Source organism: Clostridium moutaii (genome assembly GCF_041205085.1).
Classification (GTDB): Bacteria; Bacillota; Clostridia; order Clostridiales; family Clostridiaceae; genus Clostridium_B; species Clostridium_B moutaii.
The window spans coordinates 1-45,130 of the sequence record NZ_JBGEWD010000022.1 but is presented as its reverse complement, the minus strand read 5'-3'; the positions used below and the strand labels follow the sequence as shown (position 1 = coordinate 45,130).

Annotated in this window: 62 protein-coding genes and 1 riboswitch; of the genes, 61 read left to right on the top strand and 1 reads right to left on the bottom strand. The window is 33.3% G+C overall.

Features of this window, described 5'->3' with window-relative positions:
* Window positions 1-368 precede the first annotated feature (368 nt).
* The 46 genes from rpsJ to AB8U03_RS15935 all read left to right on the top strand — a co-directional run bounded on the left by rpsJ (window position 369) and on the right by AB8U03_RS15935 (window position 29,014).
* Window positions 369-680 (top strand): 30S ribosomal protein S10, encoded by a 312-nt coding sequence (gene rpsJ, locus AB8U03_RS16160; RefSeq protein ID WP_455423799.1) that lies wholly within the window; start codon window positions 369-371, stop codon window positions 678-680.
* A gap of 68 nt (window positions 681-748) precedes the next feature.
* A complete protein-coding gene (rplC, locus tag AB8U03_RS16155) occupies window positions 749-1,378 on the top strand; it encodes a 50S ribosomal protein L3 (protein WP_369705588.1) in 630 nt (209 codons plus the stop codon).
* Between the two features lie 24 nt (window positions 1,379-1,402).
* Window positions 1,403-2,023: a 50S ribosomal protein L4 gene (gene rplD, locus AB8U03_RS16150; protein WP_369705587.1), complete on the top strand. Its 621-nt coding sequence runs from the start codon at window positions 1,403-1,405 to the stop codon at window positions 2,021-2,023.
* The gene (gene rplW, locus AB8U03_RS16145; RefSeq protein WP_369705586.1) at window positions 2,023-2,322 is read left to right on the top strand and encodes a 50S ribosomal protein L23; all 300 of its coding nucleotides are present in this window, start codon (window positions 2,023-2,025) and stop codon (window positions 2,320-2,322) included. Before rplD ends, rplW begins: the two co-directional genes overlap by 1 nt.
* A 54-nt stretch (window positions 2,323-2,376) precedes the next feature.
* On the top strand, window positions 2,377-3,210 hold the full coding sequence (gene rplB / locus AB8U03_RS16140) for a 50S ribosomal protein L2 (protein ID WP_369705585.1): 834 nt from the start codon (window positions 2,377-2,379) through the stop codon (window positions 3,208-3,210).
* A gap of 113 nt (window positions 3,211-3,323) precedes the next feature.
* Entirely contained in the window at window positions 3,324-3,623 is a 300-nt protein-coding gene (gene rpsS, locus AB8U03_RS16135) for a 30S ribosomal protein S19 (RefSeq protein ID WP_369705584.1), read from the top strand.
* 24 nt (window positions 3,624-3,647) lie between these two features.
* On the top strand, window positions 3,648-3,983 hold the full coding sequence (gene rplV / locus AB8U03_RS16130) for a 50S ribosomal protein L22 (RefSeq protein ID WP_369705583.1): 336 nt from the start codon (window positions 3,648-3,650) through the stop codon (window positions 3,981-3,983).
* Window positions 3,984-3,998: 15 nt separating this feature from the next.
* Window positions 3,999-4,670, top strand: coding sequence for a 30S ribosomal protein S3 (gene rpsC / locus AB8U03_RS16125; protein ID WP_369705582.1), 672 nt, complete (start codon window positions 3,999-4,001; stop codon window positions 4,668-4,670).
* 17 nt (window positions 4,671-4,687) lie between these two features.
* Window positions 4,688-5,131, top strand: coding sequence for a 50S ribosomal protein L16 (rplP, locus tag AB8U03_RS16120; protein WP_369705581.1), 444 nt, complete (start codon window positions 4,688-4,690; stop codon window positions 5,129-5,131).
* Window positions 5,121-5,333 carry a 50S ribosomal protein L29 gene (gene rpmC, locus AB8U03_RS16115; protein ID WP_369705580.1) on the top strand — a complete coding sequence of 71 codons (213 nt, stop codon included), beginning with the start codon at window positions 5,121-5,123 and terminating at the stop codon, window positions 5,331-5,333. Before rplP ends, rpmC begins: the two co-directional genes overlap by 11 nt.
* 20 nt (window positions 5,334-5,353) lie before the next feature.
* Window positions 5,354-5,608: a 30S ribosomal protein S17 gene (gene rpsQ, locus AB8U03_RS16110; RefSeq protein ID WP_369705579.1), complete on the top strand. Its 255-nt coding sequence runs from the start codon at window positions 5,354-5,356 to the stop codon at window positions 5,606-5,608.
* A 28-nt stretch (window positions 5,609-5,636) separates the two neighbouring features.
* Complete coding sequence (rplN, locus tag AB8U03_RS16105) at window positions 5,637-6,005, top strand: 50S ribosomal protein L14 (protein ID WP_369705578.1); 369 nt, start codon at window positions 5,637-5,639, stop codon at window positions 6,003-6,005.
* Window positions 6,006-6,022: 17 nt separating this feature from the next.
* Entirely contained in the window at window positions 6,023-6,340 is a 318-nt protein-coding gene (gene rplX / locus AB8U03_RS16100) for a 50S ribosomal protein L24 (protein ID WP_369705577.1), read from the top strand.
* A gap of 22 nt (window positions 6,341-6,362) precedes the next feature.
* Window positions 6,363-6,908 (top strand): 50S ribosomal protein L5, encoded by a 546-nt coding sequence (gene rplE / locus AB8U03_RS16095; RefSeq protein WP_369705576.1) that lies wholly within the window; start codon window positions 6,363-6,365, stop codon window positions 6,906-6,908.
* A gap of 12 nt (window positions 6,909-6,920) precedes the next feature.
* A complete protein-coding gene (locus AB8U03_RS16090; RefSeq protein ID WP_369705575.1) occupies window positions 6,921-7,106 on the top strand; it encodes a type Z 30S ribosomal protein S14 in 186 nt (61 codons plus the stop codon).
* A 35-nt stretch (window positions 7,107-7,141) separates the two neighbouring features.
* Window positions 7,142-7,540 (top strand): 30S ribosomal protein S8, encoded by a 399-nt coding sequence (gene rpsH / locus AB8U03_RS16085; RefSeq protein ID WP_369705574.1) that lies wholly within the window; start codon window positions 7,142-7,144, stop codon window positions 7,538-7,540.
* A gap of 92 nt (window positions 7,541-7,632) precedes the next feature.
* On the top strand, window positions 7,633-8,175 hold the full coding sequence (gene rplF / locus AB8U03_RS16080) for a 50S ribosomal protein L6 (RefSeq protein ID WP_369705591.1): 543 nt from the start codon (window positions 7,633-7,635) through the stop codon (window positions 8,173-8,175).
* A gap of 18 nt (window positions 8,176-8,193) precedes the next feature.
* Window positions 8,194-8,553: a 50S ribosomal protein L18 gene (gene rplR / locus AB8U03_RS16075; RefSeq protein WP_369705573.1), complete on the top strand. Its 360-nt coding sequence runs from the start codon at window positions 8,194-8,196 to the stop codon at window positions 8,551-8,553.
* 16 nt (window positions 8,554-8,569) lie between these two features.
* Window positions 8,570-9,067, top strand: a complete 498-nt coding sequence (gene rpsE / locus AB8U03_RS16070) for a 30S ribosomal protein S5 (RefSeq protein WP_369705572.1) — start codon at window positions 8,570-8,572, stop codon at window positions 9,065-9,067.
* 12 nt (window positions 9,068-9,079) lie between these two features.
* Window positions 9,080-9,259 (top strand): 50S ribosomal protein L30, encoded by a 180-nt coding sequence (gene rpmD / locus AB8U03_RS16065; RefSeq protein WP_369705571.1) that lies wholly within the window; start codon window positions 9,080-9,082, stop codon window positions 9,257-9,259.
* Between the two features lie 22 nt (window positions 9,260-9,281).
* The gene (rplO, locus tag AB8U03_RS16060) at window positions 9,282-9,722 is read left to right on the top strand and encodes a 50S ribosomal protein L15 (protein WP_369705570.1); all 441 of its coding nucleotides are present in this window, start codon (window positions 9,282-9,284) and stop codon (window positions 9,720-9,722) included.
* A gap of 1 nt (window position 9,723) precedes the next feature.
* On the top strand, window positions 9,724-11,004 hold the full coding sequence (secY, locus tag AB8U03_RS16055; RefSeq protein WP_369705569.1) for a preprotein translocase subunit SecY: 1,281 nt from the start codon (window positions 9,724-9,726) through the stop codon (window positions 11,002-11,004).
* A 25-nt stretch (window positions 11,005-11,029) separates the two neighbouring features.
* Window positions 11,030-11,683, top strand: a complete 654-nt coding sequence (locus AB8U03_RS16050) for an adenylate kinase (protein WP_369705568.1) — start codon at window positions 11,030-11,032, stop codon at window positions 11,681-11,683.
* Between the two features lie 403 nt (window positions 11,684-12,086).
* The gene (gene infA / locus AB8U03_RS16045) at window positions 12,087-12,305 is read left to right on the top strand and encodes a translation initiation factor IF-1 (protein ID WP_011988826.1); all 219 of its coding nucleotides are present in this window, start codon (window positions 12,087-12,089) and stop codon (window positions 12,303-12,305) included.
* 18 nt (window positions 12,306-12,323) lie between these two features.
* Window positions 12,324-12,437, top strand: coding sequence for a 50S ribosomal protein L36 (gene rpmJ, locus AB8U03_RS16040; RefSeq protein ID WP_007062395.1), 114 nt, complete (start codon window positions 12,324-12,326; stop codon window positions 12,435-12,437).
* Between the two features lie 213 nt (window positions 12,438-12,650).
* On the top strand, window positions 12,651-13,025 hold the full coding sequence (gene rpsM, locus AB8U03_RS16035; RefSeq protein WP_369705567.1) for a 30S ribosomal protein S13: 375 nt from the start codon (window positions 12,651-12,653) through the stop codon (window positions 13,023-13,025).
* Window positions 13,026-13,040: 15 nt separating this feature from the next.
* On the top strand, window positions 13,041-13,439 hold the full coding sequence (rpsK, locus tag AB8U03_RS16030; RefSeq protein ID WP_369705566.1) for a 30S ribosomal protein S11: 399 nt from the start codon (window positions 13,041-13,043) through the stop codon (window positions 13,437-13,439).
* A gap of 21 nt (window positions 13,440-13,460) precedes the next feature.
* Complete coding sequence (gene rpsD, locus AB8U03_RS16025; protein WP_369705565.1) at window positions 13,461-14,081, top strand: 30S ribosomal protein S4; 621 nt, start codon at window positions 13,461-13,463, stop codon at window positions 14,079-14,081.
* A 63-nt stretch (window positions 14,082-14,144) separates the two neighbouring features.
* On the top strand, window positions 14,145-15,092 hold the full coding sequence (locus AB8U03_RS16020; RefSeq protein ID WP_369705564.1) for a DNA-directed RNA polymerase subunit alpha: 948 nt from the start codon (window positions 14,145-14,147) through the stop codon (window positions 15,090-15,092).
* Between the two features lie 60 nt (window positions 15,093-15,152).
* The gene (gene rplQ / locus AB8U03_RS16015; RefSeq protein WP_369705563.1) at window positions 15,153-15,494 is read left to right on the top strand and encodes a 50S ribosomal protein L17; all 342 of its coding nucleotides are present in this window, start codon (window positions 15,153-15,155) and stop codon (window positions 15,492-15,494) included.
* Window positions 15,495-15,599: 105 nt separating this feature from the next.
* Window positions 15,600-16,445, top strand: a complete 846-nt coding sequence (locus AB8U03_RS16010) for an energy-coupling factor transporter ATPase (protein WP_369705562.1) — start codon at window positions 15,600-15,602, stop codon at window positions 16,443-16,445.
* A complete protein-coding gene (locus AB8U03_RS16005) occupies window positions 16,430-17,284 on the top strand; it encodes an energy-coupling factor transporter ATPase (protein WP_369705561.1) in 855 nt (284 codons plus the stop codon). Before AB8U03_RS16010 ends, AB8U03_RS16005 begins: the two co-directional genes overlap by 16 nt.
* Before the next feature lie 12 nt (window positions 17,285-17,296).
* Complete coding sequence (locus tag AB8U03_RS16000) at window positions 17,297-18,106, top strand: energy-coupling factor transporter transmembrane component T family protein (RefSeq protein WP_369705560.1); 810 nt, start codon at window positions 17,297-17,299, stop codon at window positions 18,104-18,106.
* Window positions 18,106-18,840, top strand: coding sequence for a tRNA pseudouridine(38-40) synthase TruA (gene truA, locus AB8U03_RS15995; RefSeq protein WP_369705559.1), 735 nt, complete (start codon window positions 18,106-18,108; stop codon window positions 18,838-18,840). Before AB8U03_RS16000 ends, truA begins: the two co-directional genes overlap by 1 nt.
* 182 nt (window positions 18,841-19,022) lie before the next feature.
* On the top strand, window positions 19,023-19,457 hold the full coding sequence (gene rplM, locus AB8U03_RS15990; RefSeq protein WP_369705558.1) for a 50S ribosomal protein L13: 435 nt from the start codon (window positions 19,023-19,025) through the stop codon (window positions 19,455-19,457).
* Window positions 19,458-19,482: 25 nt separating this feature from the next.
* Window positions 19,483-19,875, top strand: a complete 393-nt coding sequence (gene rpsI, locus AB8U03_RS15985; protein ID WP_369705557.1) for a 30S ribosomal protein S9 — start codon at window positions 19,483-19,485, stop codon at window positions 19,873-19,875.
* A 154-nt stretch (window positions 19,876-20,029) separates the two neighbouring features.
* The gene (gene cwlD, locus AB8U03_RS15980) at window positions 20,030-20,734 is read left to right on the top strand and encodes an N-acetylmuramoyl-L-alanine amidase CwlD (RefSeq protein WP_369705556.1); all 705 of its coding nucleotides are present in this window, start codon (window positions 20,030-20,032) and stop codon (window positions 20,732-20,734) included.
* 216 nt (window positions 20,735-20,950) lie between these two features.
* Window positions 20,951-21,928 (top strand): GntR family transcriptional regulator, encoded by a 978-nt coding sequence (locus AB8U03_RS15975; RefSeq protein WP_369705555.1) that lies wholly within the window; start codon window positions 20,951-20,953, stop codon window positions 21,926-21,928.
* Window positions 21,929-21,999: 71 nt separating this feature from the next.
* Window positions 22,000-22,095, top strand: a complete 96-nt coding sequence (locus tag AB8U03_RS15970; RefSeq protein WP_369705590.1) for a fumarate hydratase C-terminal domain-containing protein — start codon at window positions 22,000-22,002, stop codon at window positions 22,093-22,095.
* A 177-nt stretch (window positions 22,096-22,272) separates the two neighbouring features.
* Window positions 22,273-22,962 (top strand): citrate lyase holo-[acyl-carrier protein] synthase, encoded by a 690-nt coding sequence (gene citX, locus AB8U03_RS15965; protein ID WP_369705554.1) that lies wholly within the window; start codon window positions 22,273-22,275, stop codon window positions 22,960-22,962.
* Between the two features lie 76 nt (window positions 22,963-23,038).
* Complete coding sequence (locus AB8U03_RS15960; RefSeq protein WP_369705553.1) at window positions 23,039-23,758, top strand: tetratricopeptide repeat protein; 720 nt, start codon at window positions 23,039-23,041, stop codon at window positions 23,756-23,758.
* A gap of 40 nt (window positions 23,759-23,798) precedes the next feature.
* Window positions 23,799-25,415, top strand: coding sequence for a phosphoenolpyruvate--protein phosphotransferase (ptsP, locus tag AB8U03_RS15955; protein ID WP_369705552.1), 1,617 nt, complete (start codon window positions 23,799-23,801; stop codon window positions 25,413-25,415).
* Between the two features lie 165 nt (window positions 25,416-25,580).
* Window positions 25,581-26,354 (top strand): DUF4652 domain-containing protein, encoded by a 774-nt coding sequence (locus tag AB8U03_RS15950; RefSeq protein ID WP_369705551.1) that lies wholly within the window; start codon window positions 25,581-25,583, stop codon window positions 26,352-26,354.
* Window positions 26,347-27,555, top strand: coding sequence for a tetratricopeptide repeat protein (locus AB8U03_RS15945; RefSeq protein WP_369705550.1), 1,209 nt, complete (start codon window positions 26,347-26,349; stop codon window positions 27,553-27,555). The genes AB8U03_RS15950 and AB8U03_RS15945 overlap by 8 nt, the downstream gene beginning before the upstream one ends.
* Window positions 27,556-27,718: 163 nt before the next feature.
* Complete coding sequence (gene trxA, locus AB8U03_RS15940) at window positions 27,719-28,036, top strand: thioredoxin (protein WP_369705549.1); 318 nt, start codon at window positions 27,719-27,721, stop codon at window positions 28,034-28,036.
* A gap of 111 nt (window positions 28,037-28,147) precedes the next feature.
* Window positions 28,148-29,014 (top strand): NAD(P)/FAD-dependent oxidoreductase, encoded by an 867-nt coding sequence (locus AB8U03_RS15935; protein ID WP_369705548.1) that lies wholly within the window; start codon window positions 28,148-28,150, stop codon window positions 29,012-29,014.
* A gap of 36 nt (window positions 29,015-29,050) precedes the next feature.
* Here AB8U03_RS15935 and AB8U03_RS15930 read toward each other — a convergent pair whose 3' ends face one another.
* Window positions 29,051-29,575, bottom strand: a complete 525-nt coding sequence (locus AB8U03_RS15930; RefSeq protein ID WP_369705547.1) for a cell wall hydrolase — start codon at window positions 29,573-29,575, stop codon at window positions 29,051-29,053.
* Window positions 29,576-29,578: 3 nt separating this feature from the next.
* Window positions 29,579-29,708: riboswitch (cyclic di-AMP (ydaO/yuaA leader) on the bottom strand.
* Window positions 29,709-29,832: 124 nt separating this feature from the next.
* Between AB8U03_RS15930 and cdaA the strand changes: the two genes are divergently transcribed.
* The 15 genes from cdaA to AB8U03_RS15855 all read left to right on the top strand — a co-directional run bounded on the left by cdaA (window position 29,833) and on the right by AB8U03_RS15855 (window position 45,103).
* The gene (gene cdaA, locus AB8U03_RS15925) at window positions 29,833-30,684 is read left to right on the top strand and encodes a diadenylate cyclase CdaA (RefSeq protein WP_369705546.1); all 852 of its coding nucleotides are present in this window, start codon (window positions 29,833-29,835) and stop codon (window positions 30,682-30,684) included.
* Entirely contained in the window at window positions 30,651-31,898 is a 1,248-nt protein-coding gene (locus tag AB8U03_RS15920; protein ID WP_369705545.1) for a CdaR family protein, read from the top strand. Before cdaA ends, AB8U03_RS15920 begins: the two co-directional genes overlap by 34 nt.
* Window positions 31,888-33,483, top strand: a complete 1,596-nt coding sequence (locus tag AB8U03_RS15915) for an NAD(P)/FAD-dependent oxidoreductase (protein WP_369705544.1) — start codon at window positions 31,888-31,890, stop codon at window positions 33,481-33,483. Before AB8U03_RS15920 ends, AB8U03_RS15915 begins: the two co-directional genes overlap by 11 nt.
* Window positions 33,484-33,567: 84 nt before the next feature.
* The gene (buk, locus tag AB8U03_RS15910; RefSeq protein ID WP_369705543.1) at window positions 33,568-34,653 is read left to right on the top strand and encodes a butyrate kinase; all 1,086 of its coding nucleotides are present in this window, start codon (window positions 33,568-33,570) and stop codon (window positions 34,651-34,653) included.
* Window positions 34,654-34,755: 102 nt separating this feature from the next.
* Window positions 34,756-35,823 (top strand): butyrate kinase, encoded by a 1,068-nt coding sequence (gene buk / locus AB8U03_RS15905; protein ID WP_369705542.1) that lies wholly within the window; start codon window positions 34,756-34,758, stop codon window positions 35,821-35,823.
* A gap of 268 nt (window positions 35,824-36,091) precedes the next feature.
* Window positions 36,092-36,754, top strand: a complete 663-nt coding sequence (locus AB8U03_RS15900; RefSeq protein WP_369705541.1) for an ATP-binding protein — start codon at window positions 36,092-36,094, stop codon at window positions 36,752-36,754.
* A 146-nt stretch (window positions 36,755-36,900) separates the two neighbouring features.
* Window positions 36,901-37,110: a 4Fe-4S dicluster domain-containing protein gene (locus AB8U03_RS15895; protein ID WP_369705540.1), complete on the top strand. Its 210-nt coding sequence runs from the start codon at window positions 36,901-36,903 to the stop codon at window positions 37,108-37,110.
* 18 nt (window positions 37,111-37,128) lie between these two features.
* Window positions 37,129-38,199 carry a 3-methyl-2-oxobutanoate dehydrogenase subunit VorB gene (locus tag AB8U03_RS15890; RefSeq protein ID WP_369705539.1) on the top strand — a complete coding sequence of 357 codons (1,071 nt, stop codon included), beginning with the start codon at window positions 37,129-37,131 and terminating at the stop codon, window positions 38,197-38,199.
* Window positions 38,199-38,954: a thiamine pyrophosphate-dependent enzyme gene (locus AB8U03_RS15885; RefSeq protein ID WP_369705538.1), complete on the top strand. Its 756-nt coding sequence runs from the start codon at window positions 38,199-38,201 to the stop codon at window positions 38,952-38,954. Before AB8U03_RS15890 ends, AB8U03_RS15885 begins: the two co-directional genes overlap by 1 nt.
* Before the next feature lies 1 nt (window position 38,955).
* Window positions 38,956-39,486, top strand: a complete 531-nt coding sequence (locus AB8U03_RS15880; RefSeq protein ID WP_369705537.1) for a 2-oxoacid:acceptor oxidoreductase family protein — start codon at window positions 38,956-38,958, stop codon at window positions 39,484-39,486.
* A 188-nt stretch (window positions 39,487-39,674) separates the two neighbouring features.
* Window positions 39,675-41,039, top strand: a complete 1,365-nt coding sequence (gene glmM / locus AB8U03_RS15875; RefSeq protein WP_369705536.1) for a phosphoglucosamine mutase — start codon at window positions 39,675-39,677, stop codon at window positions 41,037-41,039.
* A 171-nt stretch (window positions 41,040-41,210) separates the two neighbouring features.
* Complete coding sequence (locus AB8U03_RS15870) at window positions 41,211-41,411, top strand: DUF4177 domain-containing protein (protein WP_369705535.1); 201 nt, start codon at window positions 41,211-41,213, stop codon at window positions 41,409-41,411.
* A 710-nt stretch (window positions 41,412-42,121) separates the two neighbouring features.
* Window positions 42,122-43,948: a glutamine--fructose-6-phosphate transaminase (isomerizing) gene (glmS, locus tag AB8U03_RS15865; protein WP_369705534.1), complete on the top strand. Its 1,827-nt coding sequence runs from the start codon at window positions 42,122-42,124 to the stop codon at window positions 43,946-43,948.
* Window positions 43,949-44,180: 232 nt separating this feature from the next.
* Entirely contained in the window at window positions 44,181-44,363 is a 183-nt protein-coding gene (locus AB8U03_RS15860; RefSeq protein WP_369705533.1) for a hypothetical protein, read from the top strand.
* Between the two features lie 242 nt (window positions 44,364-44,605).
* Window positions 44,606-45,103, top strand: coding sequence for a hypothetical protein (locus AB8U03_RS15855; protein WP_369705532.1), 498 nt, complete (start codon window positions 44,606-44,608; stop codon window positions 45,101-45,103).
* The last annotated feature ends 27 nt before the right edge of the window (window positions 45,104-45,130 follow it).

Genomic DNA, 45,130 nt, shown 5'->3' with positions numbered 1-45,130 from the left:
GAAGAACAGTTGGTTCTGGTGTTGTAACTAAAATAGTTCAGTAATCAACGTAAAATGTTATAAATTTTGAATGAAGAAGGAAAGAGTATACTCTTCCCTTCTTTATAAATTGTAATATAAATTTTATACTTGTCAGAAATAAAAATTTATTGTATAATTAAGAGGTTGTGATGTTATAACAGCGATGAGGCAAGAGGTTGCCGGGCTTCCGGGTAATTCTTGACTGAGTATATCGTGGTCTTGAACCAGGTGACGGTGCTTTTGTAAAGGGGTGTTTTGCATAAATTGCATGAAACGCCAGGAACAGTTTACAGAATGTATCCGCTGTTGTACGTAAGAAGCATAGCGTGCATGAAAAGGAGGGAATAATAATGGCAAAACAAAAAATAAGAATAAGATTGAAGGCTTTTGATCATACCATATTGGATCAATCATCTGAGAGGATAGTAGAAACTGCTAAATCCACAGGAGCGAAGGTAGCTGGGCCAGTACCATTACCTACCGAAAAAGATATAGTTACAATTTTAAGAGCTCCGCATAAATATAAGGATTCAAGAGAGCAATTTGAGATAAGAACTCATAAAAGACTTATAGATATAATAAGCCCATCGCCTAAGACTGTTGATGCATTGATGAGGCTAGACTTGCCAGCAGGTGTTGATATTGAAATAAAATTATAATTCAGATTTATTACTGACTATTATGACCGTTTATACGATCCGCTAATATGTTTAGGAGGTGCATGTAAATGAAAAAAGGTATATTGGGTAGAAAACTAGGTATGACCCAAATATTTGATGAAAAAGGGAAAGTAATTCCTGTTACAGTTATTGAAGCAGGTCCTTGTGTAGTTATACAAAAGAAAGCAGTAGAAAAAGATGGATATGATGCTATACAGGTTGGATTTGGTGATATAAGAGAGAAACTTGTTAATAAGCCATTGAAAGGGCATTTCGCAAAATCAGGTGTTTCTTTAAAAAGATTTGTAAAAGAATTTAAACTTGAAAATGCAAGTGAATATGAAGCAGGACAAGAAATAAAGGTGGATATATTTGCTGAGGGTGATAAAGTTGATGTATCAGGAGTTTCAAAAGGTAAGGGATTCCAGGGAACTATAAGAAGATGGAATGCTCAAAGAGGACCAATGTCCCATGGTTCAAAATTTCATAGAGCTGTTGGTTCAATGGGAGCTTCATCAGATCCATCTAGGACTTTTAAGAATATGAAAATGCCAGGACATATGGGTAATAGAAATACTACAGTATTGAATTTACAAATTGCAAAGGTGATCCCTGAGAAAAATATTATTTTAATAAAAGGTGGAGTACCAGGACCTAACAAAAGTTTTGTAACAATACAAAATACTGTTAAGGCTTAATTTTAGTAGAAAGGAGGATGCAGAATGCCTAAAGTAGGATTATTTAATAAAGAAGGTAAAAAAGTTGGAGATTTTGAGTTGTCAGATAATGTATTTGGAGCTAAAATAAATCAATATGCTGTTCATCAAGTAGTGGTAGCATTGCTTGCAAATAAGAGACAGGGAACACAATCAGCAAAAACTAGAGCTGAGGTTTCTGGAGGTGGAATTAAACCTTGGAGACAAAAGGGAACTGGTAGGGCAAGACAGGGTTCTATAAGAGCACCACAGTGGATTCACGGTGGTATAGTTTTTGCAGTAAAACCGAGGAGTTATAGAATTTCAGTTCCGAAATCAGCTCGAAGGGTAGCTATGAAATCTGCTCTATCTAGCAAGGTTGAAGAAAATGAAATAATAATTCTGGATAATTTAGAGGTGGATGCTCCAAAAACAAAGGAAATAGTAAAATTGTTGAGTGTTTTTGATGCAAAGAAAACATTAATTGTTACAGCTGAATCAAATCAAAATATATATAGGTCAGCAAGAAACATACCGGGGGTATCGGTTATTCCTGCTAATAATTTGAATGTCTATGATTTGCTGAAGTTTGAAAAACTTATAATAACTAAGGATGCTGTATCAAAGATTGAGGAGGTGTATGCATAATGAAATATACTAATTATGATATTATAAAAAGACCTGTTATAACAGAAAAAAGTATGGGTTATATGAATAATAAAAAATACACCTTTATAGTTGATATACGTGCTAATAAATCAATGATAAAAAAAGCTGTAGAAGATGTATTTGGAGTAACTGTTGAGATTGTGAATACAGCAAGATATGTAGGAAAGAAAAAAAGAGTTGGCGTTCATATTGGGAAAAGACCTGATTATAAAAAAGCTATTGTTAAACTTACTGAAGATAGTAAAACTATAGAATTTTTTGAAGGAATGCAGCAATAAATAAAGCAGTTATTGGAGAAATCCAGATAAGCGAAAAAAGGAGGGAATACCGTTATGGCAATTAAAAAATTTAAACCTACTACACCTTCAAGAAGACATATGACAGTAAATGCATTTGAAGAAATAACTACAGATGTACCAGAAAGATCACTTCTTGTAGCTTTGAAAAGAAGCGGTGGTAGAAATGCTCACGGTAAAATATCAGTTCGTCATATAGGTGGCGGAGCAAAACAAAAATACAGATTAATAGATTTTAAAAGAAATAAAGATGGAATACCAGCAAAGGTATCCACTATAGAATATGATCCTAATAGATCGGCTTTTATAGCTCTTGTAGTTTATGTAGATGGTGAAAAAAGATACATAATAGCTCCAGTGGGTTTAAAGGTTGGAGATGTAATAGTATCAGGATCAGATGCAGATATAAAGACAGGAAATTGCCTTCCACTTTCAAATATACCTGTTGGTACAATAATTCACAATGTAGAATTACAAATGGGAAAGGGAGCACAACTTGTAAGATCAGCAGGAGCTTCTGCTCAGCTTATGGCTAAGGAAGGACAATATGCTACATTAAGACTTCCAAGCGGCGAGATGAGACATGTAAGGATAGAATGTAGAGCAACTATTGGAACAGTTTCCAATTTAACTCATGAAATAGTTAATATAGGTAAGGCAGGAAGAAAGAGACACATGGGAATAAGACCAACAGTCAGAGGTTCCGTAATGAATCCTAATGACCATCCACATGGTGGTGGTGAAGGAAAAGCACCAGTAGGACACCCAGGACCACTTACTCCATGGGGAAAACCTGCTCTTGGATTTAAAACCAGAAAACATAATAAGTATTCAGATAAACTTATAGTAAAAAGAAGAAATAGTAAATAGTTTGGAGAGAATGTATGTTCTCTTCACTGGGTTGATTAGAAAATTTAAAGTTATTATTGATTCGAATATAAAAAAGTTTTATTTAGATAAATTTTATGAAGGGAGGCTAAAAAGTGAGTAGATCAGTTAAAAAGGGACCTTTTGTCCAGGAATCACTTTTAAAGAAAATAAATGAATTGAATAAAAATGGTGAGAAGAAAGTTATAAAGACATGGTCGAGAAGTTCAACCATATTTCCTCAAATGATAGGTCATACTATAGCAGTACATGATGGAAGAAAACATGTTCCTGTATATATATCAGAAGATATGGTGGGACATAAATTAGGAGAATTTGCATTAACCAGAACATACCGAGGACACTCCGCTGATAAAGCTGATAAGACTGAAAAGACAACTCGTGTTGCTCAATAGGTTAGGAAAGGAGGTAGTGTATAAATGGAAGCTAAGGCTATAGCTAAATATGTAAGAATGTCATCAATGAAAGTAGGAGTCGTGCTTGATTTGGTCAGAGGGAAAAAGGTGAATGAGGCTTTTGCCATATTAAAATATACTCCAAAAGACGGGGCTGTAGTAGTTAATAAACTTTTAAAATCAGCAGTTGCAAATGCAGAAAATAATTTGGACTTAGATAAAGATAATTTATATATTTCAGAAGCATATGCTTGCGAAGGACCAACGTTAAAGAGATTTCAACCACATGCTCAAGGAAGAGCATTTAGAATAAATAAAAGAAGCAGTCACATAACTTTAATAGTTAAGGAAAGAGAGTAAAAAGGAGGGAAATAGATGGGACAGAAAGTACATCCACATGGCTTAAGAGTTGGTGTAATTAAAGACTGGGATGCTAAATGGTATGCAGATAAGAAAAATTTTGCAGATAATCTAGTTGAAGATAATAAAATTAGAACATTTGTAAAGAAAAAAACTGCTATAGCTGGAGTTTCGAAAATTCAGATTGAAAGAGCAGCTAAAAGAGTTAAATTAAATATATTTACAGCTAAGCCTGGTATGATAATAGGAAAAGGCGGTCAAGGAATTGACGCTTTAAAATCCGAACTTCAAAAAATAGTTATAGGGAAAACTATATTAATAAATATAGTTGAAGTAAAGGTAGCAGAGGCTGATGCTCAGCTTATGGCAGAAAATATAGCTCTACAGCTTGTAAAGAGAATATCTTTTAGAAGAGCTATGAAACAAACTCTACAGAGAGCAATGAAGTCTGGTGTCAAAGGAGTTAAAACTACATGTTCAGGAAGACTTGGAGGAGCTGAAATAGCAAGATCCGAATCTTATCATGAAGGTACAATTCCACTTCAGACATTAAGAGCCGATATAGACTATGGATTTGCAGAAGCAGATACAACATATGGAAAAATTGGTGTAAAGGTATGGGTATACAAAGGAGAAATACTCCCAACTAAGAAACCTGTTGAAGATAAGGAAAAAGCTAAAGCATAGGGAAGGAGGAATAGGATATGTTAATGCCTAAAAGGGTTAAGCATCGTAAAGTACAGCGTGGCAGAATGAAGGGCAAAGCAACAAGAGGTAATTTCATAGCATATGGAGATTACGCTATACAGGCTACAGAGTGTGCGTGGATAACCGCTAGCCAGATAGAAGCAGCCAGAATAGCTATAAATAGATATATAAAAAGAGGAGGAAAACTTTGGATAAAGATTTTCCCAGATAAACCAATTACGGAAAAACCTGCTGAAACACGTATGGGCTCTGGTAAAGGAGCACCAGAATATTGGGTAGCAGTTGTTAAACCAGGTAGAATATTGTTTGAACTATCAGGTGTGCCTGAATCAATAGCAAGAGAAGCAATGAGACTTGCATCACACAAATTGCCTATAAAAACTAAATTCGTCACAAGAAAAGATTTTGAAGAAGTGGGTGGTGAAAGCAATGAAGGCTAGAGAATTGCAGGAATTGAGACAAAGCAGCCCTCAAGATTTACAAGCAAAAGTACAGGATCTTAAATCTGAATTATTTAATTTAAGATTTCAATTGGCTACAGGTCAGTTGGAAAATCCGATGAGAATAAAGGAAGTTAAAAAATCTATAGCCCAAATTAAAACCATTCTTAGAGAAGAAGAACTAAGGTCGTTTGAACAATAGGCTGAAAGGAGGTTTATTCTGTGGAAAGAGGATATAGAAAGACAAGGATCGGAAGAGTTATTTCTGATAAGATGGATAAAACTATAGTAGTTGCAGTTGAAACAAAAGTTCGTCATCCACTGTATGGAAAGACGGTTAATAGAACCAGTAAATTTAAGGCTCATGATGAAAAAAATGAGGCAAAGAATGATGATAGAGTATTAATAATGGAAACAAGACCTTTATCTAAGGATAAAAGGTGGAGACTTGTAGAAATAGTAGAAAAGGCTAAATAGTATAATAGCTGAAAGGAGGGTATTTTCGATGATTCAGCAACAAACATTGTTGAAAGTTGCAGATAATTCTGGTGCTAAAGAAATTATGTGTATAAGAGTTTTAGGTGGATCCAGTAGAAAATGGGGAAATATCGGTGATACGATAGTTGCTAGTGTTAAAAGTGCAACACCAGGCGGTGTTGTTAAAAAGGGAGAAGTTGTAAAAGCTGTTATTGTTAGAACCGTAAGAGGTCTTAGAAGAACAGACGGTTCATATATAAAGTTTGATGAAAATGCTGCTGTTATAATAAAGGATGATAAGCAGCCAAGAGGAACTCGTATCTTCGGACCAGTTGCGAGAGAGCTAAGAGATAAGGATTTTAGTAAAATATTATCATTAGCACCTGAAGTTCTATAGATAAGGAGGTGGCTATAATGGCAAAGGTACACGTTAGAAAAAAAGATACAGTGATGGTAATATCGGGTAAAGACAAGGGAAAAACAGGTGAAGTTTTAGCGGTAATGCCTAAAGTAGGAAAAGTTATCGTCAAAGATGTTAATATAATTTCAAAACATCAAAAGCCCAATAAGCAGAATATGGAGGGCGGCATAATTCATAAGGAAGCTCCCATATATAGTTCGAAAGTAATGTTATACTGTGATAAGTGTAAAAATATAACCAGAATAAGTCATAAGATATTGGAAGATGGAACAAAGGTAAGAGTATGTAAAAAGTGCGGAGAAACATTCTAATCTTTGAAAGGAGGGCAAAAATATGAGTTCGAGATTACAGGAAAAGTATAAAAAAGAAGTAGTTCCTGCTTTAATGGAGAAGTTTAAATATACTAATATAATGCAAGCACCAAAGCTTGAAAAAATAGTTATAAATATGGGTGTAGGAGAAGCTAAAGACAATCCAAAGGTTTTAGAATCGGCAGTAAGTGATCTTACTATAATTACAGGACAAAAGCCAGTATTAACTAGGGCCAAGAAATCTATAGCAAATTTTAAAATAAGAGAAAATATGCCTATAGGATGTAAAGTCACTTTGAGAAAACAATATATGTACGAATTTGCAGATAAATTAATGAATGTTGCATTGCCAAGAGTTAGAGATTTTTCAGGAGTTCCGGATAAGTCTTTTGATGGTAGAGGAAATTATTCATTGGGAATTAAAGAACAGTTAATATTCCCCGAGATAGAATATGATAAAATAGATAAGGTAAGAGGCATGGATATAATTTTTGTTACTACAGCTAATACCGATGAAGAAGCAAGAGAATTGCTTAAATTTCTTGGAATGCCATTTGCTCAAAAATAAGGAGGGAAAAACGTGGCACGTAAAGCTTTAATAGAAAAGTGGAAGAAAGAACCTAAGTATGCAACTAGAGCTTATACAAGATGCAGAATATGTGGTAGGCCTCATGCTGTACTTAAAAAATATGGTATATGTCGTATATGTTTTAGACAGCTAGCATATAAAGGCGAAATACCTGGATGTAGAAAAGCAAGCTGGTAAAAAATGTTAGTTATTGATGAAAGGAGGCACAACAAATGGTAATGACTGATCCTATAGCAGATTTACTTACACGTATAAGAAATGCAAATATTGTTAGGCATGAGATGGTAGAAGTACCTTCTTCAACTATTAAGAAGGCAATATTGAATATAATGCTTCAAGAAGGATATATAAAGAATATAGAGGAATATGCAGATGGTTCCGTTAATATGATAAGATTTTCAATGAAATATGGTAAAGATAAAGAGAGAGTTATAACTGGACTTAAGAGGATATCTAAACCAGGATTGAGAGTTTATTGCAGAAAAGAAGAAATACCTAAAGTATTAAACGGTCTTGGAATTGCAGTAGTATCCACTTCCCAAGGTATTGTTACTGATAAAGAAGCAAGAAAATTAGGTGTGGGCGGAGAAGTACTTTGCTACATATGGTAGTAATTCTAAATGTAAGATAAAACTTATGTGGAATATAAAAGAGTAGCAATAATAGTTGTTACTAACCTATGAGTGATACAGGAGGTGTAATGATGTCAAGAATAGGAAGGCTTCCAATAGCTGTTCCAAGTGGTGTCACCGTTACAGTAACGCCAGATAACGTTGTTACTGTAAAAGGACCTAAGGGCCAACTTGTTAAAGCTATGAGAAAAGACATAAATATTACTTTTGAAGATAATACAATAATATGCAAGAGAAACAATGATGAAAAACAGATAAAATCTCTGCATGGACTTACCAGAGCATTAATAAATAATATGGTTATTGGTGTAACTGAAGGATATGCAAAAACATTGGAATTAGTGGGTGTTGGATATAGAGCTCAATTACAGGGTAAAAAATTAGTTTTAAATTTAGGATATTCTCACCCGGTTGAAATAGAGGCAGTTGAAGGTATAACTTTTGAAACACCAGCTGCTACAAAAATTGTGGTAAAAGGTATTGACAAGGAATTAGTAGGATATGTTTCGGCAAACATAAGATCATGGAGAAAACCTGAACCTTACAAAGGAAAGGGAATTAAATATGATGATGAAATTATAAGACGTAAAGAAGGTAAAACTGGTAAGAAGTAGTAGAAAGGAGTGAACCTTATGTTTAAAAAAGATGATAGAAAAAAGTTAAGAACGAAACGTCATCTCAGAGTTCGTAAGAAGATTTTTGGAACAACTGAAAAACCAAGACTTTCGGTATATAGAAGTGATAAAAATATATATGCCCAAATAATAGATGATATAAAGGGAGCAACTCTGGTTTCTGCTTCAAGTTTAGATAAGGAATTTCAAGGTATAGGAAGCAACAGGGAAGCAGCAAAAGTTGTTGGAGAAATTATAGCCAAGAAAGCTATTGAAAAGGGAATTAAAGAAGTGGTTTTTGATAGAGGCGGATATATATATCATGGAAGAGTACAAAATCTAGCTGAGGGAGCAAGAGAAGCTGGATTGGAATTTTAAAAGAGGAGGAAAGTAAATGAGAATCGATCCTAGCACTTTAAATCTTAAAGAAAAAGTTGTATTTATAAATAGAGTTGCTAAGGTTGTTAAAGGTGGTAGAAACTTTAGATTTAGTGCCCTAGTTGTAGTAGGCGACGAAAACGGCCATGTAGGAGTAGGAACAGGAAAATCTATAGAAATACCCGAAGCAATCAGAAAAGGAATAGAAGATGCAAAGAAAAATTTGATTGATGTTCCAATTTTCGGTACAACAGTACCACATGATATAACAGGTCAATTTGGAACAGGAAAAGTATTTATAATGACGGCACCTGAAGGTACTGGAATTATAGCAGGCGGACCTTCTAGAGCAGTGCTTGAACTTGCAGGATTAAAGGATGTTAGAGCAAAATCAGTTGGTTCTAATAATCCAAGAAATATGGTAAATGCTACTATTGATGGTTTATCACGACTAAAGACAGCAGAACATATAGCTAGTCTTAGAGGTAAAACTGTCGAAGAGATTTTAGGTTAGGAGGGAATGACCTTGGCTAAACTTAAAATAACTTTAAAGAAAAGTTTAATAGGCAGAAAAAAAGATCACATTGCTACTGTTAATGCTCTTGGATTAAAGAAAATAGGCAAAGCTGTAGAGCAAGAGGATACTCCTCAGTTAAGAGGCATGATCAAAAAAGTTAGCTATCTTTTAGATGTAGAGGAAGCGTAGTACAGAGGAGGTGTAAGTATAAATGAAACTTCATGAGTTAAAACCAGCAGAAGGATCAAGAAAATCACGTAAGAGGATTGGAAGAGGTACTGGTTCAGGTTTTGGAAGAAATTCTGGAAAAGGTGAAAACGGACAGAAGTCCAGATCTGGTGGCGGAGTAAGAATAGGATTTGAAGGCGGACAAATGCCGCTTTATAGAAGAATTCCTAAAAGAGGATTCACTAATATATTTGCAAAAGAGTATTTTGAATTAAATGTTGAGAAACTTAACATATTTGAAGACGGCACAGAAGTTACACCGGAATTACTTTTAGAAAAAAGAATTATAAAAAGGTCTAAAAACGGATTGAAGATACTTGGAAATGGTGAATTGCAGAAGAAGCTTATAGTAAAAGCAGCCAAATTTACAAAAACTGCGGCAGAAAAAATAGAAACGGCTGGAGGAAAAGTAGAGGTGATATAAGGTGCTATCGACCTTACGTAATGCTTGGAAGGTTCCTGAATTAAGAAAAAGATTGCTATTTACTATATTTATGGTAATAATATTTAGATTAGGTAACTTTATTCCTGTTCCGGGAATTGATACCGCTAAATTAGCTGATTTAACTACCAATGGATCGTTGTTCGGGTTTTATGATCTTTTAGCAGGAGGTGCATTTAGCAGATTTAGTATATTTGCTATGGGAGTTATCCCTTTTATCAATTCCTCCATTATAATGCAGCTGCTTACAGTAGCAGTTCCTCGTTTAGAGCAATTATCTAAAGAGGGAGAGGAAGGAAGAAAGAAGATACAGGAATATACAAGGTATGCTTCAATACCACTGGGGGTAATTCAAAGTTTCAGTATATATGCTATAATAAGTAGAGCTGGTGCGCTTGTAGATCCATCTGATAAAATAAGCATATTTATGATAATATTTACTGTAACTGTGGCATCAACATTTCTTATGTGGCTTGGTGATAAAATTACACAACATGGTATTGGAAATGGAATTTCTCTTATAATATTTGTAAATATTATTTCAAGATTTCCATCTGCTGTGTCCAGTACATTCAATCTTCAACAGGTTGGAACAGTTAATTTTGTGGAATTGATAGGACTTGGGGCAGTAATAATCTTGCTGTTTATAGCAGTTGTAATGATGAGTTTATCTGAAAGAAGAATTCCTATACAATATGCAGGCAAAACTAATGGTGGCAGAATGTATAAGGGACAGTCAACACATATTCCCATTAATGTAAATGGAGCAGCTGTTATTGGAATTATATTTGCCATATCAGTCATGCAGTTTCCAACTACCATAGGTCAATTTTGGCCTGATTCAGCTTTTAATAAATTTATAACAATAAGCTCATTCAGTCCATTTAAAGAAAGTAATTGGGAATATTCGGTACTTTACTTCTTGTTGACAATTTTTTTCACTTGGTTTTATACGGAAGTTACTCTTAAGCCTGAAGAAATGGCTGAGAATATGAATAAATCATCTGGATTTATACCAGGAATAAGACCAGGAGAGCCAACAACCATATTTATAGAAAGGGTCTTAGCTAGAGTATCAGTTTTAGGAGGAGCTTTTGCTGGTATAGTGGCAATATCACCTATAATAGCAGAAACTTACACTAATTTTAAAGGCATATATTTTGGCGGAACAGGATTGCTTATCATAGTAAATGTTGCTATTGAAACTATAAGGCAGATAGAATCACAATTAGTAATGCGTCATTATCGCGGATTTTTGAATTAATAAATTATTTTGGAGATGATGCAATTTGAAGATAATTTTATTAGGGCCTCCGGGGGCGGGAAAAGGAACTCAAGCTAAATTTATTAGCGAGAAGTATTTTATACCACATATATCCACTGGAGATATATTTAGAAAAAATATTTCAGAAAAAACCCCTCTTGGAATTGAGGCTAAAAAGTATTTAGACGAAGGAAAATTAGTACCTGATGAAGTTACTATAAATATAATGAAAAATAGATTAGGTATGGATGATTGTAAAAATGGATTTTTATTAGACGGATTTCCAAGGACGGTAACCCAAGCTAAAGCTTTAGATTTGTTTCTAAATGGCATAGATCAACAGATAGATAAAGTTCTTCTTATAGATGTTCCAAAAGGATTGATCTTTGACAGGATGACAGGAAGAAGAGTTTGTCCATCTTGTGGTGCTAGCTATCACATAAAATTTAATCCACCTAAAATTGAGGGAAAATGTGATGTATGTAACAGTGATATTGTGCAGAGGAAGGATGATACACAGTCTACTGTAAAAGACAGACTGGATGTATATGATAAACAGACAGAGCCTCTGATTGGTTACTATAAGAGTCAAGGTGTACTTTCAATAGTAAATGGTACTGGTGAGATAAATGAAGTTTTTCAAAATGTGAAAAATATTTTGAAAGATATTCATAGATGATAATGATTTAGAAATTTATATTATTTAGTTTATGGGATACCACGGTGGAACTTGATAAAATATAGAATAACTATTAAAGAGTTGGATAGAATTTCAAAAGTCAGGAATGAATTCTAAGATTATTAAAGGGAATAGTGTGTTAGTTATATAACCAGTGATGAACATAGAAACCTATGTTATGTAAAAGCAATATGGAATAATTGGATTATTGTTACTGCAGTTATGAGTCCAAGAGCTCATTGTTAAAGTTACGTGTTATTTTAAAAATGTTTTTAATATATTGATTTAATACGATGTTGACTAATGTGAATTAAAAGAGTATAATACTGTGTTTATGATATATTAAGATTAGTATTAAATGATATTTTTGCAGTCAGCAATAACAAGGAGGTTTGATTACCTTATGTCAAAAGATGACGTTATTGAAATGCAGGGTACTGTTTTAGAAGCGTTACCTAATGCAATGTTTGAAGTAGAATTGGAAAGCGGACATAAAATATTGGCACATATATCGGGTAAATTGAGAATGAATTTTATAAGAATACTTCCAGGCGATAAAGTTACAGTGGAACTTTCACCCTATGATTTAACTCGGGGAAGAATAACCTGGAGAGCAAAGTAATTAAGAGGAGGGTTAGCTATGAAAGTAAGGCCATCAGTTAAGCCTATGTGTGAAAAATGTAAGATCATAAAGCGAAAGGGAAGAGTAATGGTTATCTGTGAAAACCCTAAGCATAAACAAAAGCAAGGATAAAATTAGCTAAAAGTGAGATTAAGTATAAAGTATATGTTATAGATAAAAATATGTGCTAAGTTAATATTTTTATAATGTAAATTTTACGCTAATCATGTTTTAAGGTGCGGCTGCAACAGAATATGCATATATTCTGTTGGCTTTAAAACTTTATATAATAAATATAAATAAATTAATCCTTATCCATTAGATACTCAGGAGGTGTAAATTTTAATGGCAAGAATAGCAGGTATTGACCTACCAAAAGAAAAAAGAGTTGAAATAGGTCTCACTTATATATATGGCATAGGTTTGCCAACTTCTCAAAAAATCCTAAAGGAAGTTAGTGTAAATCCAGATACTCGAGTTAAGGATCTAACAGAAGAAGAAGTTAATTCATTAAGAAATTATATTAAGAATTTAAGAATTGAAGGCGATTTAAGAAGAGAAGTTGCCCTTAATATAAAGAGATTAATAGAGATAGGTTCATATAGAGGAATAAGGCATAGAAAAGGTCTACCAGTTAGAGGACAAAAAACCAAGACCAATGCAAGAACGAGAAAAGGTCCAAAGAAAATGGTAGGAGCTAAGAGGAAAATAGTAAAATAATAAGGAGGTAGGGAAATGGCAGCTGGAAAAGTTAAGAAGACAACTAGAAGAAAAAAAGAAAGAAAAAATGTTGAACATGGTTGTGCACATATAAGATCAACTTTTAATAATTCAATAGTTACCATCACAGATGCTGTTGGGAATACTTTATCTTGGGCCAGTGCAGGTGGTTTGGGATTTAAAGGTTCCAGAAAAAGCACACCATTTGCCGCACAAATGGCAGCTGAGACATCTGCTAAGGCAGCTATGGAGCATGGGTTAAGAAGCATTGAAGTGTATGTTAAGGGACCAGGCGCAGGTAGAGAAGCAGCAATAAGATCACTTCAAGCAGCTGGACTTGAAGTTACTTTGATTAAAGATGTTACTCCAATACCACATAATGGTTGCAGACCACCAAAGAGAAGAAGAGTTTAGTAACAGGAGGTGTAAATTTTAATGGCAAGATATACTGGGTCAGTATGTAGACTTTGTAGAAGAGAAGGTTTAAAACTATTCCTCAAAGGGGATAGATGTTATACAGATAAATGTGCATTTTCAAGAAGAGGATATGCACCAGGGCAGCACGGTCAGGGAAGAAAGAAAGTATCTAACTATGGTTTACAATTAAGAGAGAAACAGAAGGCTAAGAGAATATACGGAATATTAGAAGGACAATTTAGAAAGTACTATGAAAAGGCTGATAGAAAAAAGGGTATAACAGGTGAAAACTTGTTGGTTTTACTTGAAACAAGGCTTGATAACATAGTTTACAAATTAGGATATGGTCAATCAAGAGCAGAGGCTAGACAATTAGTAACTCATGGTCATTTCTTAGTTAATGGTAAAAAGGTGGATATACCTTCTTTCAAAGTGTCAGTTAATGATACGGTAACTGTGTGTGATAGAAGCAAGGCATCAGAAAAGTTTAAGACTTTTGCAGAAAATCCTAAAACTTTACCAGTTTGGTTAGAGGGAGATATAGAAAACTTTCAGGGAAAAGTTGTTAGAGAACCATCAAGAGATGAGATAGATGTTCCTGTTAACGAAACATTAATAGTAGAGTTATATAGTAGGTAATTAATATAGAATCAGTTGCCCTCAAGGATACATTATTAGATAAATAGAAGGAGGGTTATATTCATGTTAGAAATAGAAAAACCCAAAATTGAATGTGTTGAAACTAGCGAAGATGGTAGCTACGGAAAATTTGTAGTGGAACCATTGGAGAGAGGTTATGGTATTACTCTTGGAAATGCACTTAGAAGGATTCTTCTTTCTTCACTTCCAGGAGTGGCTGCTAATTATGTAAAGATAGATGGTGTGCTTCATGAATTTTCAACTGTGCGTGGAGTAAAAGAAGACGTGACAGAGTTAATTCTAAATATAAAGGAATTGGCTTTAAAGATGAATGGAGAGGGCCCTAAAACTATATATATAGATGCCCAAGGACCAGGAGAAGTTGTAGCAGGAGACATAAAAACAGACGGCGATGTTGAAATAGTTAATGGAGATTTACATATAGCTACTCTGGATGAAGATGCTAAACTCTATATGGAAATTACTGTCAACAGCGGCAGGGGATATGTTTCTCAGGCAAAAAATAAATCTGAAAATATGCCAATAGGTACAATCCCTGTGGATTCAATATATACACCTATTAAAAGGGTTAATTTTGCTGTGGAAAATACAAGGGTTGGTCAGATAACTGATTATGATAAATTATCATTAGAAGTGTGGACGAATGGAACCATATTGCCAGATGAAGCTGTAAGTTTATCGGCTAAAATTCTCATAGAACATTTTAAATTATTTATGACTTTGACTGATCATGCTAATAATGTAGAGATAATGGTTGAAAAAGAAGAAGATAAGAAAGAAAAAGTTCTTGAAATGACAATAGAAGAACTGGAACTTTCTGTAAGAAGTTATAATTGTTTAAAGAGAGCTGGTATAAATACGGTACAGGAATTAACTGAGAGAACAATGGATGATATGATGAAAGTTAGAAATTTAGGTAAAAAGTCTTTAGAAGAAGTTGAACAAAAACTTGACGCTTTGGGATTATCATTGAAACAAAATGAAGATTAAGAAGTATGAAAAAAAAGATCCGATAGGCTTATTTAATAACAACAGTAAGGAGGGATATAAATGGCACAATACCGTAAGTTAGGGCGACCATCTGATCAAAGAAGAGCTATGCTTAGAAATCTTGTTACTAGTTTTTTGAAGCACGGAAAGATACAGACAACGGATACTAGGGCAAAGGAAACAAGAAATATAGCAGAAAAGATGATAACTCTTGCTAAAAGAGGAGATCTTCATGCTAGGAGACAGGTACTTTCTTTTGTAACTGAAGAAGAAGTTGTAAAAAATTTATTTGCCGACATAGCTCCTAAGTATGCTGAAAGAAATGGTGGCTACACTAGAATGTATAAAATAGGTCCAAGAAGAGGCGATGGAGCCGAAGTAGTTATACTAGAGTTAGTATAAGATAGAGGGATTAAGTAAGCTAGCTTAATCCCTGTTTTTCTATAAAATGCTATCTATAAAATACTGGTTAAGTTTTATGATTCATCCAATTAGCGAGGTGTTTCTATGGAAAAAAAGATGATAGTATGTGAAGATGTAAAATATAAGTATGAAGATAATGATGGAGAAAACTCCAAATTGGCTATAGACGATGTTAACTTTCAAGTAGAAAAAGGCGAATTTCTTGTTATTTTAGGCAGAAATGGTTCAGGGAAGTCCACTATAGCAAAACATATGAATGCACTATTAAACCCAACTAGTGGTAAAGTATATGTAGAAGGTCTGGATACATCAGATGAAAAAAATACTTGGAGTATTAGAAATAAGGCGGGAATGGTTTTTCAAAACCCGGATAACCAAATAGTTGCTACTATTGTAGAAGAAGATGTCGCTTTTGGACCGGAAAATTTAGGTGTACCTCCTGAGGAAATAAGATTAAGAGTTGATGAATGCTTAAAAAGAGTACATATGTATGAATATAGAAAACATGCACCTCATTTACTTTCAGGGGGCCAGAAACAAAGAGTGGCCATAGCGGGAGTACTTGCTATGAGACCAGATTGTATAATATTTGATGAATCTACCGCAATGTTGGATCCCTCGGGTAGACAGGAAGTACTAAAAACCATAAAAGAGATAAATGGCAAATATGGTATGACTGTAATTTTAATCACTCATTATATGGAGGAAGCAGTGAATGCTGATAGGATAATTGTTATGGATAAAGGAAAAATTATTATGAAAGGTTCCCCTAGAAATATATTTAGTCAAGTAGCCAAAATGAAAAATATTGGACTCGATGTACCACAGATGACCGAATTGGCTTATGAACTTAGAAATAGTGGAGTAAATATTAGATCTGATATATTAACTATAGATGAGATGGTGAGTGAATTATGTCAATTAAAATAGAAAATTTGACTCATGTCTATATGAAGGGTTCACCTTTCGAGAAAAAGGCATTGGATAATGTAAGTATTGAAATCAGAGAGGGAGAATTTGTTGCCCTTATAGGACACACAGGTTCGGGAAAATCAACACTTATTCAACATATAAATGGACTTTTAAAACCGAGTTCTGGGAGAATCATAATAGATGATGTAGATATTACTGAAAAAAAGATCAATTTGAACTTTATCAGAAAAAAAGTAGGACTTGTATTTCAATATCCAGAATACCAATTGTTTGAGGAAACTGTAGAAAAAGATATTGCCTTTGGCCCAAAAAATTTAGGGTTGAGTAATGAGGACATAAATAAAAGGGTAAAAAGGGCCATGAATATGGTGGGTTTGGAATATGAAGAATATAAGGATAAATCTCCTTTTGAATTAAGTGGTGGACAAAAGAGAAGAGTGGCCATAGCAGGGGTAGTTGCCATGGAGCCTAGAGTGCTTATATTGGATGAGCCTACTGCAGGACTTGATCCTAAAGGTAGAGATGATATTCTAGGAGAAATAAAGGATTTGCATAATGAATACAATATGACCATAATACTTGTATCCCATAGCATGGAAGATGTAGCTAAACTTGCAGATAGGATAATAGTAATGAATCAGGGAAAATGTATACTGGATGGATCACCAACAAAGGTTTTTAACGAGGTTGATACCTTAGAAAGCGTAGGGCTTGCAGTGCCACAAGTGACTTATATGGTAAAAAAACTCAGGCAAAAAGGAATAAATATATCAAAAGATGTATTTACAGTACAACAAGCAAAAAAGGAATTGCTTAAAATACTCAATAAATGTTAGGAGAGCTAGTAAATGATTAAAGATATTACAATAGGACAGTATATACCCGGAGATTCTTTTGTTCATAAGTTGGATCCAAGAGTTAAGATATTGATATCTTTAATATACATTGTGGATTTGTTTATAGTAAATAGCTTTAAGGGATATATATTTATAGTACTATTTACTATAATTTCAATACTAATATCTAAGGTACAGATCGTATATATATATAAGGGACTTAAGCCTATATTGATTTTGGTGCTTATAACTGCAGTATTAAATATGTTTATGACAGGCGGCGTTAATCCACCATTATTTAAATGGAAGTTCTTCGTAGTATATAAAGAAGGATTGATCATGGCTGCATTTATGACTCTTAGGCTTATATTTTTAATTATAGGAACATCACTTTTAACATTGACTACATCTCCAATTGAATTGACTGATGGCATAGAAAAACTTTTAAATCCAATGAAAAAAATAGGTGTACCTGCCCATGAGCTTGCTATGATGATGACTATTGCCCTTAGATTTATACCAACTTTAATGGATGAAACGGATAAGATAATGAAGGCCCAAATGGCAAGAGGGGCAGATTTTCAATCTGGAAATATTATTCAAAGAGCTAAAAGTCTTGTACCAATTTTAGTTCCACTTTTTATAAGTTCCTTTAGGAGGGCGGATGAATTGGCTATGGCCATGGAAGCCAGGTGCTATAGAGGAGGAGAAGGTAGAACTAGAATGAAACAGCTTAGATTAACTAATAGAGATTTTATAGCGTCAGCATGTACTTTAGCACTAGTATTTATTTCGGTGTTGGGTAGAGTGTGGTGGAGTTGATGAAAAATATTAAATTGATAATAGAATATGATGGTACCAGTTATTCCGGGTGGCAGAGGCAAAAAAATGCTGTTACAATTCAACAAAAGATAGAAGATGCGATTAAAAAGACTACAGGTAGCTTTTCAGAGGTTATAGGAGCCAGCAGAACTGATGCAGGAGTTCATGCTAGAGGATTCGTATGTAACTTTTTTACCAACAGTAAAATACCTGCACCAAACTTTAAAATGGCATTAAACGGGGTGCTACCAGAAGATATAGTTGTACTAAGCTCTGAAAGGGTGGATAATAGTTTTCATTCTAGATTTCATAGTATAGGTAAAAAATATATTTATACCATAATAACAGGTGATAATAGACCGGTTATAGGAAGACAATATGTCTATTATTTTAGAATGAAACTGGATATAGAAAAAATCCGGACAGCATGTAAATATTTTGAGGGAATACATGACTTTTCTGCCTTTAAGAAAAAGGGAAGTTCAGCTAGATCTTCTATAAGAACCATAAGAGAGATGACAGTTACAGAGCAGGGAAAGCTGATTAAGTTTAATGTAATTGGGGATGGATTTTTGTATAATATGGTAAGAATAATGGTAGGTACCCTTTTGGAGGTAGGAGTAGGAAAATTTAAACCAGAATATATAAAAGATATTTTAAAATCAAAGGATAGATCAAAGGCGGGCAAACCTGTACCTGCAGTAGGTCTTTGTCTTGAAAAGGTATTTTATTGATTGACACGCCAGGATCATTGTATTATAATATAAATGTTTGTATTTTGATTATAAAGGATCCACTAGCCCCGGATCTTTCTATAGAGAATCGTTGTTAGAATTCGAAAATTTTTTATTTGTGAAATTAGAAAATAGCCAATTAGGAGAGGAGTTGAAAACCGTTAGTTTTTAACGGGAAAGCCATGAAATCATATATAGCAAAACCTCAGGAAATTGAAAGAAAATGGTATGTTGTTGATGCTGCAGGAAAACCACTTGGAAGAGTGGCAAGTCAAGTTGCATCAATATTAAGAGGTAAAAACAAACCTATATTTACACCGCATGTAGATACAGGAGATTTTGTAATAATAATAAATGCTGAAAAAGTAGCTTTAACTGGAAAAAAATTAGATCAAAAAATGCTGAGACATCATTCATTATATCCGGGTGGATTGAAAGAAACACCTTATAGAGATGCTTTGGCAAAGAAACCTGAATTTGTATTTCAGGAAGCTGTAAGAAGAATGCTTCCAAAAGGAGTATTGGGGAAACAGATGTTGAGAAAATTAAAGGTATACAGAGGTTCTGAGCATAATCATCAGGCTCAAAAACCAGAAGTATTAGAATTAAGATATTAGGTGGAGACTGAAGGGAGGATAAAAAATGGCTAAAGTTCAATATTGTGGAACAGGCAGAAGGAAAAAATCAACAGCAAGAGTTAGGCTAGTACCTGGAGAAGGTAAAGTAATTGTAAATAAAAGAAATATAGAAGATTATTTTGGATTGGAAACTTTAAGAGTTATAGTTAATCAACCATTCGCACTGACTTCAACTGGTGGAAAGTTTGATGTACTGGTAAATGTTCATGGAGGAGGATTTACTGGTCAGGCTGGAGCTATACGACATGGTATATCAAGAGCCCTTTTAAAGGCAGATGAAAATCTGAGATTGGAGCTTAAAAAAGCTGGATTATTAACTAGAGATCCTCGAATGAAGGAAAGAAAAAAGTATGGTCTTAAAAAAGCCAGAAGAGCTCCACAATTTTCAAAGAGATAATAAAATTATACTTAAGCTTCTACATATAAAGGTATTTTTACTTTTGCATGTAGGAGCTATTTTAGTTTTACATAAATTGTATTAATATTTTTAAAGATGTAGGTAAAAATATATAGTAAAGCTCTAGAACATTATAGGGAGTGATATAAGTTATATGAAATGGAGAAAAATTAGATTTACTATATTATTAATATTATTGCTTACATTTGGTATAAATAGCTTTTATTCAACCAGGGTATTGGGCAATAATGATGCTATTAGACACCAAAATAAGAATATAATACTGATAGATCCTGGACATGGAGGTATGGATAGTGGAGCTGTGTCAAAGGATGGAGTAATGGAAAAAGAAATAAATTTAAAGATAAGCAATAAGCTAAAGGATAAGTTACTAAAAAGAGGATATAGGGTAGTTATGACTAGAGAACAGGATAAGGGACTTTATACTGAAGAAGGAAGAATAAGAAAGAAAAAGATTGAAGATCTAAATAACAGATGTAAATTGAAAAAAGATACAGAGTGTAATATGTTCATAAGCATACATTTAAATATGTTTCCTCAATCCAAATATTATGGAGCACAGGTTTGGTATTCAAGAAATGAGAACAGTAAAAAACTGGCCGGTATTCTTCAAGACAATTTAATCAGTGATTTGGATAAGAATAATAATAGAGAGGAAAAAGCTGCCTTAAATTCATATAAAGTACTTAGATGCAATGACAGTATACCTTCTGTATTAGTAGAATGTGGTTTTTTATCTAATACAGAAGAAAAAGACAAATTGATAAAAGATGGATATCAGGATAAGATAGCAGAATCCATAGCCAAATCTGTTGACAATTATTATCTTTCTAATTAATATAGATTTATATTGAAAGGGGTAGGTTTTAAACCTGCTCTTTTTAATTTTATCACCTTCAAATTCAATAGATTTGGAGTTAAAGTGAATATGAGTAATTTTCTGAAAATTTTAAATTAACACAAAATCATTTATTGATTTTTATACTGCATTATGATATCCTTTAGATAAAAGTAATGGATTAATCCATTGATCCATTAATCTGACGATTTTGAGGTGATTACCATAGACATTAAAATAGATAAAGATAGTGGAGTGCCCTTATATTTGCAAATCAAAAATAAAATAATGGATTTGGTAAATGGCAATAGTTTAAAAGTAGGAGAAAAAATGCCCACTGAAAGGGAGCTATCCGAAGAGCTTAAGGTAAGTAGAAATACTATAAGTACAGCTTACAATGAATTAGAACAGGATGGGATTTTGAAATCCTATCAAGGAAGAGGAACTTTTGTAGCAGAAGAAGCTAATCCCTGGAAGGTTCAAAATATAAAACAAAAGATAATGAAATTTATAGATCTTGGATTTGAAGAAGCAGTAGAAGCGGGAATGGATGCTGATGAATTTTTGGAGATTGTTACACAAAGGATAAGAGAAAAAAAAGAGCTAATGAGTAAAATAACAGCTGTATATGTGGAGTGTAATATTGAACAGGCTAGAATGTTCAGCAAACAAATTATGGAAAGCACAAATATTAATGTAATTCCATTTACCCTTGATGATATAAGAAATACGAGTGATGCCACCAAACAAATTATAGAAAAAAGCCAGGTTATAATAGCAACTTTTAATCATGTTAATGAAGTGGTTAAATTGACTAGGAGATTTCAAAAAGAAGTAATAGGAGTGGCAATAAATGTGGATTTGGAAACTATAGTCAAGGTTGCAAGGTATCCTAAAGATACTAAGTTTGCGTTTATATGTATTTCAAATGAGTTTATGTTTAAAGCAAGAGGGGCATTGGAAAAAGCCGGACTTGGGGATATGAACATACAATTTACCAATTCTATGAATGAACATGAAATTATAAAAATTATAAATAATGTAGATGTACTCATAGTATCACCAGGAAGGTACAGAGATGTACAGTCACATAATGTAGATAATAAGTGTATAATGAAATTTTTGTATAATCTTGATGACAATTCAGTTAAAGCATTAAAGTCAAAGATAATTGATCTTAAATATCAAAAATGAAACCAATGTAATTTGAACAATATATTTGAAGAGAATGGTGTTAAATTATGAGAGAAATACATGTATAAGATATAACAAAAGCTATAAGAGAGTTACAGGTAGAGGATTTATCCGCAGTGGTAGTAATAGATTCTAAAGGCAATAATTTATATGAGTTAGGACAATAGAACTATTTAAGTTCTATTGTTTAAAAGGAAACTTAAATAATTAAATTTATTTATAATTTAGAACTTGTGGAGATTCAGAGGAAAAAGTATAATAAAAAGTATGTAAGAATCTAAAAATTTTTAAATTCTAAAAAGGGAAAGGAGATAATAAGAATTAATAATTCTTATTATTAAATTATGAGTAGTGATTTAACCGAAAATAATTTTATAACTGAATATGACATATTTAAAGAGCACAAGGATAGTAATGAAAGTATAGACAAATTAGACAGCAAAATGAAGGGCAAACTGATAAAATCTATTTATATGGAATGTATCTCTAAAAACTACAATGGTATAGATTCCATTATAAGCAAAAAGTATACTATGGAGGATATTGTAAGGGATAGAGAAGAAAGAATGAGCAGGCAGGAATGGCTTATAAGAGATTATTTATCACCTCTTATTTCAATAAGAGTGAATTATCCGGGATTGAATAAAAACAATTGTGTGAGTTTTATCATAATGAAGGTATTTTCTGCTTTAGTCATTGATAAATTTAAAGATAAGATAATGTATAAGGATCTTCAGGCTACAGCCGAGGGACCTGTGTTGACCTTGATTATAAATGAAGATGTTTATAAAATAAAGAAACTGGCTATTAATGTAGAAGATAATCATTTCTTGGGAAGATTTGTGGATATAGACGTGTTTGGTAATAATGGAGTTGAATTAAGTAGGAGAGAACTTGGATTGGAGTCAAGAAGGTGTTATATATGCGGCCAGGAAGCATATAATTGTGCAGGCAGCGGCAGATATGATGTTGATGAAATAAAAGAATATATAGAAAATAAATTAGAAGAATACTTGAAAAATAAATTGAGTTAAGATATAAGTGATAAGCATTTCATATGGTAAAGCCATTTGAAATGCTTATTTGTGAGTATTTCGGGAGGAAAGTTTAATGGCTTTAAAAAATAGAAAGAGCATAAGCTCAATGCTGTTTGGAAGATTTTCTTTAAAAGCTAAAATAGTGATATTTTGTATTCTATGTATTTTTGCTGTGATTCTAGTGGTAAAAAATTCATATTGGAATAGAAAAAATAAAATTACGGTAGAAAATCCGAATAAAAATATAACTCAAAACTCTGTAATAAGGAAAAGTAATACCGATATAACTCAAGATAAAAAAAATAATGAAAGATTTGAAGAGGAGTATAAAGAAGCACAAAAGTTTTTTAGTGATAAACAGTATTCTAAAGCTATAGATAAAGCTGATGAAATCATAAATCAAAATAATAAATTTTATAAAGCTTATAACATAAAGGGAATTGCACTATGTTATAGTAATAATTATGAAGAGGGAATGAAAAATATAGATAAAGCTCTTCAGCTTAATTCGAATTTTGGGTATGCGCGATTTAACAAGGCGCTTGCATATGAACTTTATGGAAAGTATGATGATGCACTTAATTGGTATGATAAAGATTTAGAGGTAGAAAAATATATTTGGAGCTATTATGGAAAGGCCAGTATATATGGAAGACGGGCGGATGTTTTAAATACAGTTAAATTTCTTAAAACAGCTATAGATATGTCTCCGGATATTAAGAGTATAGCTAGAGAGGAAAAGGATTTTGATCCGGTAAAAAACTCTAGAGAATTTCAAGACTTAATTAAGTAGTATGATTTTGTAAAATAAAATGATCTTAGGAGGGAAACAAATGAAAAAAGGTATATCGGCTTCTAAAGGTTATGCAATAGGTAATGTATTCATGAAAAAGGAAAGCAAGGTAAGTGTGGAAAAAAGGTATATAGAAGATATACAGGAAGAAGAAAAAAGATTTCAAGGAGCTTTGGACCTATCCAAGAAACAGCTTCAGAAAATAAAAAGAAAGTCTGAAAAAGAAATAGGAAAAGATAAAGCAGAGGTTTTTGAAAGCCATATTATGCTTTTAGATGATGAGGAATTTGCAGGTGCTGTAAAAGTAAAGATAAAAACAGAACATATAAATGCAGAAGCAGCTCTTCATGATGTGGTAGATTCTTATGTAAAGATTTTTGATAATATGGAAGATGAATATATGAGAGAGAGAGGTGCTGATGTAAAAGATGTCGGGAATAGGGTACTTTCTAATCTTACAGGGCAAGGCTCTTTCTTAAGCGAAATTGAAGATGATAGAGTGGTAATAGTGGCCCATGACTTGACACCGTCAGATACTGCACAATTGGATAAGAATAAGGTGGCAGCTTTTGTTACAGATATTGGTGGTAGGACTTCACATAGTGCCATTATGGCTAGAACTCTTGAAATACCGGCAGTAGTTGGAACCAATGACATAACAGAGTCTGTTAAAGATGGGGACTTTATAATTGTGGATGGGATTGAAGGAATAGTCATAATAAATCCGGATGAGAGCACAATAAAGCAATATGAAAATAAAATAAAAAAATATAATGAGGAAATGGAAAAACTTAAAGAACTAATAAATATAGAAACCATTACAAAGTCAGGAAAAAAGGTGGAGATTTTTGCGAATATAGGAAAACCTCAGGATGTGGAACAGGTCTTGAAAAATGGTGCCCAGGGTATAGGACTTTTCAGAACTGAATTCTTGTATATGGATAGAGAAGATATGCCGGGAGAAGAAGAACAGTTTCAGGCCTATAGGCATGTAGTGGAGAAAATGGGAGAGAAACCTGTTGTTATAAGAACATTGGATATAGGAGGAGATAAAAAATTATCCTATTTGCCTCTGCCCGAGGAAATGAATCCCTTCTTGGGATATAGAGCTATAAGACTTTGCCTTGATCGGGATGATATATTCAAGCCTCAATTAAGAGCAATGCTCAGAGCATCTGTTTTTGGAAATTTAAAAATAATGTTTCCAATGATAAGCTCTGTAGAGGAATTTTTACAGGCCAAGAAAGTGCTAAAGCAGTGTATGAATGAACTTGAAAAAGAGGGAAAGAAGTTTAACAGAAATTTGGAAACTGGAATTATGGTGGAAATACCGGCAGCTGCACTGGAGGCCGAAGAACTGGCTAGACATGTGGATTTCTTCAGTATAGGAACCAATGATTTAATACAGTACACACTTGCAGCGGACAGAATGAATGAAAAAGTATCATATCTATACAATCCAATGCATCCTGCTATATTAAAACTTATAAAAAAGACTATAGATGCTGCCCATAAAAATGGGAAATTATGTGCGATGTGCGGTGAAATGGCGGGGGATGAAAATTCCATTCCTATTCTGGTGGAGTATGGATTGGATGAATTTTCAATGAGTGCTTCCTCCATATTAAAAGCAAAACAAATCATAATGGAAAAATAATATTGAGAAATAATATTAGAAACTACTGATAGATTTATTATATCAGTAGTTTTTAGTATATATTTATTATGGTATAATTTAATTAAATACCCAGTGAGGTTATAGTCTTCCACATTTATATAATTTATCACAGAATAAATTGCTTTGTATAGGGAGGAACTTTATATGAAAAGTAAAAAATTCAGTTATTTTTTAGCATGCATGGTATGGGTTATTTTAATATTAGGTATTACTGCGTGTTCCAGCAATAAGGAAAGTTCTGATTCTACAAAAAACAGCTCTCAGTATAATTCCACTGGTACTAAGAAGGTAAGTTCTAATAGTACAAGTAATAAGAAAAAGGAAGTTGAAAATCCAAAAGATAGTGCAAAATCAGAGGTGGCTGTGGCTAAGGATTCAGGAGGAGTAAACTTCTTAAAAAAAGAATTAAACAGTGATACCCAGGTAAGCTTTAGTACTCCATGGAAAAGTTCTGAGGATAGAAACTATAGTGCTTGTATAGAGGGAAAAGGCAGTGAAGCTTTAGAAGAAGGACAGGGAAAGATAATAGTAAAAAGTGGACAAAAGATGTATAGCTTTGAAATTGAAAACAATACTGAAATATCTCCCAAATATTTAGAATGGGTTGACAATGAAAATATGCTGGTGATTATAGGAGCCTCTCAGGGTACAGTAGCAAAGGGAGGGGATTTGTATATGTTAAATGTCAATAGAGATGAAGTTGCCCTTTTGATAAAGACATCAAGTAAGAAGCAGCAAATAATGTCTGCACAAAAAAATGGAAATAACATAAACTTGAAAGTAGATGTATATGATGATGACATGTACAATAAATCTCATGTGGAGGATTGGATTATCAACTCTTTTAATACAAATTTAAGTGGCAAAATAGAAGTGAAAAATTCTGATGGGAAAGTGGTATATGAAATAAATGAATAAATCTCAAAAAAAATATAATAAAGCTCTAAATAAATATAATGACGGATATATAAAAAAATCAATGGAGTTATGTGATGAAAGCATATCTATAAATATAAAGAACAGGGCGGCGATTAACTTGAAGGGCCTTTTACTATATTTAAAGGGCGATTTACAGGGTGCACGAGAGCTTTGGAATATGAACCATGAAGTTAATAATGATGAGGTTGCCAAAAAGTATCTTGAAGGGTCAAAAAAAGATGATGTAAGATTTAATTTATATAAAGAGGCCTTGACATTAATCAAAGAATTGAAGATAAATGAAGCATTGGTATTGCTGGAAAGATGTGCTGAAAGTGATTTTAATTATATTGAAGTAAACAATTATAGTGCCTTGTGCTATATAAAGAAAGGTAATTATAATAAGGCGTTGGAAAAGATAAATAATGTTTTTGAAGTGGACTTAGATAATGCTAAGGCCAAAAAAAATATGAAATTTCTTAAAGATGTAAATATCATAAAGAAAGGGTCAAATGTAAAAAAAACAATATCTATTTCTCTAGCTGTAATATTTGCGATAGTATTAATAATTGGAGTTTATAAAGGTATCATAAATCCTAAAAATGATTTTGTTAATAAGAACAAGGTGGTAAAAGTAATAAAGTATAAAAATAATGTCAAAAATGATCATGATGTAGATAATAAGGATGTCTTTAATGAAAAAGATATGGAAAATTACATACAAAATAAAGATTATGATTCTATGTATTTGCAAGTTAATAAGTGGAAGAATAAAAAATTGAATTCATATGATGGAGAAGTTTTATCAAGGGCTTCCCAAGTCTTACGTGGAGAAGGATGCTTATATTTCTATAATTTAGGTAGTAGATATTTAAATAGTGGTGATTATAGTAATGCTATTTCTTATTTTAATAAAGCCTATGAATTTGGTTCTAAAAGTGATTTGTATCCCCATATAATTTACTTTCTCGCAAATTCCATTGATTTATCAGGAGATTTGAAAAGTGCCACAAAATATTATTCTCAATATGATGAAAATTTTTCTGATGGAAATTATGAAGAAACGGTTTTATATAGGCTTGCTATTATATATAAGGGTATGGATATAAGCACATCTAAAAATTATGCCAAAAAGCTAGTAAATAAATACCCTGTATCCATTTATAACAATTCTATAATAAATAGTATAATAAATAGTTAAATTTTAAAGACTAAAAAGTAGTTGCTAGACAAATAATAAAATTGTTATCTAAAGATGTAACACTGCTATTCTCAGCTTTAAAAGCAGGAATATTACAGTGACTAATCATCGGATAAAATATAATTAAGGGAAATACCCTTACAAATTATGAGGAGGGAAAATAATGGTAGAAGAAATAAAGGATTCAGATTTTTCTAATTCAATTGAAGGTTCATCTACTCCTGTAGTTGTTGATTTTTGGGCCTCTTGGTGTGGACCTTGTAAAATGTTATCTCCTGTAATAGAAGAAGTTTCAGATGAATTACAGGGAAAAGCAAAATTCTTCAAGTTAAATGTAGATGAAAATCCAGTTACAGCAGCACAGTTTAAAATTGTGAGCATTCCAACTGTTATGGTATTTAAAGATGGAAATATGGTAGATAAATTTATTGGATTTAGACCAAAGGATACTATAAAGGATGTTTTGGGAAAACATATTTAATTGTGAACAGTTACTGGGAATTAAAGTGTACTAAAATGGCAAATTGACTTTGTTAATTTGTCATTTTAATTATATTGCTATATATGAAAATAAATCAGGAGGTGGATTCAAGTGGATTCTAGATATGATATTGCCATAATAGGAAGCGGACCGGCAGGACTTTCCGCAGCAATCAATGCCAAGATAAGAAATAAAAGCATTGTTGTGTTTGGAAGAGCGGAGCTTAGCGATAAATTAGTAAGAGCTCCCAAAATCAACAATTATCTTGGCCTGCCAGATATAACAGGATTGCAGCTAAAGGACAGATTTGAAAATCATATAAAATCTATGAATATAAATATAACTTTTGAGAAAATAAATGAAATATATGCTATGGGTGAATATTTCGGACTTATGGTCAATGAAAAGATGTATGAAGCAAAAACCATTGTATTAGCCACAGGCATTGAATATACTAAAGCCTTAAAAGGAGAAGAGGAACTTTTGGGTAAAGGAGTAGGATATTGTGCCACCTGTGATGCTCCCTTGTATAAGGGAAAGGCTGTTACTATTATAGGATACAATAAGGAAGCTGAAGGAGAAGCTAATTATGTAAATGAATTGGTTGAAAAGGTATATTATATACCTATGTACAGAGATGAGCTCAATTTAAATGAAAATATAGAAGTGGTAAAAGATAGTATCCTTGAAATATACGGAAAGGAAAAAGTTGAAAAGGTCATTTTAAAGCATGGAGAAATAAGTACAGATGGAGTATTTGTATTAAAGGACAGCATTTCACCGGCTCAACTGGTACCGGGAATTGCAATGGAAGATAATCATGTAAAGGTAGATGTAGATATGAATACCAATATACCGGGATGCTTTGCAGCAGGAGATTGTGTTGGAAAGCCCTATCAGTATATGAAAGCTGTAGGTCAGGGACAGATAGCTGCATTAAATGCTGTTTTATACCTTGATAAACAACAAGTTAATTAAAAGATCTCTTCATCTTTTAAAGATGAAGAGATTTTTCTAGTTAACTACAAAAAACACATGATTTCCTATAGATTTAACATTTTTTTTGTCTATATTTTTCATCCATTGGGAAGTGGCTATTCTTGGGTTATAGAAGAAAATAGACTTACCCGTGGGATCTACTCCTTTTAATGCTTGAAGGACTGCGTTATAGCTGTCTTCATTTGGAGTCACATCTATAACTCCATTTTTCACACAGGAAAAAGCTCCTCTTTGTGTTATTACTCCTTTTACTGTCTTTGGGAATTCAGGATATTGTAATCTGTTCAATATTACAGAAGCCACTGCTACCTTGCCTTCAAAGGGCTCACAATTGCTTTCAGCATAAACTACTTTAGCCATTAAATCTACGTCATTTTGTGTTATGTATATTTTTTGGTTAGAGTAGCTAAATACCTGAACAACTTCTTCCTGCTCATTAAATAGAGTAGAATTGGCGCTGTTAAGGGTGCGTGAACTTGCATTTTGAGAAGGTATAAATAGCATCAAAAAGAAAATAATAAAATAAATAATTTTTTTCAAATTGAATCATCTCCTTATTACCGACGGGGTTAGCTGACGGGTTCGGTAAAGGCATAACCTACGTATAAATACGATTCACCCCAATGTTACTGGTTTCCCCGTGTTTTTAGTAAAACTTAGGTCAATGATATTGTACCCATTTATTAAAATAAAATACATTTTATTAAAATTTTTTAAAATCATTTAAAGTACTGATATAAACAATGTTAAATAGTGTATAATTATTAGTAGATACTTTTTATAGGACGGTGAAACGGGTGGAATTATTGCAAATGATGGTCAATTCAGTAAGAAATATAAGTATATCATCTGTTATGGATATATTAGTGGTGTCATATATACTTTATAAAGGATATATGCTTATAAAAGAAACCAGGGCTGAGCAACTTTTAAAAGGAATTATACTTATAATATTTCTTATACCAATAAGCAGTTTTTTTCATTTGGTAATGCTTAATTGGATACTTACCAAGACCTTAACTATAGGTGTTCTCTCCTTTGTTATTATATTTCAGCCTGAAATTCGTCGGGCACTTGAGCATCTGGGGAGAACTGCCTTTAATGATAAACACATATTACAAGATGAAGAAGTAATGGAAAAGGTGGTAACTGAAATTGTAAATTCCGTAGATAATTTATCTAAAAGTAAAACAGGAGCTCTTATTGTAATTGAACAGATTACAGGACTTGGAGATATAATAAATACAGGTACTAAAGTGGATGCCATAGTATCAGCTGCCCTTTTAGAAAACATATTTGTAGTAAATACGCCACTGCATGATGGAGCAACTATAATAAGAAACGACAGAATAGTATCAGCAGGTTGTTTTTTGCCGCTTACAAATAACAATGATTTAAATAAAAAGTTGGGTACAAGGCATAGAGCCGCAATTGGAATATCAGAAAATTCCGATGCCTTAATTGTAGTAGTTTCGGAAGAAACAGGGACTATTTCCTTTGCTGTAAATGGAAAACTTATAAGAAATTATACCAAGGATAGGCTTAAAAAAATTCTTGTTACTATAATGAAAAAAAGATCTCAAAAAAAGTCTACATGGAGAGAGAGGGTGATTGAGTGGAAGAAAAAAATAAAAAAAGCCAAATCTTAATAAAAGTATGTTGTGTAATTGCGGCATTTATTTTATGGTTGTATATATTTAATGTTGAAAATCCTATAACAGAGAGAAAAATTGTGGTGCCTGTAACCATAGTTAATAAAGATGTGCTTGCTCAATCAAAACTTGTTCAGGTAGGCAACGATCAATTTAATATATCTCTTGTAATAAAGGGAAATGCTTCTGATGTATACTCGGTAAAATCAAGTGATTTTCAGCTGAACTCAGATTTAAGTTCTTATGTCATGAAAAGAGGGGAGAACAATATACCAGTAACTGTGAAGAAAAGTCCTGATAATATAAGCATAGCAAATAACGAGAATTTGTGGATAAAGATACAACTTGATGAATTGAAGAAAAAAAGCATACCTATAAAGGTAACTCTAACGGGAAAACCAAAGGAGGGATATTATGCGCTGGATCCAGTTCTGAAGATGGAAAAGGCAGAAATAAGTGGTGCTCAGGATTCAGTAAATGCGGTAAAATATGCTGTAGCCGTATATGATGTAAAATATGCTCAAAATGATATAAATACAACAGTATCACTTCAACCTCAAGATGCATCAGGGAATCTAATAAAAAATGTTGAAATAAACCCTGCTGCCGTTAAGATTACAGTGCCTGTTGGAAAAATAAAAACTGTTCCAGTGAATGTTAAAATCCAAGGCAATTCTGCAAGTGGGGAAGTAACTAGTTCAATAACTGCAGTGCCAGACAAGATAGATATATCAGGGAATGAAAGTGTAATAAAGAATATAAGCGGAATAGATACGGAACCTATTGATTTAAGTAAAATAGGAGATGCAAGCAATGTTCAGGTGAAATTGGTAGTTCCAAAGGGAGTAAAATTAATAAATAATAATGGGATAGTACAATTAAAAATAAGTTCTGGTACAGTTAAAACTGATGGTGAATCTCAAAAGCAATTAAATCTTAATATACAGATCAGAAATTTAAATGACAGTTATACGGCAAAATTGAGCAGCAGCAGTGCGTCAATAGTAGTTTCTGGATCTGACAGTATTGTAAATAATTTAAATGCAGATAGTATAGCGTGCTTTGTAGATACCAGTTCAATGTCTGAGGGGGTTCAATCAGCTAATGTGGTTGTATCCCTGCCTCAGGGGTTATCATTAGTATCACAAAGCCCACAGAATGTAAATATAGATATAAGGCAGAAAACAGCGGAGGATCAAAATGGCAATTAGGATAAACAATTTGATTATAAATATAGACGAAGATTGGGTAAAATTAAAAAATAAAGCTGCCCAAAAGCTTAGGATAAGTGAAGGTGACATTGAAGAATTTAAAATACTTAGAAAATCTATAGATGCTAGAAGAAAAAACAATATAAGATTTAATTGCTCCGTAGAGGTGAGCTGTCATGGAGAAAAAAAATTGGCATTAAAGCTGAGTGATAAAGATATAAAAATAGAAGAAAAAATTTCAGAAGAAGAGATAGTTTCGGGGAAAAAGAAGATGAGCTCTAGACCTGTAGTTGTTGGTATGGGTCCTGCAGGTATGTTTGCAGGACTTTTCCTGGCAGAAAGAGGATATAGACCACTTATAATAGAGAGAGGGGAAAGAATTGAAGACAGGACAAAAACTGTGAATGAATTTTGGAATACTGGAAAGTTGGATTTGGAGTCCAATGTACAATTTGGAGAAGGGGGTGCAGGAACTTTTTCCGATGGAAAATTAACCACTAGAATAAAGGATAAAAGGTGTGACTTTATTTTAGATACATTTTCAAGATATGGTGCTCCAGATGAGATTACATATGATGGCAAGCCTCATATAGGAACGGATAACTTGAAACTTGTAGTTAAAAATATAAGAAACAAAATATTAGAATCAGGTGGAGAAATACTATTTAAAAGTAAACTGGAAGATTTGGTAATAGAAAATAAAAAGCTGAAAGCGGTAATTGTAAACGGGAGTGAAATACATTGCGATAATTTAATACTGGCCATAGGGCACAGTTCCAGGGATACCTATGAAATGCTTTTTAGAAGAGAAGTGTTCATGGAACCTAAAGCTTTTGCAATAGGCGTCAGGGTGGAACATTCACAACATATGATAGATGTAAACCAATACGGAAAATTTGCAGGACATCCTAAATTAGGACCTGCAGATTATAAGCTTACACATAAAAGTAAAAGTGGAAGGGGAATCTACAGCTTTTGTATGTGCCCTGGAGGAAAAGTTGTAGCAGCAGCCTCAGAGGAAAAGGCACTTGTGACTAATGGAATGAGTTATTATAATAGGAACCTGGATAATGCAAATTCCGCCGTAGTGGTAACTGTGGGAGAAAAGGACTTTCAGGGTGATTCCCCTCTAAAAGGTATAGAATTTCAAAGATATTATGAAAGGTTGGCATATAAGCTGGGGGGAGGAAATTATACTGCTCCCGTACAATTGATCAGGGATTTTTTAAGAGAAAGAGTATCCACTGCATTTGGAAAAGTGAGACCCACTTATATGCCAGGATGTGAATTCAGGGATTTAAGGCAGTGTCTTCCTGCAGAAGTGGTCAGCGGATTGCAGGAGGGATTTGTCCACTTTGAAAAGAAAATAGAGGGATATGCAGAAGGTGATGGGATAATAACAGGTATTGAAACCAGAACCTCTGCACCAGTTAGAATAATGAGAAATAGTAATTTGGAAAGTATATCTGTGGATGGATTATATCCTTGTGGAGAAGGTGCAGGATATGCAGGAGGTATAATATCCGCTGCAGTAGACGGGTTAAAAACAGCAGAAAACATAATTAAAAATTACAGGCCGTTATAATTAAATATTGTTAAAAGCTTTCTTTTTAAAATATATTTGGTAAAATATGATTATTGGGAAATATATTTCATGGAGGTATTTTATATGGATAATATTATACTGGCAATTAATCCTGGATCTACGTCAACAAAAATAGCATTATTTGAAAATGAAGAATGTAAAAATTCAGATAATATATTACATGATGTGAATAAAATAAAAGGGTTTGGGAGCATATATGCTCAAAAAGAAATGCGTACTGAAGTTGTATTAAGTTGGCTTAAATCCAATAATATATCATTAAGCAGCTTATCCGCTGTAGTAGGTAGAGGCGGATTATTAAGATCTATGCCTGGTGGAACTTATAAGGTTACACAAAAAATGTTGGAAGATTTAAAAATAGGTTATCAAGCACAACATGCCTCCAACTTGGGGGGAATCATTGCAAATATAATAGCCAGGAAAGCTGGGGTACAGGCATTCATAGTGGATCCGGTAGCAGTAGATGAAATAGATGATATTGCAAGAATATCTGGTATGCCTCAGATTGCAAGGAAATCTCTTGTTCATGCATTGAATACTAAAGCTGTTTGTAGAAAAATATGTGATAAATACAATAAGGATTTTAACAGCAGTTCCTTTGTAGTTGCACATATAGGTGGTGGAATATCTGTATCACCCATTGAAAATGGCAGAATAATTGATACAAATAATGCCAATGAAGAGGGGCCTTTTTCACCGGAAAGAGCAGGGACTTTGCCTTGCGGAGATCTAATAGAATTAGCTTTTAGCGGGAATTACACTTATGAGGAACTGAGAAAAAAGATAGTAGGTGGCGGGGGACTTGTAGCGTACTTAGGGACAAATGATGGTAAAAAAGTGACTGATAGAATTGAGAATGGAGATAAAAAAGCAAAATTTATACTTGAGGCAATGGCATATCAAATTGCTAAGGAAATAGGAGCCATGTCTGTAGAACTTAGTGGAAAAGTTGATGCGATAATACTAACTGGAGGAATGGCTTATAGTAATATCCTTACAGATTTTATAAAAAAAATGGTAAGCTTTATTGGTCCTGTTGAAATAATCCCAGGGGAACTTGAGATGCTGGCCTTAGTACAGGGAGCATTAAGAGTGCTTCAAGGAAAGGAAAAGGTGAAAATTTATGATGAAGAGGTATCGTTTGCATAGTAAATTAAATATCACTGACAGTATAAGTTGCTTATCGTAGCATTGTTTATTTCCCCTTTATGAAGCTGGGGGATAACTAATAGGATTTTAAGGAGGGCAAATATGCTTTGTAGAATTTTAGTAATTGATCCTGGTTCCACATCTACTAAAATATGTGTTTATGAAGATGAAAAAGAGATAATGAAGGAAACTGTAATGTACTCATCAACTCAAATAAGTAAATATGACAGGATTTATGATCAGTTTCAATTTAGAAAAGAAGATGTATTAAATGCATTGAAGAGAAAAGGTGTGGATTTAAATACTTTAAGTGCAGTAGTTGGAAGAGGAGGGCTTTTAAAACTGGGGGAAACCGAAATTTATAGGGTGAATAAGGCAATGATAGAGGATTTAAAAGCCGGAATACAGGGTGAACATGCTTCAAATTTAGCTGGCATAATAGCAGATAATATAGCAGCACCCTTAAATATACCTGCATTTATAGTGAACTCAGTTACTATAGATGAATTGGACGATATAGCAAGAATATCAGGTATGCCTGAGATAACTAGAAAGAGTAAATTTCATGCTTTGAATCAAAAAGCAGTGGCAAAAAAGTATGCCGCAAGCATAGGTAAGAATTATGCAGATTTGAATTTAATAGTTGCTCACATGGGAGGCGGAGTTTCAGTAGGTGCACATAAAAAAGGCAGAGTGGTTGATGTAAATAATGCGTTGGATGGAGATGGACCATTTACACCTGAGAGAGCAGGTGGAGTTCCTGTAGGCGATTTAGTTAAACTATGTTATAGTGGGAAGTACAGTTATCACAAGATAAAAAAGATGATAAGTGGAGAAGGTGGATTTGTAGCTTACTTAGGTACAAATGATTTTAGAGAATTAGAGATGAGGGCCAACGCAGGTGATGAAAAAGCTAAGGTAATATTAGATGCTTTTATACTTCAGGTATCTAAGGAAATAGGGAAATGCGCAGCAGTTCTTTGTGGAGAAGTTGATGCTATAATTTTAACAGGTGGTATAGCTTACAGCGGGGAAGCAGTAAGAAAGGTAAAGGAAAGGGTGTCTTTTATTTCACCTGTAATTAGCTATCCTGGAGGATATGAGGTAATGGCCTTGGCACAAGCTGGATTAAGAGCCTTAAAGGGAGAAAAAGTTGGGGAATATAAATAATTAGATATAATAAATTAATTAAAAATTTAAGACATTTGAGATATTTATGATATAATATATAATAGAAGATAAAAATCATATTAATTTTAAATTAATTATAATTATTCATATTTAAAGCAATAATTAAATAATTTAAGTATTGTATATATAGAATAACCAGTAAGTATTTTTTTAGATAATATAGTACAGGGTGTTGTGAACTATATGTGAAATCGTTTACCAATTATATAGAATTGGATATCAGGTCTTTTTAAGATGAGGTGGTAGCATGAGCAGAATTAGAATATTTACAGGTCATTTTGGAAGTGGCAAAACTGAAATAGCTATTAATTATGCAATAAATATTGCAGGCAAAAATCAAAAAGCAGCAATAGTTGATTTAGATATAGTAAATCCTTATTTTTGTACAAGAAGTTTGAAAAGACAATTAGAAAAAAAGGGAGTAAAAGTCATATCGTCAGATCCAAATTTATTAAATGCGGAATTAATGGTGGTTCCTGCTGAGGTGCTTTCAGTGTTTAATGACAAGACCTATCAGGTATGTTTTGATGTAGGCGGAGATGCTCAGGGAGCTGTAGCTCTTGGACAATTTAATGAATATTTTAAAAGTGAACCCTATGATATGTACTATGTGATTAATAATGAAAGACCTTTAACATCAAATAATGAAGATACTGAAAAATATATAAAATTTATAGAAGCTTCTTCTAGATTAAAAGTAACTCATCTTATTTCAAACAGTAATTTATCCTATGAAACCACTGCTTCAGATGTGTTAAAAGGGGATAGGATGGTTAAAGAATTATCACAAAAGTTGAAAATACCCCATTCATATACTGTTTGTAGAGGAGATTTAGCAGATGAAATTAAAGGTAAAGCAAGTGGAAAAATATTTCCTATAGATATTTATATGAAGGCACCTTGGGAGTGAAATATGTTGGTTTGATATATTTTAAAGTAATTAATATGCTAGAAATAAAATTCATATAAAGTTAAAAGCATTAAGTTTATTGTCTAGAAATATTACAATTAAATACAATTATGTCTAATAGCTAAATTTTTAGGAGGGGATTTCTCATGCCAAAAGTAACTTTTAGGGAAGAGAGATGCAAAGGGTGTGGACATTGTATAGAAGTCTGTCCCAAAAAGATTGTGTCATTTTCCACTAAGTTAAATGTAAAAGGGTATCATCCAGCTACTGTTCCGGAAGATAAGATTGAAGAATGTGTAGCATGTGCATCTTGTGCTAGAATATGTCCAGATTGTGTAATAACTGTTGAAAAATAATAAGGAGGTAAGCTTTTTATGGGAAAAAAGGTATTAATGAAGGGTAATGAAGCCATTGGCGAGGCAGCTGTAAGGTCAAATTGTCAAGCTTTTTTTGGGTATCCTATTACCCCACAAACAGAAGTTGCAGCCTATATGTCCAAGGTTATGCCAAAGAAAAATAGAGTTTTTATTCAAGCAGAAAGTGAAGTAGCCGCTATAAATATGGTTTATGGTGCAGCCGGCACTGGCGTTAGATGTATGACATCTTCAAGTTCACCTGGAATCAGCTTGAAGTCAGAAGGTATATCGTATATTGCAGCAGCAGAATTGCCATGCCTTATTATGAATATAGTAAGAGGAGGCCCAGGACTTGGAAGTATACAACCGGCTCAGTCAGATTATTTTCAAGCAACAAAAGGTGGGGGACATGGAGATTACAATATGCCTGTATTTGCACCAGCTTCAATACAGGAAATGATAGATTTAATACAAGACGCTTTTGACGTGGCTGATATGTATAGAACTCCTTGTATGGTAATGGGGGACGGAATGCTTGGGCAAATGATGGAACCTGTTGAATTTAAAGACAGGCCACAGAAAAAACTACCGGAGAAGACTTGGGCAGCCAATGGACTTAAAGGAAGGAAAAAGCATAATATCATAAATTCGCTGTATTTGGCACCAGAGGAATTGGAAGCCCATAATGAGAAACTTCAGAATAAGTTTAAAAAGATAAAAGAAAATGAAGTTAGATATGAACTATTCAATTGTAATGAGAAATGTGATTTGATATTAGTCGCATACGGAACCACATCCAGGATATGTAAAAATGTAATTAAAATGGCTAAAAAGGAAGGAATAAATATAGGATTAATCAGGCCCATAACATTGTGGCCGTTTCCGGTGGAAGCTTTTGAAAAAACTATAAACAATACAAAATATGGATATCTATCTGTGGAAATGAGTTGCGGGCAGATGGTTTATGATGTGAAACTGGCAGCTAACGGCAGAAAGCCAGTAGGTTTTTATGGAAGATCTGGAGGTATGGTTCCAGAACCTTCAGATATTCTTGAAAAAGTTAAGGCCATGATGGGAGGGGAGAAATAATGACCGTAGTATATGAACCACCAAAATCACTGCTGGATGTACCAACACACTATTGTCCAGGGTGTACTCACGGAGTAATTCACAAATTAGTTGGAGAAGTAATAGATGAGTTTGGAATATTGGACAAAACTATTGCCGTTGTACCAGTAGGATGTTCAGTTTTAGCCTATAATTATTTTGCCTGTGATGTATTTGAAGCAGCTCATGGCAGGGCACCGGCAGTTGCTACAGGTGTAAAAAGAACTAATCCAGATAATGTAGTGTTTACTTATCAAGGCGATGGAGATCTGGCAGCTATAGGTACTGCAGAAATAATTCATGCAGCTACAAGAGGAGAGAATTTAACTACTATATTTGTGAATAACTGCATTTATGGTATGACCGGAGGACAAATGGCTCCAACTACTCTGCCAGGGCAGGTCACTGAAACCACTCCTTATGGAAGAGATGTAAAAATAGCTGGATATCCAGTAAGAGTTTCAGAAATGATATCCACTCTTACAGGCGCATGTTATGTAGAGAGAGTTTCCGTAGATACTATACCTCATCTTTTAAAAGCTAAAAAGGCCATAAAGAAGGCATTTCAAAATCAATTGGAGGGGAAGGGATTCTCACTAATTGAAGTTCTTTCAATATGCCCTACTAACTGGGGATTATCACCTAAGGAATCAATGCAATGGCTAAGAGATAATATGATACCATATTATCCTTTAGGAGTAAAAAAAGACAATACTGGTACTGGGGAGGTGAAGTAAGGTGACATCACAACAGATTATTTTTGCAGGATTTGGTGGACAGGGTATTTTGTCCATGGGTAAATTTTTGGCTTATGCAGGCATGGATGCCAACTTAAACGTTTCCTGGCTTCCTTCCTATGGACCTGAAATGAGAGGTGGTACGGCCAACTGTTCTGTTATATTGACAAATGAAGATATAGGTTCCCCTATAGTTTTAAGGGCGGACAGCATAGTTGTAATGAACAGACCTTCTCTAGAAAAATTTGAAAATTCAGTAGAACCTAACGGTATAATAGTAATGGATTCAGATTTAATAGATATCATGCCCAAGAGAAATGATATAAAAATCATAGCAATTCCAGCTCAAACTATAGCAGAAGAAATAGGAAGTAAAAAAATAGCTAATATGATTTTGCTGGGGGCTTTGGTAAAAGAAACCGGAATAGTTTCTGAAGCTCAATTACTTGAATCTTTAAGAGCTCATGGAAAAGAAAGGTTTTTTGAATCCAATAAACTGGCGGTGGAAAAGGGTATTGAATTTGTAAAGTAAGTTTTAATTAAAGCACTTTATAAATGTTCGTAATGACATTTATAAAGTGCTTTTTTAAATTCTCATGAGAAAAGTACATTGTAGAAATATTTTTAATGTAATATAATATAAAATGAATATTTTAATTTAAACAGAAAATTTAAATTCCGGCCAGAATAAAATTAACTTTTAATAAGTGAGGTATTAGTATGCAAAGAATATTTGGAACTGATGGTGTAAGGGGAATTGCAAATAAGGAATTAACTCCAGAAGTGGCATATAAATTAGGAAAAGCAGGAGCATATGTATTGACGGAAACAGCACATAAACCTAAGATACTTGTAGGAATGGATACTAGAATATCTGGAGATATGCTGGAAAGTGCATTGGTTTCAGGTATACTCTCTATAGGGGCAGAAGCCATTTGCATTGGGGTAATACCAACGCCGGCAGTAGCCTATTTAACAAGAAAATACAAAGCGGATGCAGGAGTAGTTATATCAGCTTCTCATAATCCGGTAGAATATAATGGTATAAAGTTTTTTAATGGCTCAGGATATAAATTGTCTGATGCATTGGAAGATAAAATACAGTACATAATTGAAAGTGATTTTAAAGGTATATCTGTTCCACTAGGTGCACAAATAGGAAGAAAAATAGTTGAGACGGAAGATGCATTAAAAAACTATGTTGATTTTGCAAAATCAACTATTGATATTGATTTGAAAGGACTGAAGGTAGTTTTAGATTGTGCAAATGGTGCATCTTATATAACTTCTGTAAGGGCTTTTGAAGAATTAGGAGCAGAGGTAAAAGTTATAAATAATAATCCAGATGGAATAAACATAAATAATAATTGCGGTTCTACCCATCCTGAAGAACTTATGAGGACTGTAGTAGAAGAAGGATTTGATTTAGGACTTGCTTTTGACGGGGATGCTGACAGGTGTCTTGCAGTAGATGAAAATGGAAACCTCATAAATGGAGATTTTATAATGGCCATAATAGGTAAAAATTTAAAAGATGAGGGCAAGCTATACAAAAATACAGTAGTAGTTACTGTTATGAGCAACATGGGGCTTGATATAGCACTTAAAAAAGAGAAGATGAGTACAGTAAAAACTAAAGTCGGAGATAGATATGTACTTGAAAAGATGAAAGAAGAAGGATATAAGTTAGGAGGGGAACAGTCCGGTCATATAATTATGCTTGATTATAATACTACAGGAGATGGACTCATTACTGCCCTTCAAATATCTTCTATAGTTAAAAAGAGCGGTAAAAAATTGTCACAGCTTGCTTCCATGATGAAAAATCTACCTCAGGTATTGGCAAATGCAAAGGTGCCTAATGACAAAAAAGGTATATATGAAGAGGACAAAGAGATAGTAGAAAAAATAAAGGAAATAAGGGAAAAGCTGGATGGCTGCGGAAGAGTACTTATAAGGCCTTCTGGGACGGAGCCACTGGTAAGGGTTATGCTGGAAGGAGAGGCTCAGGGTGAAATAGATCAAATTGCCCGCAATTTAGCTGAACTAATTCAAAGAAAGGCCAACTTATCAAGTAATTCTTAGGTCCAGTAAAAATATTTAGAATATATGAATTTAAATACACTGTTGTGAAAAACTAAACAGTGTATTTTTAATTTTACTATATCATAAATGGGAAAGTATAGTAAAGATACTAAATGATTTTTGTCTATGGTTTGTTTATAGTTATAAAATGTTAAAAGGAGTGTATGAACAATGGCATGGCAATATAAAGTACTTACAATGGAAAATTTTCTAGGCTCAGATGATGATTTGACTGTAGAAGAAAAATTGAATAAATGTGGTAAAGATGATTGGGAATTTGCAGGAGTTTTACAAAAACCGTATACTACACTGGGTAAAGATCCTAAAGTTGATGGCGATTGCATAATATTCAAAAAACGTACTAAATACTAGATTATAAAAAATTAAGGCAAAAATCATTTAGTTTAAGGCAAAAATCATTTAGTTAAAGACCTAATTGCCATCAAGTTCTGTATATCTGACTTGTCTTGGAATTATAGACCTGGGCCATTCTTTGAATAATATGTTAATATAAAATTAATAATTGGATTTAGTGTATATCTATATATGTTAGCCTTAAAAATGCCCGGATTTCAAGATAATTCAGGGCAAATTCCATATTCAGGATTTATGCTTTTCATGATTATAATAGTTGACAAAAAATTAGATTAAATAATATAATGTATTGATGATAATTTTATGTTATCAATTATATTGAAAGCAGGTGATAATTAGCAATAGGATGAGTAATTAAAAGCGCCAGAACTTAAGTGCAATAGAATTTAATTTATAATAAAAATAAATTATAATTTTACTTGAGTTGACGAGGATGGGGAGTATCGAATCTTCGGCGGGTGCCCCACGGTATCGCACTACCGTTAACAGCTGATAAAACCAGGAAGCAATTTCTGATACAACATCAGTTTGGTGTAAAAACCTTTAATGGGAATCGAATATATGATTCCAAAAGCACGATTGCCTGAAATTATAGCAGCAGTTCAGGTTTTCTTTGATTACAATTTTTTGTTTTCATAATGAAACTGTAGTGCTATTAAGGAAAATTGTGTTGTATTTAGTATATCAAAATTGAAAGGAAGATTAGTATGTGCGGGATAGTTGGATTTGTTGGAAAAAAACAGGCTTCACCTATTTTAATTGAAGGACTCAGTAAACTTGAATACAGGGGATATGATTCAGCAGGTGTTGCCATAATAGATAAAGACCATATTAATGTGATAAAGTGCAAGGGAAGGCTTAAAAATCTAGAAGATAAATTATCAAAACATCCACTAAAGGGCATAGTTGGAATTGGGCATACAAGGTGGGCTACTCATGGAAAGCCATCTGATTTAAATGCACATCCCCATAACAGTCAGGATGGAACTATAAGTGTAGTTCATAATGGTATAATAGAAAATTATGTACAACTTAGAGAATGGCTTATTTCAAAGGGATATAAATTTGTATCTGAAACTGATACAGAAGTTATTCCCCAGTTAATAGAATACTTTTATCAGGGAGATATAGTTGAAGCAGTTATGAGAGCAATATCCAAAATAAAAGGCAGCTATGCCATAGGGGTTATTTGTTCGAAAGAACCTGGAAAATTAGTTGCAGTAAGAAAGGACAGCCCTCTTATAGTGGGGCTTGGCAAAGATGAATATTATATAGCATCGGATATTCCTGCTGTATTAAATCATACCAGAGATATATATCTTCTAAATGACAATGAATTTGTTGTTATAACTGAAGATGGTGTAAAACTTTTATCTCAAGATAAAAAAGAGATAAAAAGGGATGTATATCATGTTACATGGAGTGCCAATGCTGCTGAAAAGGGTGGATTTGACCATTTCATGATGAAAGAAATACATGAGCAGCCAAAGGCAATTAAAGATACCATGACATCCAGGATTATGTTAGGTAAGCCGGTAACTTTAGATGATATAAAGATAACAAAAGAGCAAATTAAAAATATAGATAAAATATATATAGTAGCTTGCGGAACTGCATATCATGCAGGAATAGTAGGAAAGTATGTAATAGAAAAATTGGTTAGAATGCCTGTAGAGGTGGACATTGCTTCAGAGTTTAGATACAGGGATCCTATAATAAATGAAAGAACCTTGATGATAATTATAAGTCAGTCAGGAGAGACAGCGGATACTCTTGCGGCTTTAAGGGAAGCAAAGGCACAGGGAGCCAGGGTAATAGCCATAACAAATGTAGTGGGAAGTTCTGTTTCAAGGGAAGCAGATGATGTTCTTTACACCTGGGCAGGGCCTGAAATAGCAGTTGCTTCTACAAAAGCATATGTAACCCAGCTCATAGCACTTTATATAATAGCACTTTTCTTTGCACAGCATAAAGAAACCATAAGTGTGGAAAAGATAGAGCAGTTAAAGAAGGAAATGCTTTCTTTACCAGTAAAAGCGGAAAAGGTACTTGCAAATAAAGAAATTGTTCAAGAATTTGCAGAGAAGACTTATAAGGAGAATGATGTATTTTATCTTGGAAGAGGCCTTGACTATGCAGTTGCCCTTGAGGGATCCTTAAAATTAAAGGAAATATCCTATATCCATTCGGAAGCTTATGCAGGTGGGGAGTTAAAACATGGGCCTATAGCTTTAATTGAGGATGGAACCATAGTAATTGCAGGAGCTACTCAGGAAAATTTAGTTGAAAAAATGGTAAGTAATATTAAAGAAGTAACTACAAGAGGTGCTAAGGTTTTGGCATTTACCTTCGAAGGAAACAAGGATGTTGAAAAAGCAGTTGATTCCGTAATATACCTGCCAAAGACAATGAATATATTTGCACCGGTGCTTGCGGTAATTCCACTGCAGCTTCTGGCATATTATATTTCCATAAAGAAAGGCTGCGATGTGGATAAGCCTAGGAATCTGGCAAAGTCAGTTACTGTAGAATAATTTGAATTTAGAGATGTTGTAATTGTGTAGGCTTATAACAAAGTTGTATTGCTTAGAATAAAGTTATATCATTTGTAACAAAGTTATATTAATTAGAATAAAGTTGTATCAAAATCTAAAAAGATGTTAATACTAAAGATAGATGTTTAGTGTTGACTGAAAATAGAGCATGAAGGGCTAGGCATTTAGAAGCTAAAATGTCTAGTCTTTTTTCATTTTTTGAGGTGATAAGATGGCTAAAAGGAAAAGAATACATAATATTGAGAAAATGCTTAAAGAGGGTTATGGAAGTGGAGTAGGAAAGGAATATAAGCCTTGGATAAGGATTCAAGATGTACCTTCACTAGGCAGAGTTACAAGAGTAAAGGGAATGAAAACTAATAGACAGCATGAATTACTAGTATTCACTTTTTAGTTGCTGAAAAGTATTATGTAGATGGCGATTTAAACAATGTAGAAGAACCAGAAAATAGAGAGGTTATAGATATAAACCTAAAGGCTGCTAAGGTAGAATATAGAGAAAGACCTTGGGAGGTTTGGGGTAGTGGCTTTAAGGATAGAACGAAATCAAAAACCTTCAGTTTTATAAGAAATGGTGAATTGTATATAATACCTATAATTGAAATAATAAGAGCTGTCTTAGCACCGAGTAAATTTATGCTGTACAGAATATTAGAAATTGATAGCTTTGATAACTATTTTACATATGATTTGGATGGAAGAAGCCTTGATATACATTTCACTTATGAATATGAGCAAAAGCTTTTAAGAGCTAATAAGATAAATCATTTAGCCTGGCTGTTAACAAACATTAGTGCATTAAAAATGTTTAATAAAATAGGACAAAATATGTGGCAACTTGGAGAACTAAAGTTTGATTTCTTATTGGAGAATTTTAATATAAGAGCGAGAGTAGAAAGAAAAAATAACTATACTAAGATACTGGAAATACAAGCCTTGAAAAGAAAAAGAATTAACGTTGAGGAAATAAACATATATCATCCAAGTTTAGAGGAAACTAAAGGTAGTAATCAAGCAAAGATAAGAAAATATGTTAATAAGAACTCCAATTCAAACAGAGAACTAACTTCAGAAGGTGATGGGTCAACGAAAACTTCAGAAGAAATAGACACCTCATTGGATCTATGTCAATAAAGTAGACACATTTTTTGAACTTTTAAA

Coding starts and splice junctions, on each gene's coding strand:
- rplC (WP_369705588.1), top strand. CDS start 749: ATGAAAAAAGGTATATTGGGTAGAAAACTAGGTATGACCCAAATATTT.
- rplD (WP_369705587.1), top strand. CDS start 1,403: ATGCCTAAAGTAGGATTATTTAATAAAGAAGGTAAAAAAGTTGGAGAT.
- rplW (WP_369705586.1), top strand. CDS start 2,023: ATGAAATATACTAATTATGATATTATAAAAAGACCTGTTATAACAGAA.
- rplB (WP_369705585.1), top strand. CDS start 2,377: ATGGCAATTAAAAAATTTAAACCTACTACACCTTCAAGAAGACATATG.
- rplV (WP_369705583.1), top strand. CDS start 3,648: ATGGAAGCTAAGGCTATAGCTAAATATGTAAGAATGTCATCAATGAAA.
- rpsC (WP_369705582.1), top strand. CDS start 3,999: ATGGGACAGAAAGTACATCCACATGGCTTAAGAGTTGGTGTAATTAAA.
- rplP (WP_369705581.1), top strand. CDS start 4,688: ATGTTAATGCCTAAAAGGGTTAAGCATCGTAAAGTACAGCGTGGCAGA.
- rpmC (WP_369705580.1), top strand. CDS start 5,121: ATGAAGGCTAGAGAATTGCAGGAATTGAGACAAAGCAGCCCTCAAGAT.
- rplN (WP_369705578.1), top strand. CDS start 5,637: ATGATTCAGCAACAAACATTGTTGAAAGTTGCAGATAATTCTGGTGCT.
- rplX (WP_369705577.1), top strand. CDS start 6,023: ATGGCAAAGGTACACGTTAGAAAAAAAGATACAGTGATGGTAATATCG.
- rplE (WP_369705576.1), top strand. CDS start 6,363: ATGAGTTCGAGATTACAGGAAAAGTATAAAAAAGAAGTAGTTCCTGCT.
- rpsH (WP_369705574.1), top strand. CDS start 7,142: ATGGTAATGACTGATCCTATAGCAGATTTACTTACACGTATAAGAAAT.
- rplF (WP_369705591.1), top strand. CDS start 7,633: ATGTCAAGAATAGGAAGGCTTCCAATAGCTGTTCCAAGTGGTGTCACC.
- rplR (WP_369705573.1), top strand. CDS start 8,194: ATGTTTAAAAAAGATGATAGAAAAAAGTTAAGAACGAAACGTCATCTC.
- rpsE (WP_369705572.1), top strand. CDS start 8,570: ATGAGAATCGATCCTAGCACTTTAAATCTTAAAGAAAAAGTTGTATTT.
- rplO (WP_369705570.1), top strand. CDS start 9,282: ATGAAACTTCATGAGTTAAAACCAGCAGAAGGATCAAGAAAATCACGT.
- infA (WP_011988826.1), top strand. CDS start 12,087: ATGTCAAAAGATGACGTTATTGAAATGCAGGGTACTGTTTTAGAAGCG.
- rpmJ (WP_007062395.1), top strand. CDS start 12,324: ATGAAAGTAAGGCCATCAGTTAAGCCTATGTGTGAAAAATGTAAGATC.
- rpsM (WP_369705567.1), top strand. CDS start 12,651: ATGGCAAGAATAGCAGGTATTGACCTACCAAAAGAAAAAAGAGTTGAA.
- rpsK (WP_369705566.1), top strand. CDS start 13,041: ATGGCAGCTGGAAAAGTTAAGAAGACAACTAGAAGAAAAAAAGAAAGA.
- rpsD (WP_369705565.1), top strand. CDS start 13,461: ATGGCAAGATATACTGGGTCAGTATGTAGACTTTGTAGAAGAGAAGGT.
- AB8U03_RS16020 (WP_369705564.1), top strand. CDS start 14,145: ATGTTAGAAATAGAAAAACCCAAAATTGAATGTGTTGAAACTAGCGAA.
- rplQ (WP_369705563.1), top strand. CDS start 15,153: ATGGCACAATACCGTAAGTTAGGGCGACCATCTGATCAAAGAAGAGCT.
- AB8U03_RS16010 (WP_369705562.1), top strand. CDS start 15,600: ATGGAAAAAAAGATGATAGTATGTGAAGATGTAAAATATAAGTATGAA.
- AB8U03_RS16005 (WP_369705561.1), top strand. CDS start 16,430: ATGTCAATTAAAATAGAAAATTTGACTCATGTCTATATGAAGGGTTCA.
- AB8U03_RS16000 (WP_369705560.1), top strand. CDS start 17,297: ATGATTAAAGATATTACAATAGGACAGTATATACCCGGAGATTCTTTT.
- truA (WP_369705559.1), top strand. CDS start 18,106: ATGAAAAATATTAAATTGATAATAGAATATGATGGTACCAGTTATTCC.
- rplM (WP_369705558.1), top strand. CDS start 19,023: ATGAAATCATATATAGCAAAACCTCAGGAAATTGAAAGAAAATGGTAT.
- rpsI (WP_369705557.1), top strand. CDS start 19,483: ATGGCTAAAGTTCAATATTGTGGAACAGGCAGAAGGAAAAAATCAACA.
- cwlD (WP_369705556.1), top strand. CDS start 20,030: ATGAAATGGAGAAAAATTAGATTTACTATATTATTAATATTATTGCTT.
- citX (WP_369705554.1), top strand. CDS start 22,273: ATGAGTAGTGATTTAACCGAAAATAATTTTATAACTGAATATGACATA.
- AB8U03_RS15960 (WP_369705553.1), top strand. CDS start 23,039: ATGGCTTTAAAAAATAGAAAGAGCATAAGCTCAATGCTGTTTGGAAGA.
- ptsP (WP_369705552.1), top strand. CDS start 23,799: ATGAAAAAAGGTATATCGGCTTCTAAAGGTTATGCAATAGGTAATGTA.
- AB8U03_RS15950 (WP_369705551.1), top strand. CDS start 25,581: ATGAAAAGTAAAAAATTCAGTTATTTTTTAGCATGCATGGTATGGGTT.
- AB8U03_RS15945 (WP_369705550.1), top strand. CDS start 26,347: ATGAATAAATCTCAAAAAAAATATAATAAAGCTCTAAATAAATATAAT.
- trxA (WP_369705549.1), top strand. CDS start 27,719: ATGGTAGAAGAAATAAAGGATTCAGATTTTTCTAATTCAATTGAAGGT.
- AB8U03_RS15915 (WP_369705544.1), top strand. CDS start 31,888: ATGGCAATTAGGATAAACAATTTGATTATAAATATAGACGAAGATTGG.
- buk (WP_369705543.1), top strand. CDS start 33,568: ATGGATAATATTATACTGGCAATTAATCCTGGATCTACGTCAACAAAA.
- buk (WP_369705542.1), top strand. CDS start 34,756: ATGCTTTGTAGAATTTTAGTAATTGATCCTGGTTCCACATCTACTAAA.
- AB8U03_RS15900 (WP_369705541.1), top strand. CDS start 36,092: ATGAGCAGAATTAGAATATTTACAGGTCATTTTGGAAGTGGCAAAACT.
- AB8U03_RS15895 (WP_369705540.1), top strand. CDS start 36,901: ATGCCAAAAGTAACTTTTAGGGAAGAGAGATGCAAAGGGTGTGGACAT.
- AB8U03_RS15890 (WP_369705539.1), top strand. CDS start 37,129: ATGGGAAAAAAGGTATTAATGAAGGGTAATGAAGCCATTGGCGAGGCA.
- AB8U03_RS15885 (WP_369705538.1), top strand. CDS start 38,199: ATGACCGTAGTATATGAACCACCAAAATCACTGCTGGATGTACCAACA.
- glmM (WP_369705536.1), top strand. CDS start 39,675: ATGCAAAGAATATTTGGAACTGATGGTGTAAGGGGAATTGCAAATAAG.
- AB8U03_RS15870 (WP_369705535.1), top strand. CDS start 41,211: ATGGCATGGCAATATAAAGTACTTACAATGGAAAATTTTCTAGGCTCA.
- glmS (WP_369705534.1), top strand. CDS start 42,122: ATGTGCGGGATAGTTGGATTTGTTGGAAAAAAACAGGCTTCACCTATT.
- AB8U03_RS15860 (WP_369705533.1), top strand. CDS start 44,181: ATGGCTAAAAGGAAAAGAATACATAATATTGAGAAAATGCTTAAAGAG.
- AB8U03_RS15855 (WP_369705532.1), top strand. CDS start 44,606: ATGCTGTACAGAATATTAGAAATTGATAGCTTTGATAACTATTTTACA.